Here is a 57,671-nt window from a genome sequence, read left to right on the forward strand (position 1 = left end):
GTCGCCATCCATGGCACATGCCAGGGCGTCTGCTCCGCGAACATCCTCTGCATATCGATGCAGAGATGGATCCAGTTGTCGGGCATGGAATCTGCAGCTTCAAGCATTCAGGGCGAATTGATGCTGGGCAGAAAATCCTCGACCTGCTTGCGGTCAGTTGCAGAAAGCGACTGCACCTGTTCTTGCCAGAAGCGTTCGGCCTCGGGCGGATCCTTCTCCCACTGGCGTACAGTGGTGATGTTGTCGTCGATCTTGGAGCGGCGGTGTCCGCCGAGACGCAGATATTCCTTGGCGATCCGCAGGCTCCTGGTTTCCGTACCCTTGTTGGTCTCGTTCATGTCATTGATCTCCGTTGCTTGCTTGGCGATGGAAACGCCTCACTTTACACGCGAGCCCGGCCGGCATTTTAGCATGTTGATGGGCCAAGATCCCGGCGGGAGTGACGGCGGCGCGATGATGACATCAGAGCCATCCAGCGCCGCGCATTTGGCAAGTTCAAAACCGATGCCGGTGGACGCCCCTGTAACGACGGCGAAAGCCTTTATCGAAGCAATATCAGCCATGTCGCTTCTCCTTATGGCTTGAGGACAACCTTGATGCAGCCGTCCTGCTTGTCGCGGAAGGTCTTATAGAGGTCAGGGCCATCCTCCAGCGATGCGCGGTGGGTGATGATGAAGGACGGGTCGATCTCGCCCTTCTGGATGCGCTCCATCAGCAGCGGCAGGTAGCGCTGCATCGGTGTCTGGGCCATCTTGAAAGTCAGGCCGCGGTTGATCGCCGAGCCCATCGGGATCTTGTCAAGCAAGCCGCCATAGACGCCGACGATGGAGACCGTGCCGAAGTTGCGGCAGCAATAGATCGCCTGACGGAGGACATGGGGCCTATCCGTGCCCATGAAGGTGGCCACCTTGATGCGGTCGAGGCGGGAATCCCAGCTTGCCGAGGCATCGGCCTCGGTTCCGACCGCATCGATGCAGGCGTCGGCGCCGCGTCCCTGCGTCAGCTCCATGATCCTGTCGTAGATATCTTCATCGTGGAAATCGAGGGTGATGGCGCCGGAGGCCTGCGCAAGCGCCATCCGCTCCGGCACGGTATCGACGGCGATGACGCGTTCGGCGCCGAGGATGAAAGCAGATTTGATCGCCATCTGACCAACCGGGCCGCAGCCCCAGACGGCAATCGTATCGCCCGGCTGGATGTTGCAGAAATCCGCTGCCATATAGCCCGTGGGGAAAATGTCTGACAGGAAGAGAACCTGCTCGTCCGTCAGCCCGTCCGGAACCTTGATCGGGCCGACATCGGCATAGGGTACGCGCAGATATTCCGCCTGTCCTCCGCTATAGCCGCCAAGCAGATGCGTATAGCCGAACAGACCGGCCGGGGAATTCCCCCACATCTTTGTGACCTTGGCGGGATCGGGATTGGAGCGTTCGCAGCCCGAAAAGAAGCCTCGTTTGCAGAAGAAGCATTCGCCGCAGGAAATGGTGAAGGGAACGACGACGCGGTCGCCGATCTTGAGATTGCTATTGTCCTTGCCGAGTGCGACGACCTCACCCATCGTCTCATGGCCCATGATATCGCCGCTGTGCATGTCGGGCATGACGCCGTTGAAGAGGTGAAGATCGGAGCCGCAGATCGCACAGGCCGTGACCTTGATAATCGCGTCGCGGCCATCCTCGATCTCGGGATCGGGAACGCTTTCGCAGCGTATGTCATGCTTGCCGTGCCAAGTGAGCGCCTTCATCACATTCTCCTTTTCTCCGTCGTAGAACTGCTCACTGCCGGAAATGATCCCAACGCAATCACGAAATATTAAGGTGAGGACCATGAAGGGCCGGGAGGTTCTTTTATCGAGACGGCAGTCAAGCTGTCTCAAAATCCCTCAAGGAGAATCTATCGTGGCAAACCAAGGCCGTTCACACGAACATCACGTCAAGGCTGGCGAACAGATCAACAAAAACAGCCGATAACCTTTGAAACAATCGAAATTAGCCCGCAAAAGCGGGCTTTTTTCATGTCTTCGGATGTTGTCGGCCGCATGTGTTTTTGGCGGATCCAATATTCAGCTACCGCTATCGTCCTCGCCTGGATACTGCTTCTCCTTGAGCAGCCCGGCCAGATGAACCGTGTTGCGCGCCAGCGTGTCGACCGTCGTCGTGACCACTTCAGGCACGTCGTCGAGATCGACGAAATTGGTGCTGCCCATGGCTTCGCCCACCCAGTAAGCCACAGCATTGGCGGGGATAGTGAAGCCGACATCGTTCAGCGCCTGATAGAGTTCCGCCGAGACATGATGGGCACCGTCCTCATTGCCAACAACGGCGACGGCCGCGACCCGTCCGTAAGAGATCATGCGGCCTTGCTCATCTTTTTCTTCCAGAAATGCATCCATGCGTTCCAAGGCGCGCTTTGCGACACTGCAGGGCTGGCCCATCCAGATGGGCGTGCCGAGGATGAGGATATCGGCGTCGAGGATCGTCTTGCGAATATCGGGCCACGCATCGCCCGGTCCCTCATCGGAGGTGACACCGGGCAGGATGTTGTGATCGGCGAGGCGGATCGTTTCGGTCTCGACGTCTTCCTTGCRCATTGCCTCGGCAATGAGCGACAGCATCCGGTCGGTTGAGGAGGGCTCACCGCCGCTCGATTTCAGGGTGGCATTGAGGGCAACGGCTTTGAGGGGCACGATCGATCTCCACGTTGTTCGTTCGCACACAACCTGGGACGATGCTCATGGTTCCCCACGCCTGAAACGCAAAAGCGGCGGAAAACCGCCGCCTCATGAAAACTTGTTCATAATCAGAGACTTATGGCAATTTCTTCACTCGATCGAGCCGACAGCCATTTCATCGACCTGGCGGGTCAGGGTCAAGCCGATGACAGGGATCATCTGGCTTTCGACCTTGACCGAAACGGTGACGTTCATGGTCTTGTCGTCGCGAACGCGGGCAATCATCGCGCCGTTCAGCTTTGAGCGATTGATGCCGACGACGACGGTGTCGTTGGTGACGGCGCCGGAGACGATATCGAGGCCCTTGCCTTCAGCGCCGTCCAGGAACTTGCCCTTGTAGGTGGAACCGGACTGCGAGATGACGGCGCTCATCGGCTGCTTGAAGACGCCGACGCGGCAGGTACCGTCGAGCTTGATGCCGGCGGGGGAATCATCGGCCGGCGATCCGACAAGATTGCACGTGAATTTCGTGCCCTTGTACTTGCCGGCGACGATTTCGCCCGGACCCTTCCAGGTACCGGAGACGGATTCGAAGAAGGCCTTGTCGCGGGTCGCCGCAGAGGCATTGGACGTGACGTCTGCCACCGGAGACAATGCCGCGGCGGCCAGGCCGCATACAAAAAGAAACTTGCGCGAGTACATGGATTTTCCTTGGCAAACACCACTCGGGAACTGGCACGAAGTTTTGCCGGAGAATGGTTAATGCTTTCTTTCCGAGGCGCCGAAATGCGTGGGAATACAGGGGCTTTCGCAAGGCAAGGATTCTGAGGTCGCGCCTTTAGCACATTGAATCCGCTTGAATTTTTTGCGTCCAAAGCAAAAAGGCATGAATATGTCAAAATCTGGCGTCTTGCTTAGGAATTACCATTGCGCGCGGTCATCGAGGGCGTCAGGTCACCGATGAAATCGCCGATTCCCGGCCGTTTCAACGCCCGGAACGTCAGCGGACGGCAGAGATCCATGGCGGCAATGCCGATGCGCGCCGTCATCAGCCCGTTGATGACGCCTTCGCCGAGTCGGGCCGAGAGCTTCGAGGCAAGCCCGTGGCCCAGCACCTGCTGCACGAGGCTGTCGCCGACGGCAATCGAGCCGGTCACCGCAAGGTGGGCGAGAACATCGCGCATCAATCTCAGCATGCCGAGCGTGCCGGGACGACCGCCATAGAGCTCGGCCATGGCACGGATGAGACGCGCCGATTCATAGAGGACATAGAGCAGGTCGACGATGGCGCGCGGGCTGACGGCCGTGACGATCGAGACGCGCTTTGCAGAGTTGACGATCAGCGCGCGAGCTCGCCGGTCCAGCGGGGCGAGCAGTTCGCGCTCGGCAAGTGCAATCAGGTGCGGGGGATCGATGACCTCGCCCTCGGTTTCCTTGAGCGTGGCTCGACCTTTTGCCGTCTCGGGCTTGTTGCCGAGAAGGCCCGTCAGGCGAGCGATAACCGCGCGAGCCTTCGCTGGCCGGGTTTCAACGATCGCGGCATCGGCTTCGGCCTTGATGATCTGCACCGCGGCAAGCCGCATCATGCCCGCCGTTTCCCGGATGACGATAGCGATGACGGCAAGGATGCCGATCGCCAAGACAGCAAGCGCGGTATAACCCAGCCAGTCGGCGCGACTGAAGAGATCGCGGATCAACCGATCGGTCCAGAGGCCAAAGGCAAGCGACAGAAGAATGCCGAAAGCGCCGGCGGCGATGCTGGCGAACGAAGTGCGGCGCTTGCGTGGTGCTGCGACCGGCAGCGGGCTCAGATCCTGTTCCGGATTGAGGAAGGGATCTTCCTCGTCAGGCGTCAGCACCACCTCACCGGTGAAGCTCGCGGGCTTGCGACGTTCCGTGCGCGGGGCTTCGGGCGCGGAGTTCTCTTCCTCGTAGGTGAAGGCGGCGGGCGCGCGGCGCGGATGATTGGGCTGGTCGATCGGCGGCTTGCTCATGCGAGGCGGTCTCCGAACAGGAACTGCATGGCGCGGTCGAGGCGGATATGCGGCACGGAGAGTTTGATACCGCCGCCGGTTTCCTCGAGCTGCGGCGGGCGGAAGCGCACGACATTGACGTCGGGCAGCTCGACCGAGGCGTCGCCTGCCTCGATGCGCTCGAACAGGGATTCGGGATTTTCCGGAAGATCGCCAGGGAAGATCGCCGTCTTGCGCTCGCCGTCGAAGATCTCGCCGGCAATCTTTTCGCCTGCGATGKGTGTTCCGACGATGACGGGCAGGTCGTTGCCGTCGCGGCGCACAGTTGCCTCCCGCGTGGCGCGCACGGAGGCTAGCGCCATGACATCGATGCCGGCGCCGGCCATGCCGATACGGTCGATGGCGCGGTCGACGAGACGGCGCGTCAGGCGATCCAGCCGGTCGTGGCTTTCGTGGTGCAGATGGTCAGCCTTGGTGGCGGCGACCAGAACGCGGTCGATGCGACGGCCAAGCAGCGAGGAGAGGACGGAATTGTTGCCGGGGCGGAAGCAGGCGAGCACATCGGTCAGCGCCCGTTCCAGATCCTGCACGGCTTCAGGCCCGCGGTTCATGGCCTGCAGCGCATCGACCAGCACGATCTGCCGGTCGAGCCTTGCGAAATGCTCCCGGAAGAAGGGTTTGACGACGACGGACTTATAGGCCTCGTAGCGCCGCTCCATCATCGCCCAAAGGGAACCTCGCTCCGGCTTTCCGTCCGCGGGCAGGGCAAGCGGGGCGAAGGTCAGGGCAGGCGACCCATCGAGATCTCCAGGCAGCAGGAAGCGGCCGGGCGGCAGGGTGGAAAGCGAGCGCTCGTCGGCCTTGCAGGCCTTCAGGTACTCGGCAAAGCTGGTTGCGAGGTCGCGGGCCACCATTTCATCGGCCGAGGCGGTAATGTCTGTCACCTTCGTCAAGGCCAGCCAGTCGCTCGACAGTTCGGCGCGGATGCCGGTTGCGGCAAGTGCGATCGTTTCCTCGCTGAAGGTACGGAAGTCCTTGCCGAGCAGTGGCAGGTCGAGCAGCCATTCGCCGGGATAATCGACGATATCGATCGACAGCCGGCCGGGCGAGAACATGCGCGTCCAGGAACTGGCGCTTTGATAATCGAGCGTGATGCGCAGCTCGGAAATCGCGCGGGTGGAATCCGGCCAGATGCGCTCCTTCACCAGCGCGCGGATATGATCCTCGTACTGGAAGCGCGGCACGGCATCATCGGGCTGCGGCTCCAGACGCACAGCCGAAACACGACCGGACTGCACCGCTTCGAACAGCGGCAGGCGGCCACCGTGCAGGAGATTGTGGACCAGCGAGGAGATGAAGACCGTCTTGCCGGAACGGGAAAGTCCGGTGACGCCGAGCCGGATGGTCGGATTGACCAGACCGCTGGCGCGGTCTGCAAGATTGTCCAGCGCGATCAGCGCATCGTCGGCAAAGGATGTCAGGCGTGGCGGCAAATCGGAATCCCTGATGGCACTGCCTGCAATATAGGGAAGGGCCGCTGCCTGAAAAAGAAGCGGCGCGAAAAGCTCTAATCGATAACGAAATCGACCAGTCGCCAGATAGAGGCCGACGCATCGTGATCGATGACGGCAAGACCTGCGGTCGGGAAGCCGGTCGGCAACGCGGCGACCATCGCCTCTTGGCCGATCAGCGCCTGCAGGGCCTGCTCCATGGTCGGGTTGTGGCCGACGAGCATGACGGTGCCCGCATCCTGCGCATCGATGATTTCGAGATATGTATCGACCGAGGCGTTGTAGAGCGTGTCGACGAAGCGCATGTCGAGCGTTTCGCCCATGGCGCGATGCACGGCCTCGGCGGTGTCACGGCAGCGAAGCGCGGTCGAGCTGATCAGGACGTCCGGACGGTAGCCCTTGTCGGCGGCGCGGTCGGCGACGATCTCGGCATCGCCGAAACCCTTCTGGTTCAGCGGGCGGTCGAAATCGCGCTGTCCGGGCTCGGCCCACGCGGCTTCGGCATGACGGAGGAGATAGATCCGGTTGGGCGGAGGCAGGAGGGCGGCCATGGGCAAATCCAGCTTCTAACGGAGCCTTTTCAGTAGCGGTTGCGATCCGGCAACGTCAACCGTCCGAAGGCTCCCAACGGCGCAAAAGCACGGTCCCAACACGGCATTTTGAAGGCGAAGCAAAAATTGTTGTTCGGAATAATGATGGGAAAATAGACTGTTAGCTAAAATTTGTGACAGATTTAAAAATCTGTTTACCTGTCTATTTTGGCTTGAATCACGGCTAGCGCTTGGGATATACACCCGGCCAGATGAGATGTTCTTCAGGAGAATCGCGTTGAGTGAGAAGATCGATCTTAGCAATTATGCTCCCTCGGAAGACGAGGAGTTCATGAACACGAACCAGCGGGCTTACTTCAGAGGCAAACTGGTCGCGTGGAGAAACGACATCCTTAGAGAAGCGCGCGAAACTCTCGACCATCTGGCAGAAGAAAGCGCAAACCATCCTGACCTCGCAGACCGTGCATCCTCTGAAACCGACCGGGCTATCGAACTTCGCGCCCGTGACCGTCAGAGAAAGCTGATCTCCAAGATCGACGCAGCGCTGCAGCGCATTGAAGATGGCACCTACGGCTATTGTGAGGAAACCGGCGAACCGATCGGCCTCAAGCGTCTCGACGCCCGCCCGATCGCCACGCTGTCGATCGAGGCGCAGGAACGCCACGAGCGCCGCGAAAAGGTTTACCGGGACGAATAATCGTTTCAAGACCGGCAAAGAATAAAGGCACCGCGAGACGATCGCGGTGCCTTTTTGGTTTTGGCGCTCTTCGCTCCGGGCCCCTAGGCCGCGGCTTTACTTGTCTCGGTTGACGCTCATTTCGCCGAAGATGCGGGCAACTTCCTTTTGAAGTGCTGCATCAGCGCCCGTGATCGGTGCCATTTCGGGGTCGCGGCGCGGCATTGATCCAGGCTGAGAGGAGACGGGCTGCTGTGCAGGGCGCGCCTGCTGCGCATTGGGCGCGGGAGCCACGCGATCTGCGGCGACATTACCGGTTATTTCCTCATCGAGGACGCGCTGGAAATCCCGGCGGATGGCGGCCGATTGCGCGCCGCCGTCTTCCGTTGCGACCGGTGCACCGCGCGAAACGGGCGGCGTGGAAACCTCCGGTTCGATGCGCTGTTGCGGCAGCACGCGCTGGCGGGCTGCATCGAGGATATCGGCGGCGTTGGCCGCATCCGGCATCGGCTGCGGAACGGGACGTTCGGGCTGGCGCGGCTGAACCTGTGGCGGGCGCTGCAGACCGTCACGCTCGGCTGTGAGGGGCGGAGCCGACATCTGCGGAGCGGAACGTTCCGGCTGGCTGGACATCGGCTGGCCCGGCGTTTGCTGAGCGGACATTTGCTGAGCGGACATGGGCGGGGCAACGGCCGGAGCGACCAGGGGTTCGGGCCGCTGGCGGATGGGCTCGGCCGGCGGGGCGATGACTGGGGGAGCGATGACGACAGGTGCAGGTGTCGGCGCCGGTGTATAGGTTTCGAAATCGGGTTCGGCGCTTGCAGCAACAGCCGGCGCGACGGAAGCGGCGACCGGCTGCTGCGGTTCGCGGCGCGGCTGGATGACGGCCCGCTCCTGGACGACTGGGCGTTCCTCGACCGGCTGCGGGCGGAACTCGGCAGCCGTTTCGACTTCGGGTTCCGGCAGGATGCGGCTTTCGATGACGATATCAGTGGGGCCGCCGATCATGACGAGATGTTCGACATTGTCGCGGCGCACGAGCACCAGGCGGCGGCGAGCATCGACAGCGGCGGCATCGAGAACCTGAAGGCGCGGCTGGCGGTTGCGGCCGCCACGGACGAAGGGCGAGGGCGCGCGGTTGCGCATGAACCACAGGATGGCGATGAGCAGGATGAGGGCAATACCGACACCGCCGGCTGCAAGCAGGAAGCGGCTACCGTAAGCTCCTACAACATCATCGAACATAGGCACTCACTCCATTTCGCATTATGGCACAACAGACGACTTTTCCGCTCCTTAGGCAAGAGCTGGCGGGTCTGTCCAGTCGCCGCCGAACGCGATTTCGTGTTGTGCAACCTATTTGATAGAACGGGGTCAGGGGCAAACTGGCGCGTTTGCCTGTGAATTCAAGCAGTCTGATGAAAGCCTGCTGTTTTTGAGGGCGCAGCAAGTTGATAAGAAGGGATAGACTGCCTGATTCCTGCTGCGTATCGGTGTACGCACGCAGCCGGAAGGGCTCATGCGAGGAATAAATGACGAAATCGCGTCAGGTCGACGACTATAACGCGCCGCTTGTGGATCGTGGGGGGCGTTCTGGCACGGCAATACGCATCATCCTGCTGGCGATCGTGCTGATTGCGGCGGCCGCGGCCTTTGTCTTCTTCAAGGATTCGCTCGGCAACGAGCTGGTGCTCGGCTGTCTCGGCGTGCTCGCCATGGTCGGCATCTTCTTCCTGGTATCCTCGGTCATCGGCTTCATCGAGGTGATGCCGCAGCGCCAGTCCGACAGCTTGGCGCGCGCCTTTTTGAACAGCCACCCCGATGGATCGCTGATCACCGACGACAAGGGCCGCATCGTCTACGCCAACGCCGCCTATGGGGCGCTGACGGGCGCCCGCAAGGCGACCGAGGTGCAGACGCTGGAGACGTTGCTGTCGCGCCACCGCGAATCGAACGAGGCGCTCTACCGGCTGGTGAACGGCCTGCGGGAAGGCCGCGAAGGCCGGGAGGAATTCCGCCTGCTGCGTGCCGTCGGCCCCGGAAGCAGCGCCGGCGCCCATTGGTACCGCCTGAAAGCTCGTCTCTTGACGCCGGAAGAGGGCGACGGCAAGCCGCTGCAGATCTGGCAGATCACCGATATCACGGCCGAACGCGAGGATCAGGAGCGCTTCTTCAAGGAATTGCAGAACGCGATCGATTATCTCGACCACGCTCCGGCAGGCTTCTTCTCCGCCGGACGCAAGGGCGAGATCTTCTATCTGAATGCGACGCTTGCCGAATGGCTGGGCCTCGACCTCACCAAATTCATGCCGGGCTCGATGAACATCGGCGATCTCGTGGCGGGCGAGGGGCTGGCGTTGATCCAGTCCGTGCAGGCCGAGCCGGGCTTCAAGAAGACCGTGACGCTCGAACTCGACCTGCGCAAAACGAACGGCCAGAGCCTGCCGGTGCAGATCATCCACCGCGTCACCTCCATGCGCGACGGGGCGCCCGGTGAAAGCCGGACGATCGTGCTGACGCGCGACAAGGACGGCGAGAACGGACAATCTGCTTCTGCGGCTGCCATGCGCTTTACGCGCTTCTTCAACAACACGCCGATGGCGATCGCCTCCGTCAATGGCGATGGCAAGATCCTGCGCACCAATGCGCCCTTCCTGAAGCTCTTCTCCAATATCGTCTCGCGTGACGACCTGGAGCGCGGTGCGCTGATGGAAACGATCGTGCAGGAAAGCGACCGGCCGCAGCTTGCCGCGGCACTCGCCGCCGCCAAGGACCGGCAGGGCGATATCGCGCCGATCGATTCCCGCACGCCGACGGACGATGCGCGTTTCTTCCGCTTCTACGTGAATGCCGTCATCGACCAGAGCGACGAGGCGCCCGAGGAGGCGGCCATCGTCTATGCCGTCGAGGTGACCGAGCAGAAGGCACTGGAAGCGCAGATGGCGCAGACGCAGAAGATGAATGCGGTCGGCACGCTCGCCGGCGGCATCGCGCACGATTTCAACAACGTGCTGACAGCAATCCTGCTGTCCTCCGACCACCTGCTTTTACAGGCGCGGCCTGCCGATGCGAGCTTCGCCGACCTGATAGAGATCAAGCGCAACGCCAACCGCGCGGCGGTGCTGGTTCGCCAGCTTCTCGCCTTCTCGCGCAAGCAGACGATGCGGCCGACGGTGTTGAACCTGACCGATGTCGTCGGCGACCTGCGCATGCTGGTCGACCGGCTGATTTCAGGCACCAACGTCAAGCTCGACGTGGAATATGGCCGCGATCTCTGGCCGGTCAAAACCGATCTTTCGCAATTCGAGCAGGTGCTGATCAACCTCAGCGTCAATGCCCGCGACGCCATGCCCAATGGAGGCACGCTGACGCTGCGGACCCGCAATCTACCGGCCGCAGAGGTCGCCGCCTTCAACTATTCCTACATGCCGCATGAAGACATGGTGCTGATCGAGGTGACCGATACAGGCACCGGTATTGCGCCCGAGATCATGGACAAGATCTTCGAGCCGTTCTTCACGACCAAGGATGTGGGCAAAGGCACCGGTCTCGGCCTTGCCATGGTCTATGGCATCGTCAAGCAGTCCGGCGGTTATATTCAGCCGGAATCGGAAGTCGGCAAAGGCACGACCTTCCGCATCTTCCTGCCGCGCCATATCGTCGAGCCGGCAGTTGCGGCCGAAGGGGAAGCCGCTGATCAGGCAGTTGCAGCCGGCGGCGCACAGATTGTCGAACTGGTCCAGCCCCAGCAGCCGGAAGACCTGACCGGCTCGGCTGTCATCCTGCTCGTGGAAGATGAGGAAGCGGTGCGCCGTGGCGGCAAGCGCATGCTGGAGACGCGCGGCTATACGGTCCACGAGGCTGGGTCCGGCGTCGAAGCCCTCGAAATCATGGAAGAGCTGGAAGGCAAGGTCGACATCGTCGTCTCCGACGTCGTGATGCCGGAAATGGACGGGCCTTCGCTGCTGCGCGAGTTGCGCAAGAAATATCCGGATATGAAGTTCATCTTCGTTTCCGGCTATGCCGAGGATGCGTTCGCCCGCAACCTCCCGCCGGAGGCCAAGTTCGGATTTCTGCCGAAGCCGTTTTCGCTGAAGCAGCTGGCGGTGGCAGTGAAGGAAACGCTGGATAGCTAAAGCTTTTGCGGGGGGTGTCCCCCGGCACGACACGTCTACAGGAACGGGGCGGGTCTAGCCCGCCCCATCAATCCTTATTCTCCAAGCGCCACGGCAATCTCAGCCGCAAGCCGCGCATTGTTCTCCACCAGCGCGATATTCGTCTTCAAGCTCTGCCCGTCCGTCAGGTCAAAGATCGTGCTCAGCAGGTAAGGTGTTACCGCCTTGCCGGTGACTTCGTCGCGTTCGGCGCTGTCGAGGGCGCGCTCGATGTAGATTTCCATTTCCTCGCGGGCGATTTCGTCGGCTTCCGGAACCGGATTGGCGATCAGCATGCCGCCGTCGATGCCGAGCTGTTCGCGCGTCGTCTGGAAATTGGCGATCGCTGCCGGGCTGTTCAGGGTGAGCGGGCTGCGGATGCCCGAGGCGCGCGACCAGAAGGCCGGGAATTCATCGCTCTCATAGGTCACGACGGGCACGCCGCGGGTTTCCAGCACTTCCAGCGTCTTCGGAATATCGAGGATCGCCTTTGCGCCGGCGCAAACGACGATGACGCCGGTGCGGGCCAGTTCTTCGAGATCAGCCGAGATATCGAAGGTTTCTTCAGCACCGCGATGGACACCGCCGATGCCGCCTGTCGCAAAGACCTTGATGCCGGCCCGCGCTGCCGCAATCATCGTCGCGGCGACCGTCGTCGCACCCGTGCGGCGCTCGGCGATGGCGAAGGCGAGATCGGCGCGCGACACCTTCAAGACATCCTTCGCCTGGGCGAGTTGCTCGAGCTCAGCGGCCTCAAGGCCAATATGAAGTGTGCCGTGGATGACAGCGATGGTGGCGGGAACCGCACCCTGATCGCGGATGATCGATTCGACGCTGCGCGCCATCTCGATATTGCCGGGGTAGGGCATGCCATGCGTGATGATGGTCGATTCGAGCGCCACGATCGGGGCGCCGCGCTGCTTGGCGGCGGCCACTTCCTTCGAATAGGAGATCGGCAGCAGGGGCGAAATGGGTTTGGTCATGATCGGTGTCCCTTTATCGATGGTGCCGCTTCATTGCAGAATTCTCGCCGCCGGGACAAGCGAAAGCATGTCGCGGATAAGATCCGGCGAGAGATTTTCGTTCACGGCGTGCCGTGACTGGACAGTAAGGGCGGCTGCAGCCGTGCCATGGCGCACCGCTTCTTCCAGCGGCAGGCCACGCATGAGGGCCGAGAGCGTGCCGGCTGCCAGAGAATCTCCGGCGCCGGTGACATCGGCCACTGTCTCCGAGATCGGCGGCTGTAGGACGAGCGCACGATGGTCATTGAAGGCGACGAGCTCGCGCTGGCCGCGGGTGACGACCGCGCCGCTGACGCCGATGTCACCGAGCAGGGACGGCCAAGCGGCAGCATCCTCCGGCCGGTGGCCGACAAGGGCTGCAGCCTCGGCCTCGTTGAGGAAGAGATAGTCGATGCCGTCGAGGCAGGGCAGGAGGCGCACCACCTTGGCCGGCGAGATGGCGATGGCCGCCACCGGCTTGCCGAGCGCCTTTGCCCTTGCGACGATCGCAGCTGCCGTTTCCTCCGGCAGGTTGGCGTCGAAGAGAATGAAATCGGTAGCGGCGAAGGCATCGCGCACCCAGCGGATCGACAGACGCCGCGGCACGAAGAAGCGGTAGAGCTCCATATCCGCCAGCGCGATGAGCAGATTGCCGTCCCTCTCAATGATCGCCGTATAGCTCGGCGTCTTGCGGTCGAGGAAGACGAAGGGGCGGTCGTCTATCCCCGCAAGGTCGGCCGCCTCGCTCACCGTCTCGCCGATCGGGTCGCCGCCGCGCGGCGAAATCATCGTCACGTCGAAGCCGAGTCGAGCCAGATTGCGGGCCGCATTGAAGCCACCGCCGCCGGGTTCCTCGAACCATGTCCCGGGGTTGCTGGCGCCGGGTGCCGTCTCGCCGGCAATGCGGCCGCGACGATCGATATGGGCGCCACCGAGAACGAGAATCTTGCCGCTCATTTCTGCTCTCCCAAAGCGAATCGAATAGGCTCCGAAATACCCGCATTCAGCCCCGGTGGCTTATTAAGCCGTTGCTTTGCATCGATAAAACAAAAATAGAACACAGGCCGTTTTACCTTTTTCTTTCAATTATTTGCAACCCCATTGCGAAATAAGAACAAATCAGGTACAAACTTCGCATCAGCGGCGACATTGCTTGAGCAGCGTCAATAACCTAAAGGTGGATCGAATGTCTCAGAATTCATTGCGGCTCGTAGAGGACAAATCGGTGGACAAAAGCAAGGCGCTCGAAGCGGCACTCTCACAGATCGAGCGGTCGTTCGGCAAGGGCTCGATCATGAAACTCGGTTCGAACGAGAGCATCGTCGAGATCGAAACAGTTTCCACGGGTTCGCTCAGCCTCGATATCGCGCTCGGCATCGGCGGCCTGCCGAAGGGCCGCATCGTCGAAATCTACGGTCCGGAAAGCTCTGGTAAGACGACGCTCGCTCTGCAGACCATTGCCGAAGCCCAGAAGAAGGGCGGCATCTGCGCCTTCGTCGACGCCGAACACGCTCTCGATCCGGTCTATGCCCGCAAGCTTGGCGTCGATCTGCAGAACCTCCTGATCTCCCAGCCGGACACAGGCGAGCAGGCGCTTGAAATCACCGATACGCTGGTGCGTTCCGGCGCCATCGACGTCCTCGTCGTCGACTCGGTCGCCGCACTGACGCCGCGCGCCGAAATCGAAGGTGAAATGGGCGACAGCCTGCCAGGCCTTCAGGCTCGCCTGATGAGCCAGGCGCTGCGCAAGCTGACGGCTTCGATCTCCAAGTCGAATACCATGGTGATCTTCATCAACCAGATCCGCATGAAGATCGGCGTCATGTTCGGTTCGCCGGAAACGACAACTGGTGGTAACGCGCTGAAGTTCTACGCCTCCGTTCGCCTCGACATCCGCCGCATCGGCCAGGTCAAGGAGCGCGAAGAGGTGATCGGCAACCAGACGCGCGTCAAGGTCGTCAAGAACAAGATGGCGCCTCCCTTCAAGCAGGTCGAATTCGACATTATGTATGGCGAAGGCGTCTCCAAGACCGGCGAACTCGTCGATCTCGGCGTCAAGGCCGGCATCGTCGAGAAATCGGGCGCCTGGTTCTCCTATAACAGCCAGCGCCTCGGCCAGGGCCGCGAAAACGCCAAGACTTTCCTGCGCGACAATCCGGATCTCGCCCGCGAGATCGAAACGGCATTGCGCCAGAACGCCGGCCTGATTGCCGACCGCTTCCTACAGAATGGCGGCCCTGACGCCGGCGACGATGCAGGTGATGCCGGCGACATGTAATTCGCCCTGACCACTGAAGCACATTCGTACCGGCCGCATTCCTTCACGAGAATGCGGCCGGTTTTGTTTGTTCGCTGGACAGTGGCAAGGTCGAACGATAAAAGCCGATGAATTTGGTTTTACCTGCCTGCTGGCAGCATCGAAGGGCATGAAATGAGCGGTGTGAACGATATCCGGTCGACCTTCCTCGACTACTTCAAGAAGAACGGCCATGAGATCGTTTCATCGAGCCCGCTCGTGCCGCGCAACGACCCGACGCTGATGTTTACGAATGCCGGCATGGTGCAGTTCAAGAACGTCTTCACCGGTCTCGAAAAGCGTCCCTATTCGACGGCAACGACTTCGCAGAAATGCGTGCGCGCCGGCGGCAAGCATAACGACCTCGACAATGTCGGCTATACCGCGCGCCATCTGACCTTCTTCGAAATGCTCGGCAATTTCTCCTTCGGCGACTATTTCAAGGAGAATGCGATCGAGCTTGCCTGGAAGCTCGTCACCGAAGGCTTCGACCTTCCGAAGAACCGTCTGCTGGTGACCGTCTATTCCGAAGACGAGGAAGCCGCGACGCTGTGGAAGAAGATCGCCGGTTTTTCCGACGACAAGATCATCCGCATCCCGACCTCTGACAATTTCTGGCAGATGGGCGATACCGGCCCCTGCGGCCCGTGCTCGGAAATCTTCATCGACCAGGGCGAGAATGTCTGGGGCGGCCCTCCCGGCTCGCCGGAAGAGGATGGTGACCGGTTCCTGGAGTTCTGGAACCTCGTCTTCATGCAGTTCGAACAGACCGAGCCCGGCGTTCGCAATCCGCTGCCGCGTCCGTCGATCGACACCGGCATGGGCCTGGAGCGCATGGCCGCCGTTCTCCAGGGTGTCCAGAGCGTGTTCGACACCGACCTGTTCCGCACATTGATCGCCACCATCGAGGATACGATGGGCGCTAAGGCTGAGGGCAGTGCCAGCCACCGCGTCATCGCCGACCATCTGCGCTCCTCGGCCTTCCTGATCGCCGATGGCGTTCTGCCGTCTAATGAAGGCCGCGGCTATGTGCTGCGCCGCATCATGCGCCGCGCCATGCGCCATGCGCAGCTTCTCGGCGCCAAGGAGCCGCTGATGTACAAGCTGCTGCCGACGCTGGTGCAGGAGATGGGCCGCGCCTATCCGGAACTGGTGCGCGCCGAGCCGCTGATCTCCGAAACACTGAAGCTCGAAGAAAACCGCTTCCGCAAGACGCTGGAGCGCGGCCTCTCGCTTCTCTCCGACGCGACCACGGACCTTTCCAAGGGCGATATGCTTGACGGTGAGACCGCCTTCAAGCTCTACGACACCTATGGCTTCCCGCTCGACCTGACGCAGGATGCGCTGCGCGCCCGCGAGATCGGCGTCGACATTTCCGGCTTCACCGATGCGATGCAGCGCCAGAAGGCAGAGGCACGCTCGCACTGGGCCGGCTCCGGCGAGAAGGCGACGGAGACCGTCTGGTTCGAGCTCAAGGAAAAGCACGGCGCGACCGAATTCCTGGGCTACGACACCGAAACCGCTGAAGGCGTGGTGCAGGCGATCGTCAAGGATGGCGCTGTTGCGACCGAGGCCAAGGCCGGCGACAAGGTGCAGATCGTCGTCAGCCAGACACCATTCTACGGTGAATCCGGTGGCCAGATGGGCGATACCGGCGTGATCTCGTCCGACCATGGCAAGATCGAGATTTCAGATACGCAGAAGCGGGGCGAAGGCCTTTTCGTGCATCTGGGCACGGTCATCGAAGGCGTGTTCAAGGACGGCGATGCGGTCGTGCTGACGGTCGATCATGCGCGCCGTTCGCGGCTACGTGGCAACCACTCGGCGACCCACCTGCTGCATGAGGCTCTGCGCGAAGTGCTCGGCACCCATGTCGCCCAGAAGGGTTCGCTGGTCGCGCCCGAGCGCCTGCGTTTCGACGTCTCGCATCCGAAGCCGATGTCGGCAGAGGAGCTGAAGGTTGTCGAGGAGATGGCCAACGAGATCGTTTTGCAGAACGCGCCTGTTACGACACGCCTGATGAGCGTCGACGATGCGATCGAGGAAGGCGCGATGGCGCTCTTCGGCGAGAAATACGGCGATGAAGTGCGTGTCGTTTCAATGGGCACGGGTCTGCATGGCGCCAAGGCCAACAGGCCCTATTCGATCGAACTCTGTGGCGGAACGCATGTGTCGGCGACCGGCCAGATCGGCCTCATTCGTATCCTCGGCGAAAGCGCCGTTGGTGCCGGTGTCCGCCGTATCGAAGCGGTGACCGGTGAATCGGCTCGCGAATATCTCGCCGAGCAGGACGACCGCGTGAAGACGCTCGCCGCATCGCTGAAGGTGCAGCCTTCAGAAGTGCTGACGCGCGTCGAGGCGCTGATCGATGAGCGTCGCAAGCTGGAAAAGGAACTGGCCGATGCCAAGCGCAAGCTCGCCATGGGCGGCGGGCAGGGTGGTTCTGCCGATGCCGTGCGCGAGATTGCCGGCATCAAGTTCCTCGGCAAGGCCATAGCTGGCGTCGACCCTAAGGATCTCAAGGGCCTCGCCGATGACGGCAAGGCCAGCATCGGCTCCGGCGTGGTGACGCTGATCGGCGTTTCCGAAGATGGCAAGGCCAGTGCGGTCGTMGCCGTGACGCCCGATCTCGTCGGCCGCTTCAGTGCCGTCGATCTGGTGCGCGTCGCATCCGCCGCGCTCGGCGGCAAGGGCGGCGGCGGCCGTCCGGATATGGCCCAGGCCGGCGGCCCTGACGGAGCCAAGGCCGACGAGGCGCTCGAGGCCGTTGCGGTTGCGCTCGCCGGCTGATCATTGGCCTGACAACAGTTTGACATCAGAACCGGCTGCGAGATCCTGGATTTCGCAGCCGGTTTTGTCTTCGGCGCGCGTGCTTAGACAGGTGACTGCAGGGCGGTCAGTTTCTGGTCTGCAGCGCGAGACGGCAGGCGAGCCCGGTAAAGACAGTTGCCAGCGYATATTGCGGCAGCTTCGGGAAACGGCGCATCGAGCCAAGCCGTGAACGGATCTGGCTTCCGAGGATAATGACGGCACCATTCACGACGAGGCCGATGCCGTTCAGGACGCTGGCAAGCACCAGCATCTGCGCGGTCATGGAGCCGCTCTCTGCATTCACGAATTGCGGAAATAGCGCGATGACGAAGAGCGCCATTTTCGGATTGAGCGAGTTGGTTGCTAGGCCAGCGAAGAAGATGCGCCTGCCCGACAGGCGCTTCAGCGTCGCAGCCGGCGCAAAGGCTGTGCCTTCCGAACGGATGGTCTTGTAGGCGAGATAAAGCAGATAGCAGCAGCCGGCCCAGCGTACGGCTTCAAAGGCGGCAGGTACGGTCATGAAGAGCTGGGAAAGCCCGAAAGCTGTGGCAAGGGCGTGGCAGTAGGTGCCGAGTGCGATGCCCGCATAGGTCAGAAATCCGCCAGCGCGTCCCTGGCTGATGCTGCGCGAGGCGATCAGCAGCATGTCGGGGCCGGGCGTGGCGGTCAGCACCAGCGCTGCGGCGGCGAAAAGTATCAATGTGGAAAAATCCGGCATCAGTCTTCCTCATGGGTTTGAGCCGGAATTCCGCTCTACGCCGGATTCGCCGAAGGTTCAAGTCCGCAGGATTTGTCAAATCGGGTTATGCTTTGTTATGGCCGATCGAACAGCAAAGGGTTTGACATGGTGGGTGAAACGGCCTGGGCGCTCTACGAGAACCGTCTGAGACGGGTTTCGTCCTATATCCACGACCATCTGGACGAGGATCTGGATATGGAGCGGCTGGCCGAGATCGCCTGCCTGTCGAGCTATCACTGGCACAGGATCTACCGGGCGATTTATGGCGAGACGCTGGCGGCGACCGTCAAGCGGCTGCGGCTGCATCGCGCGGCGGGCGATATCGTCCGCACGGACCTTGATGTCAGCGAGATTGCGAAGCGATCAGGCTATCCCAATCTCCAATCCTTCAACCGCATCTTCAAGGCGGTCTATGGAATGCCGCCGGCACGCTATCGGAAAGAGGGAAGCCATACAGTCTTCGAACCCTCAACCTCCGGAAAGGCACCTGCCATGTTTGACGTAAGCCTGAAAACCATCCCGCCGCTCGAATTGGTCGGCGTTCCCCATACCGGCTCCTATATGGAGATCGGCAAGGCCTTCGAGACGCTGTTCGGCACATTGTATGCCCGCGGGCTCGCAAAACCCGAGATGCGAATGATCGGCGTCTATCTCGATGATCCCGATCTCGTGCAGGCCGAGAAGCTGCGCTCCGTCGCCTGTGTCACGGCAGGTGAAGAGACGACGGCAAACACCCCGCTGGAGCGGCGCATGGTGGAAGGCGGTGACTACGCCGTGCTGCACCACAAGGGGCCTTATGCCGATATGTACAAGGCCTACCAGTGGCTCTACGCCCAGTGGCTGCCAGCCTCGGGTCGACAGATCCGCGACAAGGTCATGTTCGAGGAGTATCTCAACAATCCGCGCGAAGTCGCGCCGACCGAGCTACGGACTGATATCTATATGCCTCTCGCCTGATTTGGCTTTTTTCCTACGCAATTCCGGACGCAAAACCGCTGCACAGTTTTGCTGGAATTGCTTTCAGGCCGCCTGCATGGCTTTCGCCGCCTCGTCATCCAGCGCGGTTGCCCGCTTGTAGGCATCGCGTCCGGCAAGGCGGCCGAAATAGTCGACGAAAACCTGGCGCTTCTCGATGCCACCGAAGGCAAGGCCCCAGCCGACATGCGAGCCGACATAGACATCAGCCGCCGTGAAGCGCTTGCCGGCGATATAGGGAGAGGCGGCCGAAACCGCCTTTTCCAGCGTACCCATGACATCGCCGAAGGAACCGCAGCCAGCCATGCGCAGCCGCTCCTGCGGGATTTCGAAGCCGAGCGCCTTCAGCGTAACGGAAGCTTCCAGCGGCCCGGCGGCGAAAAACATCCAGCGGTAATAATCGGCCCGTTCATCGGGCTGCGGGCCGAGCCCTGCCTGCGGAAACGTGTCCGCAAGATACGCACAGATCGCCGCGCATTCCGTCACGATCGTCGTCCTGTGACGGATGGCCGGTACCTTGCCCATCGGGTTGACGGACAGATAGTCCGGCTCCTTCATCGTCCCGCCGAATGTCAGGATTTCGGTACGATAGGGTACGCCGGTTTCTTCCAGCATCCACCGCGCTATCCGGCCGCGCGACATCGGGTTGGTGTAGAAGGTGATTTCCTCGGTCATCCTGTTCTCCTCTTTCCCATGCTCTTTTCGTAGCATTGGCGCGGGAGATTTCAACCTTTGGTGCAGGCGGCGTCTTCAGAGCAGCACGGCGGATGATCTCGGTCGATGTCGGTGCGTCGCCGGCGGCAGTCTGACCGGAAGGCAATCGCCAACGCTGATTGTAATGTTGGGTCTGGGTCTCAAGCAAAGCAAGATCAAGATAAAAAACAATCATATCCTGCCCCTCGCGTCGCGCAAGGAGCCTTACAAGTTGCAGGAATTCGGGGACAAAACTCTTCTTGGCCATCAGAACCTCCATGCCTAGGCGAGCGAATTGATAGCCATTGCAACTTACGCGAGGCTTAATTCTTAAAGCATCTGCTAATTTAGACGCCAAGGCCGACACCTGACAGACAACAAAAAACCCGGCGCAGAGGCCGGGTTTTTCGATCGTTCATCCGAGCAGGGCTCAGGCCATCGCGGCCTGCAGGTTCTGGTCGATCTTGTCGAGGAATGCGGTGGTGGAGAGCCACGGCTGATCCGGGCCGATGAGCAGCGCCAGATCCTTGGTCATGAAGCCGGCTTCGACGGTGTCGACGCAGACCTTTTCGAGCGTGGCAGCGAACTTGGCGAGTTCGGCATTGTCGTCGAGCTTGGCGCGGTGCGCGAGGCCACGGGTCCAGGCGAAGATCGAAGCGATCGAGTTCGTCGAGGTTTCCTGGCCCTTCTGGTGCTGGCGGTAGTGGCGGGTAACCGTGCCGTGAGCGGCTTCGGCTTCAACCGTCTTGCCATCGGGCGTCAAGAGGACCGAGGTCATCAGGCCGAGCGAGCCGAAGCCCTGAGCGACCGTGTCGGACTGGACGTCGCCGTCATAGTTCTTGCAGGCCCAGACGTAACCGCCGGACCACTTCAGCGCGGAAGCGACCATGTCGTCGATCAGGCGGTGTTCGTAGGTGATGCCGGCTTCCTTGAACTGATCCTTGAATTCAGCTTCGAAGACTTCTTCGAAGATGTCCTTGAAGCGGCCGTCATAGGCCTTGAGGATGGTGTTCTTGGTCGACAGGTAGACCGGCCACTTGCGCATCAGGCCATACATCATCGAGGCGCGGGCGAATTCGCGGATCGACTCGTCGAGGTTGTACATGGCCATGGCGACGCCGGCGCCCGGTGCGTTGAAGACTTCCTTCTCGATGACGGTGCCATCTTCGCCGACGAACTTGATCGTCAGCTTGCCCTTGCCGGGGAACTTGAAGTCGGTTGCGCGGTACTGGTCGCCGAAAGCGTGACGGCCGACGACGATCGGCTGTGTCCAGCCGGGAACGAGGCGCGGAACGTTGCGGCAGATGATCGGCTCGCGGAAGATGACGCCGCCGAGGATGTTGCGGATCGTGCCGTTCGGGCTCTTCCACATTTCCTTGAGGTTGAATTCCTTGACGCGCGCTTCGTCCGGCGTGATCGTCGCGCACTTGATGCCGACGCCGTACTTCTTGATGGCGTTGGCGGCGTCGACGGTCACCTGGTCGTTGGTGGCGTCGCGGTTTTCGACAGAGAGGTCGAAGTAATCGATGTCGAGGTCGAGATACGGATGGATCAGCTTATCCTTGATGAGCTGCCAAATGATGCGAGTCATTTCATCGCCGTCGAGATCGGCGACGGGATTGGCGACCTTGATCTTCTTCATGTATCTGCCTCGTAAGCTTAGGAAAGGGACGGCTGTCCCCGGGTGGGTGATGTGGTCCGGAGCGCTATAGCATTGTGAGCCGGGAAGGCAAAGTATAACGGCCGCCGAAATGCGTTTTTGCCGCCATTGCCAAGTGCGGGAAAATGGCTAGTCTCGCCGACAGAAGCCCCCGAGTCCCGGACATTTTGCCATGAAAAAGATCGCCGTTCTGTTCGCCGGCCTCATTGCCGCGCTGTCTGTCCTGCCGCGCGTTTCGGCTGCCGCCGACGCGACCGCGCCGGTCAAGGAGATCATGAAGGACACGCAGAAGAACTGGGCGGGCGACAACAGCGACTGGATCGATATTTTCGACGAGGCCACGCTAAACCGGCTCTACAGCAAGGACTTTGGGGACAAATACAAGGCTGCTGCGCAGAACCCGGCAGCCGACGAAGACGGCATCTCCCCCTTCGATTACGACGTGATCGTCAACGGCCAGGATGCCTGCCCGCTGCAGGATCTTTCCATCGAAAGCGGCCAGCCGGCAAACGGCACGACCGAAGTGACCGTCAAATTCAAGGCGGCGACCTGCATGGATGGCACACCCGACAAGGATGCCCTCACGACCGTGCGTTTCGAGGTGATCGACGAGAACAGCAAAGCCGTCATCGACGACATCATGATCCAGGGCGAGGAGGGGCAGGGGCCGATCTCGCTGAAGGAAGCCATGGTGCAGATCGCCAATGGCGAATGAAGCTGGGGATCGCCGACCGGTGACGCCCAGGGATCACCATGCTGGCGATGCCGGATGTGATTTGATTTTTGCCGCGACGACGGTATCTGGCTCTCGGGTGTCGTCGCGTCAGGTGCGCATGAGGACTGGCAAGGGTGATTTCCGGATTTGAATTCCGAGACTGGCTGCTCGCCAACGACCCGGCGCTTTCGCGCCTGCGCATGGGCTCGCGCGTCACGCTGTCGATCGTCCTGTCCTTCGCGATCCTGCTTTTGATCCATATGCTTGTCGTGCCGCTGCCGATCGCCTCCTTTGGCCTCGGCATCGTGCTGTCGATCGAAGGCGGGGTTGCCGTGCGCGACAAGGGCTCGACGCGCCAGCTCATCACAAGGCTGCTCGGCTGTCTTGCGAGCCTCTTGGTGGTCGGCATTGCGGCCGTGCTTGAATCGCATCGCGTCCTCTCGGATTTCATCTTCCTCGTGGTGATTTTCCTCGCCTCGGTGGCGCGCGTTTACGGCCCGCGTGGCTTTGCGATCGGCATGTTCGCTTTCACCTCCTATTTCATGGGCTCCTACTTCCACCCGACGATCGGGGAATTGCCTGTCGTCCTGATCGGCCCTGTTGTCTCGGCGCTTGTTAGCCATTGGGTGAGGGCGGTGCTTCTGCCCGACAATTGGCGGCGCGACCTGCTGCGTTCACTGGAGAGCGTGCGGGGCCGCATCAATCAGATCCTCTTCAAGCTCGCTGCCCTTGCAGCGGATGGAAAGGTCGATGAGGCCGATCGGCAGGAACTGCGCCAGTTGGAAGACCGGCTGAAAGAAGTAGTGCTGATGGCCGAGAGCTTCATTCCGCGCCCGCCGGGCGGCGTTTTTGATGGCGCTTCCGCTCCGGCCGCGGAACTGGCGATCCGGTTATTCGATGCGCATTTGGCGGCTGAAAGCGCCATCGTGCTGAGCTATCAAAGTGCGCCATCCTTTGTGCTCATCCATGCCGTCATCGAGGATGACAAGGCAGTGTTGTCTGCGCAGGAAAAGGCAGTCGCCGATATGGAAGGCCAGCCGCAGGGCGAGACGGCGCGGGCACTGCTCTGGCTCGGAGCGGCGCGCCGGCAGCTCATCGAAACGATCGATACCGGGCGCGGGACGGATTTTGCCGAGATCGCCTCTGTCGAGGAGGTCAGCACGCCCACGGCAGTCGATTTCTCGCTGAAGAACCCGGTGATGCGTTCTGCCCTGCAGATCACGCTGGCGGCGGCGATTGCCATGACGCTCGGGCTGGCGCTGTCGCGCGAGCGCTGGTTCTGGGCGGTGCTCGCTTCCTTCCTCGTCTTCAGCAATACCAATTCGCGCGGCGACACGGCCATCAAGGCGCTGCAGCGCTCGATCGGCACGCTGTTCGGCATCGCCTTCGGCCTGGTGCTGGCCTCATTGCTTTCCCACCAGATGGGTATTGCCATTGCCGTTTCGATCGTCTGCGTCTTCCTCGCCTTCTACTTCCTGCAGAGTTCCTATGCGACGATGACCTTCTTCATCTCGATCGTGCTCTGCCTGGTCTATGGCATGATGGGTGTCCTGACCTTCGATCTCCTGAAACTGCGACTTGAGGAAACGGTCATCGGCGCGATCGCGGGAACGCTGGTTGCCTTCCTCGTCCTGCCGGCACGCACGCGCGGGGCACTCGATACGGCGGTCGCCAAGTGGTTCGACACCCTGAAGGAGCTGCTGTCGGCCGTATCGAACAAGAGCCAGCCGGAACTCATCGTCATCTCGCAGAAGGTCGATGCCTGCTACCGCGACATTACGCTCGCCGCGCGCCCTCTCGGCTCCACCTGGTCCATTGTCACCAGGCCGGGACAGATCCGCCAGACATTGGCGATCTTCCTTTCGATCACCTATTGGTCGCGCATTCTGGCCCGCAACCACACGGCCGATGCCGTCGACGACGATCTGAAGCGCAGGATCGCTGACGATATCGGCGTTCTGGACGCGGCTGCACCACGCGGCTCGGAATGTTTCCTCGTCATCCGCAAGCAGATGCGGCCGACCGGCCGCCACCTGCCGCTGTGGCGGGAAGGCACGCGGCTTGCCGTCGAAATGATCGGCTCGACGCTGGAGCGGCTCTATCCCGCAGAGACGCGGGACTTGCCGTTTACGGCCAGCAAAGCTATTGCGCCCGTAAATCAGGAATAGGAAATACGATGGCGGGCACGAACAGCGAGCGTCAACTTCTGGCCGAAGGGCCGGTTATCATTCTGGTCGAGCCGCAGATGGGCGAGAATATCGGCATGGTGGCGCGCGCCATGGCGAATTTCGGTCTTGTCGATCTGCGCCTCGTCAATCCGCGCGACGGCTGGCCGAACGAGAAGGCGCAGGCCGCAGCCTCCAAGGCCGATCACGTGATCGAGGGCACTCAGGTTTTCGCCACGCTGGAAGAGGCGATTGCCGACCTCAACTTCGTTTATGCGACGACGGCGCGAAGCCGCGACAATTACAAGCCGGTGCGCGCTCCGGTCTTTGCCGCGCAAACTCTGCGCAGCCGGTTCCGGGCGGGCGAAGCAACCGGCATCCTCTTCGGGCGCGAGCGCTGGGGCCTGACCAACGAGGAAGTGGCGCTTGCCGACGAGATCGTCACCTTCCCGGTCAACCCGGCCTTCGCCTCGCTCAATATCGCCCAGGCCGTGCTGCTGATGTCCTATGAATGGATGAAATCGAGCCTGGAGGATCTGGAGGCCGTGCCGTTCCAGGCGCTCGAGCAGCGGCCCTCCACCAAGGAGCAGCTCTTCGGCTTGTTCGATCAGCTCGAGGAAGCGCTCGATTCACGCAACTATTTCCACCCATCCTCGAAAAAGCCGAAAATGGTCGACAACCTGCGTGCTGTCCTCTCTCGCCGGGCCTTCACGGAACAGGAAATCAGCGTGCTGCGCGGCGTCATCTCCTCCCTCGACCGCTTTTCGCGCGACAAGCCGCGCGCGGGCGGTTTTTCTCGATCCGGCAAGGGTGCCCCGACCGATGACAGCGCCGACGAATGAGCTGAAACCCGTCCTCGTCTTCGATTCAGGCATAGGCGGGCTGACCGTGCTGCGCGAGGCGCGCGTGCTGATGCCGGAGCGCGGCTTCATCTACATTGCCGACGATGCCGGCTTTCCCTATGGCGGCTGGGAAGAGCAGGCATTGAAGGAGCGGATCATCGGGCTCTTCGCCAAGCTGCTCGAAGACTACGACCCGGAAGTCTGCGTGATCGCCTGCAACACGGCCTTTACGCTTGTGGGCGCAGACTTGCGCGCCGCCTTTCCGCAGATGACCTTCGTCGGCACGGTGCCGGCCATCAAGCCTGCCGCCGAGCGCACGCGCTCCGGCCTCGTTTCGGTGTTGGCCACCCCCGGCACGGTCAAGCGCGCCTACACGCGTGACCTTATCCAGTCCTTCGCGCAGCAATGCCATGTGCGGCTCGTGGGTTCCGAAAACCTCGCGCGTATGGCGGAAGCCTATATCCGGGGCGATACCGTTTCCGATGAGGCTGTGACGGCCGAAATCGAGCAGTGTTTCGTCGAAAAGGACGGGCGCAAGACAGATATCGTCGTGCTCGCCTGCACGCATTATCCCTTCATGGCCAATCTATTCCGCAGGCTGGCGCCTTGGCCGGTGGACTGGCTGGATCCGGCGGAAGCCATTGCGCGGCGCGCCCGCACGTTGGTGCCGCAGGTGGCCGATGCGGTTCACCCGGATAATTTCGACTTTGCCGTCTTTACATCTGGCAATCCCGATTTTGCCACCCGGCGGCTGATGCAAGGTTTCGGGCTGAGCGCCTGAGAAGGCACTGCGCGCTTTATTTCATCTGTCTCATCGCGCAAGATCTCCGCGGGGAATCGCGAGCGGGTGTTTGGCGCTCAAGATGCAAAGGGGTGGGCTGTGCCGCTGCAAAGACTAGTCATGCTGATCTTCTTTCTGCAACCGATAGCCTTTGGCGCCTGGTTGCCGCGCATTCCTGATATTCAGGCGAAGCTTGAACTCGGTACCGCCGATCTCGCCGTCGCACTTCTGGGATTGCCGATCGGCACGCTGATCACCCTGCCGTTTGCCGGCCGCCTCGTCTCGCGCATCGGCGGGCGTATGGCGATCATCTATGGTTTCATCTTCTTTCTTGCGGTGGTTTCGCTGCCGGCCTTCGCGCCCAGCACCACGCTTCTATTCTTTGCCCTGATGATCGTCGGGGTCGCGCTCTCGACGGTAGAACTCGGCATGAATGTCGAGGCCGATGTGACGGAGAAGGCGACGGGGCTGATCATCATGAGCCGCTGCCATGGCTTCTGGAGCCTCGGCATCATGGTCGGCAGCCTGATCGGTGTTGGTGCCATAGCCATCGGGCTTTCACCGCACTGGTCGATCTTGATCACGGCGATCGTCGTCCTGCCGGCCGGGCTGATTACCAGCCTGCGCCTGCCGAAATTGCCTGAAAGTCACCACGAGGAGAATTCGCAGGTAAAGACCGGCTTCAAGCCGCCCAGTCTTGCCCTGCTCGGGATCTGCGCCTTCGTCTTCGGTGTGACGATGACTGAGGGTGCGATCGCCGATTGGTCGGCGGTATACCTCCGCGATGTCATGAATGCCGCGGGCGCGCAAACCGGCCTTGGTTATTCGGTTTTTGCCTTCATGGTTGCGGCGGGGCGCTTCAGCGGTGATTACATGAAAGGCCGTTTCGGCGCGGTTGCCATTGCCCGCGGCTGCGGCATCGCCTCGCTTGCCGGCATGCTTGTCGTTCTCTTTGCGCCGGCGACGCCGCTTGCCCTGCTGGGCTTTGCAGCAGTCGGTGTCGGCGTTTCGGTCGGATTTCCGCTTGCGGTGACGGCAGTTGCCTCGCTGACCGACCGCCCGCCCGCTTCAAGCGTTGCGACGCTTTCCTTCGCAGCCCTGAGCGGTTTTCTCATCGGGCCGCCGATCATCGGCTTTCTCGGCGAACTCCTGGGCTTGCGTGTGGGGCTTGCGGTCTTGCTGGTACCGCTTTTCGTCAGCCTGCTCTGCACCCGTTTGCTGATCCCGACGCAGACGGAGATGGCAGGCGACCTTATCGAGCGCGAGGCGGTGTGAAGCGCTATTTCCCAAGGTTGACTTTCCCTGTGGGTTCTTGACGGTTTGACGACAACAGTGCCTGCGAATCTGCTAGAGACGGGCCGGGAATTTGTAAGGGGAATTGGACGTGCAGGTTGGCATCGATATGGGACTGGCGTCCGGCGCTCCGGCGACGCTCGATATCGAGGAGCTACTGGCGACGCGTCTGCTCGTGCAGGGCAATTCCGGTTCCGGCAAGTCGCATCTTCTCCGCCGTCTGCTGGAACAGTCAGCCCAATGGGTGCAACAGGTCATCATCGATCCCGAAGGTGATTTCGTCACGCTCTCCGACCGCTACGGCCATGTCGTCGTCGACGGTGAGCGCACCGAGGCCGAGCTTGCCGGCATTGCCAACCGTATCCGCCAGCACCGCGTATCCTGCGTTCTGACGCTGGAAGGTCTCGATATCGAGCAGCAGATGCGGGCAGCTGCCGCCTTCCTCAACGGCATGTTCGATGCCGATCGCGAATATTGGTATCCTGTTCTCGTCGTGGTCGACGAAGCGCAGATGTTTGCGCCCTCGGTCGCCGGCGATGTGTCGGAAGATGCGCGCAAGGCTTCGCTCGGTGCCATGACCAACCTGATGTGCCGCGGACGTAAACGCGGGCTTGCGGGCGTCATCGCCACGCAGCGCCTTGCAAAGCTTGCGAAGAACGTCGCGGCCGAAGCCTCGAACTTCCTGATGGGCCGTACCTTCCTCGATATCGACATGGCGCGTGCCGCAGACCTGCTCGGCATGGATCGCCGCCAGGCGGAAATGTTCCGAGATCTCAAGCGCGGTCATTTCGTGGCGCTCGGCCCGGCCTTGTCGCGCCGGCCGCTGCCGATCCAGATCGGCAATGTAGAGACCTCTGCGCGCTCCTCCAGCCCGAAGCTGATGCCGTTGCCGGATGCGCCGCAGGATGTGGAAGACCTGATCTTCACACCCGACCCGGAAGAATTTCAGCGGCCGATCGTGCGGCGTACTCCGCCCGCACCACGCCCGACCACCGATATTCTGGCTGAGCTGTCGCGCTCGACGCCATCAGCAGCACCGTTGCAGGCTTCCGAGCCGCGTGTGGCGCAGCCGGAAATCTCGGCCGAGGAGCGTGAGGAACGGCTTGCCGGCGTGCTCGCCGAAATCCTCGACGATCCGGGCTCCGGCTTCCGCACCGATGCAATTCTCTATCAGGAGTTCCTGGTGCGGCTGCGCATGCGCCGCGTTCCCGGTCCGCCGATGTCGCTGCCGGAATTCCGACGGCGCGTTGCGGTTTCGCGCTCCGGCGTCGATCCCGAAATGGCGGCAGGCGAGGCGTGGGCGACGGCACTTTCACTGTCGAACGGCGTCACCGACGATCTGCAGGGCGTGTTCCTGATGATGGCGAAGGCTGCGATCGGCGGCGAGGCTTGCCCTTCTGATTCCCGTATCGCTCGTGCTTACGGCACTCATTCAGCCCGTCGCGCGCGCCGGCTGCTCGGTTATTTCGAGGAGCAAGGGCTCATCGTCGTGCACGCGGATTTCAGCGGCAAGCGCATCGTTGCCTTTCCGGACCTGCAGGCCGAAACCGCACCAGGCTCAGCCGATGCGCCCGACAGCGATTTTCTGAAGAGCGCTGCCGAATAAACCGCGTCAAACCCAACTCTGGATGATTTCGGGGCTGGCATGGATGCAGGTGAGCTCCAACCGCGTCGTTCCGACATTCTTGAAGCAATGCGGCGTCTCGGCATTGACGATGACGATATCGCCGACGTTGGGCTCCAGCGTCTCCTCGCCGACGGTAAAGCGCGCCTTGCCGGAGCGCACGATCCACATTTCCGTATAGGGGTGAATATGCAGGTCCGGCCCCTGGCCAGGCTCGTTGTCGATCAGGAAGATCGAGACCGGCGCGCCGTAATCGCCGCCCTCGAAACGGATGGTGCGATTGGCGAACTGCTGCTGGCTTTCACGCGGTAGGACATGGAACATGATTTCCTCCTTGGATCACGCTGCAGGTTCGCTATACTTATCTTCACGAGAAGATAATCTTCCCAATTTATCTTCTCGTCAAGATAGTTTTGGAGTGACCATGGAAAAACAAGACCATGTCGACCGGTTGCGCGCTCTCTGGGCGGAAGAGCTGCCCGATCTCGATACGACGCCGATGAGCATTCTCGGGCGCATCTACCGGATCTCCAATCTGGTGCGGCCATCCATCGAGGCGACATTCTCGGAATTCGATCTCGATCGCGGCGAGTTCGACGTGATCGCGACGATCCGGCGCGCTGGGCCGCCATACCGAATGATCCCGACGGAGCTCTACAGCCTTCTGATGATTTCCTCGGGCGGGCTGACGCACCGGCTGGACAGGCTGGAGAAATCCGGGCTCATCCGGCGCGAGCGCTCTGCCGGGGACAAGCGCAGCTTCGAGGTGGCGCTGACGAAGGAGGGCATCCGCCGTGCCGAAGCCGCCTTCCGCGAAGACATGAAGCGGGAACTCGGCCATCTCGACGGACTGGATGAGGACGAGCGTCGGGCGCTGGCCGGGCTCTTGCGCAAACTTGCCGGTTCGCTCGAACGGGCGGGTGAGAACGGGCTTGCTGCGGCAGATTCTGTTTGACAATCCTGTGACTTATCCCTAAAGACCGCCCGAGCACCGGGCAGCAATGTCCGGTGTTTCATTTGACATGTCCCGTGGATTTTGTCCGTTCGCGAATGGAAAAATCCTGTCGGGTCCCGGAAACGGGATCAAAGGAGGGCGTGTTTCCTTCGCGCGGTTTGGCAACAAACCGTCCTAACTTTTTGAAAGGAAATACGATGAGCAAGCGCGAATCGTCTAAGTACAAGATCGACCGCCGTATGGGCGAAAACATCTGGGGCCGTCCGAAGTCCCCGGTGAACCGCCGCGAATACGGCCCGGGCCAGCACGGCCAGCGCCGCAAGGGCAAGCTTTCCGACTTCGGTGTGCAGCTGCGCGCCAAGCAGAAGCTGAAGGGTTACTACGGTGACCTGCGCGAGAAGCAGTTCCGCGCAATCTTCGCTGAAGCTGACCGCCGCAAGGGCGATACCTCGGAAAACCTGATCGGTCTTCTGGAGTCGCGTCTCGACGCGATCGTGTATCGCGCCAAGTTCGTTCCGACGGTCTTTGCTGCCCGTCAGTTCGTCAACCATGGCCACGTCACGGTCAACGGCGTCCGCGTCAACATCGGTTCTTACCGTTGCAAGGCCGGCGACGTCATCGAAGTTCGTGAACGCTCCAAGCAGCTCGTTACGGTTCTGGAATCGGTTTCGCTCGCTGAGCGCGACGTTCCTGATTACGTCGAAGTCGACCACCACAAGATGGTTGCCACTTTCGCACGCGTTCCGACGCTTGCCGACGTTCCGTATGCGGTCGTCATGGAACCGCAGCTGGTCGTCGAATTCTATTCTCGCTAACGCATAGCCCCGACAATCGAATTCGATTGTCGGAAAGGCTTATGCGTTTTTACGATGCTGCTGCGTCCTTTGCACATCTACGATGTGCGGCGCAGCAGGGCGAGAGGCGTTTTCGCATACAGAAAAGCCGCCTTACAAGGCGGCTTTTTTGTTCTCTGGAGAGAAGCCATCATGGATTTGCAGACAGTCCTCGACAGCATCTACAAGGAATTGGCGCCGCGCATCGGCGAGGGCAAGGTGGCGGATTACATCCCCGAGCTTGCCAAGGTCGATCCCAATCAGTTCGGCCTGTCGATCGTCACCGTCGATGGCAAGGTCTATAGCGTCGGCCATGCCGATGTGGCTTTCTCCATCCAGAGCATTTCCAAGGTCTTCATGCTGACGCTGGCGCTCGGCAAGGTGGGCGAGGGGCTGTGGAAGCGCGTCGGCCGCGAGCCCTCGGGCTCGGCCTTCAATTCCATCGTGCAGCTCGAGCATGAGCACGGCATCCCGCGCAATCCCTTCATCAACGCCGGCGCGATCGCCGTCAGCGATGTCGTCATGGCGGGTCATGCGCCGCGCGAGGCAATCGGTGAACTGCTGCGCTTCGTGCGCTACCTGGCGGATGACGAATCCGTCACCATCGACGACAAGGTGGCGCGTTCGGAGACGGCGACCGGTTACCGCAATTTCGCGCTCGCCAATTTCATGCGCTCCTATCGCAATCTCGACCATCCGGTGGATCACGTGCTCGGCGTTTATTTCCACCAGTGCGCGCTTTCGATGACCTGCGAGCAACTGGCCCGCGCCGGCCTGTTCCTGGCGGCGCGTGGCGGCCATCCGCTGACAGGCCATTCGGTGGTTTCGCCGAAGCGGGCGCGGCGCATCAATGCGCTGATGCTGACCTGCGGCCATTACGACGGATCGGGCGACTTCGCCTATCATGTCGGCCTGCCGGGCAAGAGCGGTGTCGGCGGTGGCATTTTTGCGGTGGCGCCGGGCATTGCCTCGATCGCCGTCTGGTCGCCGGGGCTGAACAAGGTTGGCAATTCACAGCTTGGCGCCGTGRCACTTGAGATGCTGGCTGCCCGCACCGGCTGGTCCGTTTTCGGCGATTGAGACTGGGTTGGAGTGCCGGTTTCTGCTAAGCAGGACGCGCGCATCAGATGGATGAGAAGATGAATATCGCAGCCGATATTGCCGACGATCTGGAAGTGGCTGAAGCCGGCATCGGCCATGCGCTATTTGCCAATGCGCCTGATACGGTTTCCTTCAACAAGCTGCGCAAACGCCTGATGCGACAGGTCCGCCAGGCCTTCGACGACTTCGACATGCTGAAGGGCCAGAAACGCTGGCTGATCGGCATTTCCGGCGGCAAGGATTCCTACGGGCTCTTGTCGCTGTTGCTCGACCTGCAATGGCGCGGCTTGTTGCCGGTGGAGCTGATTGCCTGCAATCTCGACCAGGGCCAGCCGAATTTTCCGAAGCATGTACTACCGGAATACCTCACGAAGATCGGCGTCAAACATCGCATCGAATATCGCGATACCTATTCCATCGTGAAGGAAAAAGTGCCGGAGGGAGCCACCTACTGTTCGCTCTGCTCGCGCCTGCGCCGCGGCAATCTCTATCGCATTGCCAAGGAAGAAGGCTGCGATGCGTTAGTGCTCGGCCATCACCGCGAGGATATCCTCGAGACCTTCTTCATGAACTTCTTCCACGGCGGGCGGCTTGCCTCGATGCCGGCAAAGCTGCTCAATGACGAAGGTAACCTGATGGTGCTGCGGCCGCTTGCTTATTGCGCCGAGGACGACATGGCGAAATTCGCTGCTGCCATGCAGTTCCCGATCATCCCCTGCGATCTCTGCGGCTCGCAGGACGGTTTGCAGCGCAATGCGATGAAGGACATGCTCGCCGATATCGAGCGCCGCATGCCCGGCCGCAAGGATACGATGCTGCGCGCGCTCGCCCATGTGAACCCGTCGCATCTGCTTGATCCCAAACTTTTCGACTTTTCTGCACTGAGCGTCACCCAAACGTCATAATGGACTTGCTATGAGCGTCTGCAGATCCATGCAACGAGTCCAAAATGATTTTCTCAGACAATGACATAGAGTTTCTCGGCGATTGCCTCCGGCATGTCGCCGAAGAAGAGATAATGCCGCGCTTCCGCAATGCGGCTGCGGCCAATGTTTCCGAAAAGACATCTTCCATCGATCTCGTCACGCAGGCCGACCTGCGCTCCGAGGCCTATCTGACCGCGGCCATCCGCGAGCGCTTTCCCTCGGCATTGATCGTCGGCGAAGAAGCCTATGAGGCTGATCGTTCCGTCGTGCCGGCATTGGCCGATGCCGATCTTGCCTTCGTCATCGACCCCGTCGACGGCACCTTCAATTTCGCAGCGGGAATGCCGGTCTTCGGTACGATCCTGGCCGTGACGGTCAAGGGTGAAACGGTTGCCGGCATCATTCACGATCCGGCGCTCGGCGACACCGTCGTTTCCCTCAAGGGCGCCGGTGCCTTCCAGCACAAGCGCAATTGCGACCCTGTCCGCCTGAAGGTCGCAGAGCCGATCGAGCTTAACCGCATGATCGGCGCCATGGCCTGCAGCCATATGGAAGAACCCGATCGTTCGCGCGTTGCCGCCAATATGGCGAGGATCAAGATGACCTTCGCCTTCAACTGCTCGGCCTATGAATATTGGATGGTTTCCTCGGGCAAGCTGCATTTCATCGGCCATCCGAAGCTGATGCCGTGGGATCATCTGGCCGGCGTGCTGACGCATCAGGAGGCCGGCGGCCATACCGCCAAGTTCGACGGAACGCCCTACAGGCCGGGCGAGATTTCCGGCGGCATCATCTCGGCTCCCGACAAGGAAAGCTGGCAGATGATCCGAAACGAGATCGTCGGCTACCGATAAACCGAAAGGAACCGCCATGACCACTGCCATAGATACGATGACGCTTGCCGATCTCTTGCGGCAGGCAGCGAAAGCCGAGATCCTGCCGCGCTTTCGCCGACTGGGCAGCGGTGATGTGCGCGCCAAGACGGAAGCGACCGATCTGGTAACGGAAGCCGACGAGCAGGCTGAAAGAATGCTGAAGGCGGAGGCCGCGCGCCTCTGGCCGGAGGCGCTCTTCATCGGGGAAGAATCGGTTTCTGCCGATGCAGCACTTCTCGACAAGCTTAACGGCGCTGATCTCGCCATCATCGTCGATCCCGTCGACGGTACTTTCAATTTCGCTTCCGGCATTCCGGCCTTCGGCGTCATGGCCTCCGTCGTCTCCAGAGGCGAGACGGTCGCCGGCATCATCTATGATCCGATGGGCGACGACTGGGTCATGGCGGAAAAGGGCGGCGGCGCCTGGCTGCGCCGGCCGGACGGCGAGGCGCAGCGGCTGAGCGTTGCCGCGCCGGTCGCGCTCGACCAGATGGTCGGCATGGCCTCCACCGGCTACCTGCCGCAGGAGAAGCGCGCAGAGATCCTCGGCAATCTCGCCAAGGTACGCTTCCTCACCAACTACCGCTGTGCGGCCCACGAATACCGCGCCTTTGCCGGCGGGCATGTGCATTACCTGATGTACAACAAGCTGATGCCCTGGGATCACCTGGCCGGTACCTTGATCAGCCAGGAAGCCGGCGCCTATGCCGCCCGCTTCGACGGCTCGGCCTATCTGCCGCATCATGTCAGCGGCGGCTTGCTGATCACGCCCGACAAGGAAAGCTGGGACGTKCTGCGCCGCGAGGTCTTCACGGTCTGAAGCCGGCAAGCCCGTCGTCGGTGCCGATCAGGCGAGGATCTGCTGCAGCGCGTCGAGAAGCTTGTCGCATTCGGCATCGGTGCCGATGGTGATGCGCAGGAAGTCCTGGATGCGCTCCTTGCGGAAATGCCGCACGAGCAGGGCTCTCTTTCGCAGCTCACCAGTAAGTTCCGCGCCGCCGCGCTCTGCATGGCGGGCGAATACGAAATTGGCAGAAGACGGCAAGACTTCGAAGCCCAGCCCCCTGAGAGCGGCGGTCAGGCGCTCGCGGCTCGCGATAATCAGATCGCAATGTTTCCTGAACCAGTCCTGATCCTCCCAGGCGGCAACGGCGCCCGCCTGGGTGAGCCTGTCCAGCGGATAGGAATTGAAACTGTCCTTGACCCTTTCCAGCGCATCGATCAGCGGCCGCTGGCCGACCGCGAAACCGACGCGCAGGCCGGCAAGGCCGCGCGATTTCGAGAAGGTCTGGACGACGAGCAGGTTCGGATATTTCCGGACGAGCGGGATAGCGCTCTCACCGCCGAAATCCACATAGGCTTCGTCGATAACGACAACCTGATCCGGATGCTCGGCGATTAACGCGTCGATCGCCGCAAGAGGCAGTGCGGTCCCGGTCGGCGCATTCGGGTTGGGCAGGATGATCGCGCCGCAGGGCTGCCGATAATCCTCGATCCTGACCTGCATCTTTTGGTCCAGCGGGATCTCACGGAAATCGATGCCATAGAGACCGCAATAGGTCGGGTAGAAGCTATAGGTGATATCCGGGTAGAGCAGGGGCAGTTCGTGCTTTAGCAGCGCCTGGAAGGTGTGCGCCAGAACCTCGTCCGAACCATTACCAACGAAGACTTCGCCGGGATCGAGATCGTAGCTTGCGGCAATCGCCTGGCGCAGTTTCAGCCCGGTCGGTTCGGGATAGAGCCGCAGCGTGTCATTGACCGTTTCCGAGATCGCCGCCAACGCGCGGGGCGATGGGCCGTAGGGGTTCTCATTGGTGTTGAGCTTGACCAACCCGTCGATGACGGGCTGTTCGCCCGCCACGTAGGGCGTCAGGGATTGGACAACGGGGCTCCAGAAACGGCTCATCGTGAACTTCCAGTCTTATGCCTGCTGCAGCATTACATGTGAACGGCGCCGGGGTCGATCTGCGGGCTGTCGCCGGGATGGGTGAAAAGTTTGCCTTTTTCGGCCCAGAGCACCATGACCACAGTGACAAGACCGAAGAGCGCAAAGCCGCCGAAGAGCGGCTGCACCGTACCGTTGAAGAGCTGACCGACGCCGCCGCCGAGAAGGGCGCCGAAGGTCGTCGACACGAAACCCGTCACCGCAGTTGCCGTGCCGGCGAGATTGCCCATCGGCTCCAGGCTGATCGCCGTGAAATTGGTGGCGATCACGGCAAACATCATGAGCAGGATCGAGAAGAGCGCATAGGAGAAGGCGAAGGACGGCGTGCCGCCCAGCGCCGCCACGAAGCCGATCGCCGAGACGATGGTGAAGAGCAGCATGGCGGCATGCGAAATACGACGCATGCCGAAGCTGCGCACCAGCATGCCATTGGCGAAGTTGGCGACTGCAATGCCGCCGGCCGTCGCCGCGAAAGCAATCGGCAGCCAGTCGCCAAGGCCATAGACCTCGCCGAAGACCTGCTGGACCGAGATCACATAGGCGCTGATGACGCCGGTGAACATGGTGAGCCCGATCATGTAGCCGCAGGTGATGCGGTTGGTGAGAACCGTTTTGAAGCCGTCGCCAACAGCAGCGAAGGACAACGGGATGCGCTCTTCCGGCGGGAGGGATTCCTTCAGCCGCAGCAGCGCCCAGACGAATAGGATAGAGGCGACGATGCCGAGCAGGATGAAGATCCAATGCCATTCGGCATAGGCGATGATCATCTGGCCGACCGAAGGGGCGACGATCGGCACGATCATGAAGACAATCATGACATAGGACATGACACGCGCCATTTCGCGGCCGCCGAAGCAGTCGCGGACGATCGCCATGGTGGTGATGCGAACGGCTGCGCCGCCGATGCCCTGAACGAAACGCATGATCAACAGCATCTCGAAGCTGCCGGTGGCGGCTGCCGCAAACATGCCGACCACATAGCAGGCTAGGCCGCCGAGCAGGATGTTGCGCCGACCGAAAGCATCCGACAGGCTGCCGAAGACAATCTGCGAGGCGCCGAAGCCCAGGAAGAACACGCCGATGACGAGCTGCGTGTCATTGCTGTTGGTCACACCCAGCGAATGGCCGATACTGGGTAACGCAGCCAGCATGCTGTCGATCGCCATGGCGATGCTGGCAGTCATGATGGCGATGGTGACCACGAATTCGACAAAGCCCATGCCGATGCGGGCAGAACCCTGGTTTTCCGTGTGCGGTTTGTGTGTCGGAGTCATCCGAATCCCCCTGAATGACGGAAGAGCGGCCGCAAACGCGGCCGAATTCGATGTGGGAGGGCGGCGGAGTCCCTACCATGGTGTCCCGCCGGCCCGATGTGTCTGAAAACTTCAGTGCCCGATATCGGTGAAGTTCGAAATTGATGCGTCCTTCGGCAGCGGTGCGTGCTGCGGCCTGAACAGTCGTCCCTTTTCGGCGATCAGCACGAAAACGATGCCAGCAAGCGACACGACGAAGTAACCTAATATCATCGGCGTTGCCGTGCCGTCGAAGGCCTGTCCGATCATCGCTCCGATCAATGCCCCGCCGATCGTGCTCATGAAGCCGATCACCGAGGAGGCTGTGCCGGCAAGGTGGCCGAGGGGCTCCATGGCGAGCGAGTTGAAGTTGGAGCCGATCCAACCGAACTGGAACATGACCAGCGCGAAGAAGATGATGAAGACCACGAAGGGCATCGGCTGCGGTCCAAAGATCTGCACCATGAGCCAGATGAAGCTCAGAATGCAGAAGCCGAGGATCGACGCATGCGACAGGCGGCGCATGCCGAAGCGGCCGACCAGCTGCGAGTTGATGAAGGACGAGAAGGCCATAAACAGCGCCACACCGGCAAAGGCGACCGGCATATAGACGCCAAGCCCATAGATGCCGACATAGATCTGCTGGGCGGAGTTGATGAAGCCGAACAGCGCGCCGAAGAGAATCGTGCTGGCGATGGTGTAACAGAGGGCGATGCGGTTCGACAGGAAGATCGCGAAGCCCTGCGCCACCGAGCGGACCGTGAAGGGACGAACATTCGCCGGATCGAGCGTTTCCGGCAGGCGCAGATACATCCAGATGCCGACAGCCGTCGCCATCGTGCCGATGAAGACGAAGATCATGTGCCAGGTGCTGACGAGCATGATGATCTGGCCGCTGCCGGGCGCAATGACAGGCACGATCATGAAGACCATCATGATCAGCGACATGACTTCCGCCATCTGCCGGCCGCCGTAGACGTCGCGGACGATGGAGATCGTAATGACGCGGGTGRCTGCCGAACCGAGACCCTGGATGAAGCGCAGCACGAGAAGACCCGCAAAGCTCGGGACGACGGCAATGCCGAAAGCAGAAACGATATAAATAACGAGCCCGATCAGCAGCGGAATACGGCGACCGAAGCGATCGGAAAGCGGACCGTAGAAAAGCTGGGCGAGGCCGAAGCCGAAAAGATAAGATGAAACGACATACTGACGATGGTTTTCGTTTTCGACACCGAGGCTTGAGCCGATCTGCTGCAGTGCGGGCAGCATGATGTCGATTGCCAGCGAGTTGACGGCCATCAAGAAAGCCGCAAGCGCGATAAATTCGAGCTTGCCCATGGGCAGCCGACCCGCGGACATGGCTTGTGATGAATCTGTCACAATGAAATTCCCATAAACAGGTCAAGGCGCTGCTTGGCGCAGCGCCTCGAACTCAAGATACAGATTTGGAAACCGGAYGGACGCCCGGTGACCGATCAGGCGACGGCGGTCTTAACCGTGACGCCATTTTCCTGGAGGTGCTGCTGCAGCTCACCGGCCTGGAACATTTCCCGCACGATGTCACAGCCGCCGACGAATTCGCCCTTCACGTAGAGCTGGGGGATCGTCGGCCAGTTGGAATAATCCTTGATGCCCTGGCGGATTTCCGAATCGGCGAGCACGTTGATGCCCTTATAGTCGACACCGATGTAATCGAGAATCTGGACGACCTGGCCGGAGAAACCGCACTGCGGAAACTGCGGCGTGCCCTTCATGAAGAGGACGACGTCGTTGCTCTTGATCTCGTTTTCGATGAATTCGTTGATACCGCTCATAGGCCTTAATCCTTTCAACAGGCGGGTTAAAGGCCCGCCGTTTCAATCGTTTTCCTTAGATAGCATGTGGGGGCCGGAATTCCACCCGCCAAAACCAAAAAAAGACCAATCCGCGACACTCTGAGGCGCACATTGTTGCCTAAGCGTTACGGCTCCCTGGGTGAGGCAGACCTGGGTCTGTTCTATATCGGTATCGGTGAAGTGGCCGAGATCCCATTGCGAGACTTCGGTCATGACATCGAGATCGCATTCGCCCATGCCCTTGCCGCAAGGAAATGCAAGCACTGCAGCTTACGATGGAAAAGGTTTAGGCCGGGCGCTGCCTACTGCGGCCTGCCGCCGTGCGGCGCTTGCTGACCTGCTTGCGAGCGGGCTTACGGCTCGTCGAGGTTGCCTTGCGCATGGTGCGGCTCGTTGTTACTGAAGCTGCCTTGCGACGCTTGCGCTTGGTCGTGGTGCGACCCGTCGTCTTCTTCAAGATTTCCTTCAGAACGCTATTGACCACGCCTGACACCAGTTCATTCACGAGACTAGCCACAAAATCCCTCCCAATCTGATCAAAACGCACCTTCCGCTATTGAATTCCGGAAGAGTTCGCTTAGCAAGTCGGTTCGAAGGTTTTATCCGGTTTTTCGCCGTATTTTCAAGCGAACCCGTCATCCTGGCAACGTCGCCCTCAACCCGCCGGAAAGAAGAAAAAGACCATGAAACTCGTCGAGAAGCGGGTTGTGCTGCATTTCCCCGGCTTCGAGCCGCTTGATGGCGCAGCACACCGGGCGCGGTATGAGCGTACCGCCCGGCAAAGCGCATCCGTCTGGGGTTATAATGTCGCGACGGGTGCTGCAAACGAAGGGCACTATGTTTCCTTCGATGTCGGCACGGGTGCCGATGGCTGGCAGACGAAGACGCGTATGCATGTCTTCGACCATAATGATCTGGTGCAGCGGCTACGCATGGGAAATACGGCAAGCCGGATCGCGACGGGCTTTCTAAGCTTCTGGCAAGTGGTGCGGGAAGGCGGTATGGCCGGCTATTTCCGCCATGCCTGGCGCTTCGGACTGTTCTTTATCTTTCCCTTCCTGCTGACGGCCCTTGCAATCGTCATCACGCTGCAGATCCTGACGCTGCCTTACTGGCTGGGACTTCCCGGCTGGCATCTCGGCTGGAGCGCGCCGCTGGCGGCCATCTTCTTCATCTTCGGCTTCCTGCCATTCTCGGAGCGCTTCCACACGCTGCATCTTTTTGCCGACTGGGAAATGGCGATGGCGCTGGCACGCATGGACAGGCCCGAATTCAACGACTGGCTGGAGCAATGCGCGACGTCGATGGGTGAGGCGCTCAATGAGGAGGCCGATGAATATGTCATCTCCTCGCACAGCATGGGCTCCAGCGTCGCAGCACACGTCGTCGGCATTCTGCTCGAGCGCGAACCTGACGCATTCAAGGGCAAGCGCGTGGTGTTTGCGACACTTGGCTGCGCCATCCTGCAATGCGCGCTGATGTCATCTGCCACGCTTTTGCGTTCACGCGTCGGCCTGATTGCACGTTGCCCGGATATTTTCTGGCTGGACGTGCAGTGCCTGACGGATTCGATCAATTTCTACAAGGTGCCGGTCGTCAGCGTTTCCGGCCATCCGGATGCCCCGCAGGCGAGCATGATCCATATCCGCGTACGGCAGATGCTGACGCCGGAGCATTACAAAAAGATTCGTGGGGATCAGTTGCGTGTGCATCGCCAGTACGTGCTGGGGCCGGACATGAAATCTTCTTTCGATTTCACGCTGCTCACCGCCGGCCCAATGCCGGCCTCGGTTTTTGCCAATCCCGATCAGAGCAAGCTACCCGCCTGAGTTAACGGAAAAAGGTGAGGCGACGTCGATCACTTTCGAGCCAACCGCGTCTGTTCCAAAACAAAAAGGCCCGGCGGAAGGATGCCTTCCCGCCGGGCCTATTCATTTCCACAGGCCGAAGCTTGCATCTCAATCCGGCGCCGAGGTCTGCAAAGCAAGCGCGTGCAGGATGCCGCCCATATTGCCCTTCAGCGCCTCATAGACCATCTGGTGCTGCTGCACGCGGCTCTTGCCGCGGAAAGCTTCGGCGACGACTTCAGCGGCGTAGTGGTCGCCATCGCCTGCCAGATCGCGGATCGTCACCTTGGCACCGGGAATCCCGGCCTTGATCATGTCTTCAATATCGCCGGGTTTCATGGCCATGATCGTTACTCCTTGCGCATCATTCCGCAGCGGCAAGTTCGCCRCGGCCGTCCATGAAATCAGGGAACCACGATTCATGGGCGTCGCGCAATTGCTGAATCGGCAGCGAGATCAGATCGTCGACAACGAGCGCGCCACCGCCCACCGTTCCGAGGCGGCGGAAGGGAATGCCTGACCCTTCGGCATTGGCGCAGACGAAATCGGCAACATCCTTTGGAACCGTCAGGACGTAGCGGGCCTGATCCTCACCGAAGAGCTGTGCATGCGGCGCGCCTTTACCTTCGCTGAGGCTGATATTGAGACCTTTGCCTGAAGCCATCGCCATTTCGGCAAGTGCTGTCACCAGACCACCAGAGGAAATGTCGTGGCAGGCGGTCGCCTGGCCGTTGCGGATCACAGAGCGGACGAAATCGCCGTTGCGACGCTCGGCGAAGAGATCGACTTCAGGTGCGGGACCTTCGGTGCTGCCGATGACATCGCGCAGATAGACGGACTGGCCGAGATGGCTGCCGTCGGTGCCGATGAGCAGAACACGGTCGCCTTCGGCAGCGCTGCCGATACGGGCCATCTTGCGCCAGTCGGGCATCAGGCCGACGCCGGCAATGGTCGGGGTCGGCAGGATCGCGACGCCATTGGTCTCGTTATAGAGCGAGACGTTGCCGGATACGATCGGGAAGTCGAGCGCGCGGCAGGCTTCGCCGATGCCCTTCACGGCTTCGACGAACTGGCCCATGATTTCGGGCTTCTCCGGATTGCCGAAGTTGAGGTTGTCGGTCGCCGCCAGCGGCTCGGCGCCGGTCGCAGTGATGTTGCGCCAGCATTCGGCAACAGCCTGCTTGCCGCCTTCGAAAGGATCGGCCTCGACATAACGCGGTGTAACGTCGGAGGAGAAGGCCAGCGCCTTCAGCGGGTGACCTTCGACGCGCACAACGCCGGCATCGCCGCCCGGAAGCTGCAGGGAGTTGCCCTGGATCAGTGTGTCATACTGTTCGTAGACCCAGCGGCGGCTCGACTGGTTGGCAGAGCCGACGAGCTGCAGCAGCGCCTCGTTATAATCCTGGGGAGCAGCGACGAGATTGGCCGGCAGCGGCGCACGCTTGCCGGATTCGCGCCAGGGGCGGTCATATTCCGGAGCCTGGTCCCCGAGATCCTTGATCGGCAGGTTCGCAACTTCCTCGCCCTGATGCATGACGCGGAAGCGCAGGTCATCGGTGGTCTTGCCGACGATTGCGAAATCGAGGCCCCACTTGACGAAGATCGCCTTGGCTTCCTCTTCCTTTTCCGGCTGTAGCACCATGAGCATGCGCTCCTGGCTTTCCGACAACATCATCTCATAGGCGGTCATGCGCTCTTCGCGCACCGGCACCTTGTCGAGTTCGAGCAGGATGCCGAGGTCGCCCTTGGCGCCCATTTCGACAGCCGAGCAGGTGAGGCCGGCGGCACCCATGTCCTGGATGGCGATGACGGCGCCGGTCTTCATCAGTTCCAGGCAGGCTTCGAGCAGGCATTTCTCGGTGAAGGGGTCGCCGACCTGAACTGTCGGGCGCTTCTCCTCGATCGATTCGTCGAATTCGGCGGATGCCATCGTTGCACCACCGACGCCGTCGCGGCCGGTCTTGGCGCCGAGATAGACGACGGGAAGGCCGACGCCCTTGGCTTCCGACAGGAAGATGGCGTTAGACTTGGCAAGGCCCGCAGCAAAGGCGTTGACGAGGATGTTGCCGTTATAGCGGGCATCGAATTCCACTTCGCCGCCGACCGTCGGCACGCCGAAGGAATTGCCGTAGCCACCGACGCCGGAGACCACGCCGGAGACGAGGTGGCGGGTCTTCGGATGATCCGGCTCGCCGAAACGCAGCGCGTTCATGGCAGCGATCGGACGCGCGCCCATGGTGAAGACGTCGCGCAGGATGCCGCCGACACCGGTCGCCGCACCCTGGTAGGGCTCGATATAAGAGGGGTGGTTGTGGCTCTCCATCTTGAAGACGACGCAATCGCCGTCATCGATATCGACCACGCCGGCATTTTCGCCCGGTCCCTGGATGACGCGCGGACCCTTGGTCGGCAAGGTGCGCAGCCACTTCTTGGAGGATTTATAGGAGCAGTGCTCGTTCCACATGGCCGAAAAGATGCCGAGCTCGGTAAAGGACGGTTCGCGGCCGATCAGATCCAGAATGCGCTGGTATTCATCCGGCTTGAGGCCGTGTGAGGCGATGAGTTCCGGCGTGATCTTGATAGTGTTGGGAATGGTCATGAGCTCTCGAAAGTCCCTGCCTTAGAGCAATCCAGCAAAAGTGCGCAGCGGTTTTGCGTCCGGAATTGCGTGAAACAAAGAGATAGAGCACGACCGAGATTCGAAGAACAACGGACATGCCCTAGCGCGTTTGCCGTGTCTTTAGCTTAAGTAGGAATTGCGCGCGATAGGAAAATGCCTGCCGTCAACAGAGGGCAGGCATCAAAAGCTTCATAATGCTGTCTTTAACGGGCGAAGCCCGTCAGAATTTGTAGCCGACCATCAGTCCGGCGCGGGTCATGCCGTCGTTGGGGCCATCGCAGAGATTGGCATTCGAGGAATGGGCGAGCTGCGCCATGACATTCCAGTTGCTGTTTAAGCGATAGCCGGCGCCGAGATATTCGTGGAACAGCACACGACAGCCGAGATCGGGATCGTCGTCGTCATCGCGAAGCTCGCCAGTGTGGATGACGCCGCCGAAGCCAGCTTCAGCGAAGATCTTGTCGCTGAGGTCGACCGTCCAGGTGAAACCGGCGAAGAACTGCGTGGCTTCACCCGCCGTGCCGATCGAGGTGCCGACATGGACGCGCGGATGCATGAGCTGCTGCTTCCAGTCGGTTGCCTGCTCAAAACCGAAGGGATCGAAAAGGACCGTTACTTCAGGGAAAACGCCATCTTCATGCGAGTGACCGCCCTGAACGGAAGCAGAAGCGCCGAAGCGCAATTCGTCGAAAATCTTGCCTCCGGCTTGCGCCGTTGATGACATTCCCAGGCTGCTGGCAATGAGTGCGACCAACGCGATACTCGACAGGCGTAGCAGGCTCAAACGGAAATCGAATTTCATCTGCTGTCCCTTGATTCTCGCTTAAACAGCGGAATGTGAAAGAGGTAACACGCAGAGTTAGACGGTAAAGCGCTGGTGTCCGGATCATGGCTTTTTCCACAATCCTGACACCAATTTGCAACAGTTCAGATTTCCCCGTCGTAGGCGGAGCCGCCATTTTCCAGCAGTCGTTTCAATATCATAAGGCCGGACACCAGCTCGTTTCTATCCTTCGGTGAAGAGAAGCCGATGCGCACGCGGTGATAGACTTTGTCGCCACGCGCCGCCTTGAACTCATCCTCGTCGTCGACAAGCACGCCATCGCGAAAGGCGGCATTCTTGAAGGTGCCGGACAGCCAGGGTTCCGGCAGTTTCAGCCACAGGAAGGGCGCATGCGGGTGGGATTCGAAATCAAAGCCCTGCATGACCTCACGGGCGAGACTCACGCGGGCCGACAGTTCCAAAACGCTCGCGTCGCGGATCTCATGCGCCTTGCCGCTCAGGACAAGGCGCGCGCAGGTTTCCGCCAGGATGAAGGGCAGGCCGCCCGTAACCATCTTGTGCGTGACCTTGATGCGCTGGGCGAAATGCGGCGGGCAGGCGACCCAGCCGCCACGCACGCCGGCAGCAACCGATTTCGACAGGCCATTGACCAGGAAGGTGCGATCGGGCGCGATTGCGGCAAGCAGTGGCGTAGCGTCATTGGCCATGCCACCATAGAGATCGTCCTCGATGATCCACACACCGTGCCGTCTGGCAATTTCGGCGATCGCGACGCGCCGCTCATAGGGCATGATGGCGAGTGTCGGATTGTGGACCGTCGGCATCGTAAAGACGAGCTTCGGATGCTGCTGCTGGCAGAGCCGCTCGAAATCCTCGGGAATGATGCCGTTTTCATCGGACTCGACTGTCAATGTACGCCGGCCGAGCAGGCGGACGCTGCGGCTCACCTGCGTATAGGTGAGGTTTTCGAAGACGATCTTGTCACCGGGTGCTGACACGGCTGCGATGACGGAGATGGCCGCCGCATGCGCGCCGAGCGTCGGCACAACGTTTTCAGCCTCCGGCGACCAGCCGTTGCGCGCCAGCCACAGACGGCCGGCCTCGAACCAGTTCGGTGGGAAGCTGCGGGAGTAGGAAGAGATTTCCGCCAGATGCTGTTCGCCGATCTCGGCCATGATGCCGGCGATGATCTTGCCCTGACCGAGATCCGGGGCAGCGGTCGTATCGAAGCGAAGCTTGTTCGGCGGGGCCTCGGCAACACGCGTGCCACTCAGCGAAAGGGTGACAGGGTCCACCTGCTCGCTGGGCGGCGTATCGGCGCGGTCAAGCACATAGGTGCCGCGGCCAACTTCGCCGGCGACGAGCCCGCGCTCATGAACCAGCGCATAGGCCCGGCCGATTGTTCCGATTGTCACCCCGATATCATAGGCAAGATTGCGCTGCGGCGGCAGCTTGGCGCCCGCCGGCAAGGTGCCGGAAGCAATGGCGGATTCGATATTGTCCGCAAGCCGCATATAGACCGGGCCAGAGCCCTGCGAAAGATCAGGAAGCCAATTTGTCATGGTGACAATGAATAGATTGTCACCCTCTCTCTGTCAAGACTATGTGACAATCACAAGAGCAGAACAACAGGAGCCAAGGATGTCCGTTGTACCTCCAATAAAGAGCGATATTGTATCGATTGTCTCTATCGATAGCCCGCACGAAATTGTCCTCCCGACGCAGGCGCCGGCCACGACTCAGCTGGGGCGTCTGCGGGCAGTCTTCCTGCTATGGCAACAGAAGCGGGAGGGGCGCCTGGCGTTGCGCGGACTGACAGCGGATCAACTCAAGGATATCGGCCTGTCGCAGTCCGATGCCGCACGCGAAGTCAGCAAGTCATTTTTCTGGGACTGAAGCTTAGAGCATTTCCGCTTTTCTGCGAAACACGGGAAATGCTCTGTCTCTCTGTTTTCACGCAATTGCGGACGCAAAACCGCTGCGCACTTTTGCTGGAATTGCCCTAGCTGCAGGCGCGGTTACCGCCCGACCAGCGGGTGACATCGGCGGCGATACGGCCGGAAACCGGCTCGGACATCATCGGTCCGAAAGCCTGCATCTTGGCTGGGCTGCCTTCGGCCTGCACCACAAGCAGCGGCCGGCTTTCCGGGCTGCCCTTGTGCACGACCAGAATGCGCGGACGGCCGGAGAAGGAATTGAGTTCCGGCGCGAGCTTGTAAGCCGCGAAAGCCGGATCGCCCGACTTGAACCAGCAGCTATTGGCGCCGAGCGCCACACGCTCCATCGTCGACAGCGCACTGCGATCCGGTCCCCTTACAGGAGCCGGAGACTGGCAGGCAGCGACGAATGCCGCGAGGCCGGCAAAGGCCGCAGCGTTGGCAACGGCGGCGAAAAGGCGAGGGCGCATTCAGCTTGCTCCAGTGGTCCGGCGAACGGGCCGCCTAATCAGGCAGCGATGACGTCGAGCGCCGAGGCGAAGAGGCCGCGGCCATCCGAACCGCCATGGGCGGCTTCGATAAGATTTTCCGGATGCGGCATCATGCCGAGCACATTGCCCTTGGCATTCACGATGCCGGCAATGTCGTTGACCGAACCATTCGGATTGGTGCCTTCAGCATAGCGGAAGACGACCTGGCCGTTGCCCTCGATGGCAGCGAGCGTCTCGGCATCGGCAAAGTAGTTGCCGTCATGATGGGCGACCGGGCAGCGGATGATCTGGCCCTTTTCATAGGCACGGGAGAAATCCGTCTCGGCGTTGACGACTTCGAGCTTGATCTCGCGGCAGACGAATTTCAGCGAGGCATTGCGCATCAGGGCGCCCGGCAGCAGGCCCGCCTCGACGAGGATCTGGAAGCCGTTGCAGACACCCAGAACCTTCACGCCCTGGTTTGCCTTTTCGATGATCGCCTGCATGACCGGCATGCGCGCGGCAATCGCGCCGCAGCGCAGGTAATCGCCATAGGAGAACCCGCCGGGAATGACGATCAGGTCGACGTCAGGGATTTCCGTTTCCGTCTGCCAGATCGTCACCGGCTGCTGACCGGAGATCTTGGTGAGAGCGGCGATCATGTCGCGATCGCGGTTGAGGCCCGGAAGTTGAACGACGGCTGATTTCATAAGGTCCCCGCGGTTGGCGAAAGATATTGAACTGGAACGCTTTCGGCGAGCCATACTCCATTGTCCGAGACAAAGAAAGAATGGCCCTCTGAAAACATGCGGGCTGCGTCTACACGCAGGATGATATAGTCGCCCTTGCGGCGCGTTGCGACGATCTTCGCCGTTTCGACATCATCAGAGAGATGAACGTGGTGCCGTTCCATCTTCTTCAGGCCTTCGCGCTCGATCAGGGGCCAGTTCACCAGCGACGTGCCATGAAAAAGGACTGCCGGCGGCTCGACCGCCTTCAATGCCAGATCGGCACCGATGCTATGGCCCTGGTTGGCGCGAATTCTGTCATCGACCAGGGCGAAGCGCTTCTTCGGACTGTTCTCGATGATTTCGATAATATCGGCGCGAGAGACGTCGTATCTCGACATCAACGCCTTCTCGAACACATCGAAGGGGACCCAACCTTCGGCATCAAGCGTCAGGCCTGCGGCTTCCGGCGCATGGCGCAAAACATAGCTCATGAATTTCGAGACTTCCGTCTCCAGCTTTGTTTCCATCATGACGCCTAATCCTGAAAGCCCGCCGGACGGCGGGCCTGTGATCGTCAGTCGATCGCGATCGCGTAGTTCTCGATGACCGTGTTTGCGAGGAGTTTCTCGCACATGGCCTTGAGTTCCGTCTCGGCCTTGGCCTTGTCGGAACCATCAAGTTCCAGGTCGAAGACCTTGCCCTGGCGGACATGGCCGACGCCGCCGAAGCCGAGGGCGCCAAGCGCGCCTTCGATAGCCTTGCCCTGAGGATCGAGAACGCCGTTTTTCAGCGTGACGGTGACGCGAGCCTTGATCACTTGTTTTCCCTGCTTTTACTTGACCAGAACGGGACCCGTGCCGCGCACGGGCTCGTTTTCATTGATGATGCCGAGACGGCGCGCGACTTCCGAATAGGCTTCCAGCAATCCGCCGAGATCGCGGCGGAAGAGGTCCTTGTCCATCTTCTTGCGGGTCTCGATATCCCAGAGACGGCAGCTATCCGGCGAGATTTCGTCGGCCAGGATGATGCGCATCATGTCGCCCTCGAAGAGGCGGCCGCATTCGATCTTGAAATCGACGAGCTGGATCCCGACGCCGAGGAAAAGACCGGTCATGAAGTCGTTGACACGGATGGCGAGCGCCATGATGTCGTCGAGTTCCGCCGGGTTGGCCCAGYCGAAAGCGGTGATATGCTCTTCGGAGACCATCGGGTCCTCGAGCGTATCGGACTTGTAATAGAATTCGATGATCGAACGCGGCAGGACCACGCCTTCCTCGATGCCGAGGCGCTTGGCGAGCGAGCCGGCGGCGACATTGCGCACGACGATCTCAAGCGGGATCATCTCCACTTCCTTGATCAGCTGCTCGCGCATGTTGAGCCGGCGGATGAAGTGGGTGGGAATGCCGATGTTGTTCAGATGGCTGAAAATATATTCAGAAATACGGTTGTTGAGGACGCCCTTGCCATCAATGACTTCGTGCTTCTTCTTGTTGAAAGCAGTGGCATCGTCCTTGAAGAACTGGATCAGCGTACCCGGTTCAGGCCCTTCATACAGAATCTTTGCCTTGCCCTCGTAGATACGGCGGCGACGGTTCATAGTCGTTATTCTCTGCTGTTGGCGCTCTTGGGATAGCGCGCGTGGATCGATCTCGTGGCGTCCCCTTAAAGGAAAAGAGAGAGTTTCACAATCCGCCTGTCACTCCTTCCCCGGTTTCCGGCCCTGCGCGGAAAACCGCAAAGAGAATCGAATGTCTTCGCAAGGGAAGACTACCGCCTTTTTGTTTACGGTGAAATGAAGGCAAAATCTCGGAGGGGTTATACAGGTGTTTATCTGGAGGCTGTTTTGGAGATGGGCCGGTCGACGGAAAGTCGCAGATCCGTCTGCAGCGCGCGGGCCGCACCCTCCGGCTGCCGCCAGCTTCCGCTGCGGATGAACGCGGGGATCTGCATGGCAGGCATCGGCCGGGCGAGAGCATAGCCCTGCAGCATGTCGCAACCAAGCTCCTGCAGGATACGGACGTGATCGGTGGTCTCCACACCTTCGGCGGTGACGAGAATGTTCAGCGAGCGGCCTATTTCGATGATGGAGCGCACGAGCTTGCGCTGCTCGGCCGATTGCGGCAGCCGGCTGATCAATTCGCGATCGATCTTCAGCGTCTTCGGGCTCAGCCGCAGCAGGCTGACGATCGAAGCATGGCCGGTGCCGAAATCATCGACTTCGATGTCGATGCCGAGCTTCTTCAGCTTCTTCAGATTTGCGGTCACCGCCTCGTCGCAATCGTCGAGCGAGATGGATTCCAGAAGCTCGAATGAGATCGTGCCGGGCTCGATCTTCAGCGAACGCAGCTTCTTGCCGAGCTGCGGATCGGACAGTCTCCGGCCGGAGACATTGACCGAGATGCGGGGAATGGCGAAGCCTTCGCGGACCCAGACCTTCCGATCGGCGATCGCCCGTTCGAGGATCAAGGCATCGATGGTCGAGACCACGTCGAGGTCTTCGGCAATGTCGAGAAAACGATCCGGGGCCAGCAGGCCGTGTTCGGGATGCTGCCAGCGGGCCAGCGTCTCGATGCCGGCGATATCGAGCGTGCGGGCATCGAATTGCGGCTGATAGAAGGGCACGAATTCGCTTCGCTCCAGGCCGATCAGGATTTCGTCCGCTAGGCGCTTGGCCGTCAGGATCGTGCGGCGCGCGGCATTGGAGAAGAATTCGTGGCGGTTGCGGCCGGAGCCCTTGGCCCGGTAGAGCGCGATATCGGCATTAAGGAGAAGCTGTTTTTCATCGAGCTTCGGGCCGCTGTCGATGGCGATGCCGATGCTGGCGCCGAAGCGGCAATCATGCCCCTCATATTTGATGGGTTTGCGCAGCTCGCGGATGATGCGCTCGGCGACGGTGGCGATCTTCTTCGAGGCGGTGTCGACGATGCAGAGGACGACGAATTCATCGCCGCCGATGCGCGCGACGAAATCAGTGGCGCGAATGGAGTCGCGCAATACCCGGGCGGCATGTTTCAGCATATGGTCGCCGGCGCGGTGGCCGAGCGTATCATTGATCTGCTTGAAACGGTCGAGATCGATATGAAGGATGGCGAGCGCCAGGCCTTCCTCGCGGCACTGGGTGGAGCGCTCCTCCAGCATCTTGTCGAGATAGCGGCGGTTCGGCAGGCCGGTCAGATAATCATGGAACGCCAGATGCTCGATGCTTTCCTTGGCGGCTTCGAGCTGCCTGTTGCGTGCTTCGGCGAGATCCTTGGCTCGCTGCAGTTCGTTGCGCAGCGCCACTTCGTCCGTTACGTCCCAGTTGGCGCCGATCAACCGCCGGCAACCGTTGCCATCGACGAAGAAGGCAGCGCGGGCGCGGATGATGCGCTCGGCGCCATCCCCCCGGATGATTCGGAATTCCTGGTGAAAGGGCATCTCGTCTCGGACATTGCTCTCGACGGTGCCGAGCACGCGCTCGCGATCGTCGGGATGGATCGCATCCGGCCACGCAGCGGCGGCAGCGTGGCGATCGAGGCCCTTCATGCCGTAGATCGCGATGAGGCGATCGTCCCATTCGACGGTGCGATGATCGATATCGGCTTCGAAGACGCCGATATCGCTGATCTGCAGAGCAAGATCGAGACGGCGGGAGAGCTGAGACAGCATCTCCTCGGTCTCCTTTCGGATGGTAATATCGGTATCCGTGCCCACGACGCGCTGTGCAGCGCCATTCTCATCCCATTCGACAGGCGCCCCTCGGCATTCGATCCAGACCCAATGTCCGTCCTTATGGCGCTCGCGATACTGGAAGACGTGACAATTCGGATCGCCGGCGTTCTGGCGCTCTATCGCCTCGACGACAAAATCACGGTCATCAGGATGTACGAGCTGCAGCCAGGCTTCGTAGTCGCCATCCGCTTCCTCATGCGGGGCCATGCCGCGGATGTTCTTCCATGTCTGGGAATAATATTTCTTGTCGAGGCGATAATTGTGATCCCAGACACCGAGGCCGGAACCGACCAGCGCATAGTTCCAGCGGCTTTCACGCTCGGCGATGTCGGAATCATCGGTGTAGCTTGCGAACCCATCGGCCGCCGGTTCGTCGCGACTGATATCGGCGGCGGTTTTGGGCGGCTGGCTTTGCTTCACGGGCGCTCTCGCTATTCTGGCGTGTGCGCAGTCTGCGGTCTTTCCATTAAGAAATACTTAGAAAGCGATCGCTTAATTCTCTGGAAACCCCCGATATTCCGGTTTCTCAGCCGGGCAGGCGACTGAGAAACTGGGCAAAGACCATCGTGCCCTCCGGCCACGGGCCGTGACCGGATTCCGAGTTGATGTGACCGGACTCGCCGGCATCCACCAGGAAGGAACCCCAGCTGTTGGCGATATCGTCGGCATGCTCATAGGTGCCGAAGGGATCGTTGCGGCTGGCAACCGTAATCGAGGGGAAGGGCAGCGGATCGCGCGGGTAGGGGCCGAAGGTCATCAGATGCTTCGGGCGGATATCAGGATTGGCTACATCGGGGGGCGCCACGAAGAAGGCGCCGGCAACGCGCTTCTGAAACAGCGGGATGGCATGGATCACCGAGGGCACGCCAAGGGAATGGGCGATGAGCACGACGGGGCGTGTGCTGGCATTCACCGCTTCGGCGATGCGGGCGGTCCAGTCGTCGCGCACGGGCTTCGACCATTCCGCCTGCTCGACGCGCCGCGCCGTGCTGAGTTTTGCTTCCCAGCGGGTCTGCCAATGGTCGGGACCGGAATTGGTATAGCCGGGAATGATGAGGATATCTGCGTCTGAAGCTTTCATGGTGCCGCCGATGTGAGAAAGCGTAACCGCGATGTCAAGGGAAAGAGCGACTTAGCTCAAAAAATTTGCTACAGTGGCTGTCTGCCGGTTGCGTTCTCGTGTCGGCCCCTTGTTGCCGACACATCGCCTCCGGCTCATCTTGGCTGAGGAGGAGAAAGCCATGACGACATTTCATGTCATGACGGGCGCTGGCGAGAGCTTCGCACGGCCCGTGGTCAATAAGATCAGCATAGCCGACGTCTTCGACGCGCTCAGGCTCGGTTTCGAGGATTTCCGCGAGAAGCCTTCGCATTATGTTTTCCTGTGTCTCATGTATCCGATCGCCGGCATCTTCCTGACGATGCTGAGTTCGGGCGCCAATCTTGCACCGATGATCTTTCCGCTTATGTCGGGCTTCGTGCTGATCGGCCCGATCGCCGCGATCGGCCTCTACGAAATCAGCCGCCGGCGCGAAGCCGGACTCGATTCCTCCTGGACGCATGCACTCGACGTGCGCCACTCGCCGGCTTTGCCGTCCATCATCGCCGTTGGCCTCCTGCTGTTCGGGATCTTCACCGTCTGGCTGGTCACGGCGCAAACCATCTATGCGGGGCTTCTCGGCGAAGTCTTCCCGCGCTCCATGTCGCTCTTCCTGCAGCAAGTGTTCAGTACGCCGGAAGGCATGCAGCTCATCCTGTGGGGCAATCTGGTCGGCCTCGGCTTTGCTTTCGTCGTTCTGGCGATCACCGTCGTGACCTTCCCGATGCTGCTCGACAGGGATTGCGGGGCGGTGGCCGCGATGGTCGCCTCGATCCGCGCAACCTTCATCAATCCGGTACCGGTATTGCTCTGGGGCCTGATCGTTGCCGCATCGCTCGTCATCGGCACAATCCCGCTCTTTGTCGGCCTCGCACTCGTCATTCCCATCCTCGGCCATGCGACCTGGCATCTCTACCGGAAGCTGATTGCCCGCGAAGCCATGTGACGGCAGCACTCCCGGGGGTATCGCGAATTTCCACGATGCCCCCCGGAAATTCACTGCACTCTGGAACCTCGGAACCTTGCATGGAGTTTGTCTTGCGCCGACTTCTGAGGAGGATTTCAAGGTGACCATACGCCACGTGTTTGCCCACTTCGCGACCAAGATATCGGAGTGGGCGGGCAAGCCGGTGACGTTCATTCTGGCGCTCATCGCCGTGATCATCTGGGCTGCTCTCGGCCCTGTCTTCGACTACTCGGAAACCTGGCAACTGGTGATCAATACCGGCACGACGATCATCACCTTCCTGATGGTCTTCGTGCTGCAGAATGCGCAGACACGCGATACGCGGGCCATCCAGGCAAAGCTCAATGAGATCATCCTGACCAGCCATGCGGAGAACCGCTTCATCGGCATCGAAAATCTCGATGAAGAAGACCTCAAGCATCTCGACCAACTGGTGGCCAAAGCGGCTAAAGGCAAGGGTGAGACAGAGGCCTGCGAGATATCGGATGAGCCGGCCGATACATCACCTGCAAAACGCGAGTCGAGAAAGCGCAAGACGCCGGTGGCCTCCACGCAGCGCAAGCGGAAATGAAAACGGCGCCTCATGGGCGCCGTTTCAAGGGATATCTTGCAGCGATTACGCTTCGCCGAAGACGCGGCGGAAGATCGTGTCGACATGCTTCGTATGATAGCCAAGGTCGAACTTCTCCCGAATGTCTTCTTCAGAAAGCGCGGCGCGGACCTCGGCATCGGCGAGCAGTTCTTCCAGAAAATCCTTGCCCTGTTCCCAGACCTTCATGGCGTTGCGCTGGACGAGGCGGTAGGCGTCCTCGCGGGAGACGCCGGCCTGGGTCAGCGCCAGGAGAACGCGCTGCGAATGGACGAGGCCACGGAACTTGTTGAGGTTCTTTTCCATGTTCTCGGGATAGACTACGAGCTTTTCGACCACGCCGGCCAGACGGTTCAGCGCGAAATCGAGGGTAACAGTCGTGTCGGGGCCGATAGCGCGCTCGACGCTCGAATGGCTGATGTCGCGCTCATGCCAGAGCGCCACGTTTTCCATGGCCGGCACCACCGACATGCGCACAAGGCGGGCAAGGCCAGTGAGGTTTTCGGTGAGAACCGGGTTGCGCTTGTGCGGCATGGCCGACGAGCCCTTCTGGCCCGGCGAGAAGTATTCTTCCGCTTCCAGCACTTCGGTGCGCTGCATGTGGCGAATTTCGGTCGCGACGTTTTCGATCGACGAGCCGATGACACCGAGGGTGGCGAAGAACATCGCATGGCGGTCACGCGGAATGACCTGCGTGGAGACGGGCTCGGGAACGAGGCCGAGGGCTGCGCAGACATGCTCTTCGACAACCGGATCGATATTGGCGAAGGTGCCGACGGCGCCGGAGATGGCACCCGTGGCGATTTCGGCACGGGCAGCGACCAGACGGGCGCGGTTGCGGCTCATCTCGGCATAGAAGCGCGCGAAAGTCAGGCCCATCGTCGTCGGCTCGGCATGGATGCCGTGGCTGCGGCCGATGCGGATCGTATCCTTGTGCTCGAAGGCACGCGTCTTCAGCGCTGTGAGAACGCGGTCCATGCCGGCAAGAAGAATATCGGCGGCGCGCACGAGCTGGATGTTGAACGTGGTGTCGAGCACGTCGGACGAGGTCATGCCCTGATGGACGAAGCGGGCGTCCGGGCCGACGATTTCGGCAAGGTGGGTCAGGAAGGCGATAACGTCATGCTTGGTGACGGCCTCGATCTCATCGATGCGGGCGACGTCGAAGGTCGCCTTGCCGCCCTTTTCCCAGATGGTGGCAGCCGCCGACTTCGGGATCACGCCGAGGTCCGCCAGCGCGTCGCAGGCATGGGCCTCGATCTCGAACCAGATGCGGAACTTGGTTTCGGGAGACCAGATGGCGACCATCTCGGGCCGGGAATAACGAGGGATCATGTGCGAGCGCCTTCATTTCGTGACAGTAGCTGCGGCCCCTGTAGCAAAGACGGCCGGCAATCTCAACGCATGYGTTTGGCAAGAGCCAGGCTGGTGGCGAAAAGACAGACCAGTCCAAGGGGCAGAAATAGCCCCAGACCGATAACGAGGAACTGATAAACGGCGCTGGCGCCGGTAAAGACAAACTGGAACATCCAGATGACAGAGCCGAACGGCGCATGCCAGCGGGCATAGAAAATCCGGTAGTCCATGGCGAAGAGAAAGGCTGTCATCAGGACCGTGCCGGTCGTCAACGCCAGGAAGAAAGCGGCGAAACGCGTCTCCACCTTATGGCCCAGAGCGAAATAGCGCCCCACAAGCAGGTTGAAGGGCCAGGAGAGCAGCCCGCCGCTAAAATAGAGGATGGAGAGATCGAGCACGTGGCTCGTTTCCCATCCATTACGCAGGTAGAGGCCAACCATGACCGAGAGCAGCATCTGGACGCCCCAGAGCGGGGCGCCAATGAAAAAATCTGGAAAGGACGGCCATGCCGCCCGCAGACGGTTCATTCTCAGGGGTGAACCGGAACGGCGATCCAGCGGCCGTTACGGCCGTCCGGCGCGGCGCTCAGTGCCAGAATGAGGGCGATGTGAACAGGCTTTGCCGATTCCGGCTGGTAGACGAGGGCGCCGCCCATGCGATATTCGACCGTGCAGCCCCGATCATCCGGCAGCGACTTGTCTTCATGCACCAGCTGGCGATGCGGCGCGCCGTCCTTTTCGATGAGTTGCAGCGTAAAGCCGGTGACGCGGTTGACGTCCTTGCAGCTATCCGGCTTTGCGACATCGGCGTCACCGAGCAGCAGCGTATAGGCGCCGCGCGGCGGGCCATCGTTGGCAAGCGTCGTGTAGCGGATCGTCTTCATTGGCGAGCCGAGTTCGGTCGGCGGGTTGAAGGCGGCGATCAGGCCCGGATTGGTCAGAAGGTCGTATTTGTCCATCTGCTTACGGGCAGCCGTCAGGTTCTGTCGACGCGCCTTGGAAAGATCAGCGTCCTTGTCTGTCAGCTCTAGATGGAAGGGCGTGCCTTCAAGGTTTTCACCGGTTTCGGTGTCGATAAAAAAGGTATCCGAATAGGGCACCTTTCCATCCTTCATGCCGAATTCCTGGAAGGCAAAGATCTTGCCATCGGCCGAGAAACCGACCGGCTGCATATTGGCAATGTCGCCGGCCGAGGCCGTCGCGGCCATGCCGGTCAGCAGGGCGGCGAAAAACCCGCCCATAAACATGCGCTTCGTCATTAGCGAGCTCCCTCAGCCGCGTTGCGAAGGGCGGTGATGGCCTGGCGATAGGACTCGACCGAGCCGCCCTTGAAAATTGCCGATCCGGCGACGAGCACGTTGCCGCCGGCCTTTGCCACGGTGGGCGCGGTATCGACCGTCACACCACCGTCCACCTCAAGCTCGATCGGGCGATCACCGATGAGTGACTTCGCTGCTGCGATCTTGTCTGCCATTGCCGGAATGAATTTCTGGCCGCCGAAACCGGGGTTGACGGACATAATGAGAATGAGGTCGACATCGTCAAGCACGTTCTCGACCACAGAAAGCGGCGTTGCCGGATTGAGCGTGACACCGACCTTCTTGCCAAGATGGCGGATCGTCTGCAGCGAGCGGTGCAGATGCGGTCCTGCCTCTGCGTGCACGGTGATGCGGTCGCAGCCGGCCTTGGCGAAAGCCTCCAGATAGGGGTCGGCCGGCGAGATCATCAGATGGCAGTCGAAGGTCGCATCCGTATAGGAGCGCAGCGACTTGATAACGTCAGGGCCGAAGGAAATGTTCGGCACGAAATGCCCGTCCATGACGTCGAGATGGATCCAGTCGGCGCCGGCTGCGGTGACGTTGCGTACTTCCTCGCCGAGCTTTGCAAAATCTGCCGCCAGGATCGACGGCGCGATGCGGATGGGCAGTGTCGTCATGGGTCTCGGTCTCCATCTCAACCGGCAGCGGGCAAGCCGCCTCCCGGCATTGTCAATAGGTCAGTCTGTCCCGTCGGCAGGCGGGACGAAAGCATCGCCGCGCCATTCGAGAAGACGATAGGGATTTTGCGAAAGCTCATGGGCCGGCGTGAAGGTGACCGGTCCGATGGGCGTGTGGAATTCCGTGCTGATCAGCTTTTCGGCAACCGGCTTGCCTTCGGCCATCGCCGCCTGCACGGCCTGGCTGGCAATCAGCGCGGCGGCCGCTGCCGGCAGGACATAGCCTTCCGGCTCGATTCCAGCCGCGCGCAGGGCCGCGACGGTCGCAGCCGTATCCGGTAGAAGCGCATATTCGGGGATGGCAACGGCGCGCACGCCATCCGCCAGCGCGAGCGGCTGGTTTGCAGCGCGCATCGCATCGCCGCTCAGGATGTCGAGCGGGATGTTTTCGGCCCTCGCGTCACGGGCGATGGTGGCGACATCGTTCCTGTCACCGCCGATGAAAACCTTGGTGGCACCGGCCCGCTTAAGGCGGCGCACGAGGCCGATCTGCTGTTCCTGCCCCGGCCGGTAGGTGTCGGTGAAAACGGGCTTCAGGCCATTTTCTTCCAGCGCGTTGCGCACGGCTTCCGTCAGTTCACGGCCGTGGATCGTACCATCTTCGATGAGGGCGATCGGAGAAGCCGTCCATTGCTGCAGGATGATCTGGATGATCTTGGCAGCTTCATC

Annotated in this window: 55 protein-coding genes and 3 pseudogenes (1 of these 58 running past the window's edge); 21 read left to right on the top strand and 37 right to left on the bottom strand. The window is 60.9% G+C overall.

Annotated features, from left to right (window positions below):
• From AC1D35_RS01530 to AC1D35_RS01570, 9 genes and pseudogenes are all read right to left on the bottom strand, one after another.
• A pseudogene (locus tag AC1D35_RS01530) lies at positions 1-86 on the bottom strand (cysteine hydrolase); the annotation flags it as partial.
• Between the two features lie 21 nt (positions 87-107).
• A pseudogene (locus AC1D35_RS01535) lies at positions 108-323 on the bottom strand (hypothetical protein); the annotation flags it as partial.
• Between the two features lie 126 nt (positions 324-449).
• Positions 450-563: pseudogene (locus AC1D35_RS01540) on the bottom strand (SDR family NAD(P)-dependent oxidoreductase); the annotation flags it as partial.
• Positions 564-574: 11 nt separating this feature from the next.
• Positions 575-1,744 (bottom strand): zinc-dependent alcohol dehydrogenase, encoded by a 1,170-nt coding sequence (locus AC1D35_RS01545; protein WP_477938189.1) that lies wholly within the window; start codon positions 1,742-1,744, stop codon positions 575-577.
• Between the two features lie 318 nt (positions 1,745-2,062).
• A complete protein-coding gene (locus tag AC1D35_RS01550) occupies positions 2,063-2,686 on the bottom strand; it encodes a flavodoxin family protein (RefSeq protein ID WP_477938190.1) in 624 nt (207 codons plus the stop codon).
• 135 nt (positions 2,687-2,821) lie between these two features.
• Entirely contained in the window at positions 2,822-3,373 is a 552-nt protein-coding gene (locus tag AC1D35_RS01555) for a hypothetical protein (RefSeq protein ID WP_113299474.1), read from the bottom strand.
• Positions 3,374-3,585: 212 nt separating this feature from the next.
• A complete protein-coding gene (locus tag AC1D35_RS01560) occupies positions 3,586-4,665 on the bottom strand; it encodes a TIGR01620 family protein (RefSeq protein WP_113310688.1) in 1,080 nt (359 codons plus the stop codon).
• Entirely contained in the window at positions 4,662-6,137 is a 1,476-nt protein-coding gene (locus tag AC1D35_RS01565; RefSeq protein WP_477938191.1) for a YcjX family GTP-binding protein, read from the bottom strand. Before AC1D35_RS01565 ends, AC1D35_RS01560 begins: the two co-directional genes overlap by 4 nt.
• Positions 6,138-6,211: 74 nt before the next feature.
• A complete protein-coding gene (locus AC1D35_RS01570; protein ID WP_113299471.1) occupies positions 6,212-6,706 on the bottom strand; it encodes a SixA phosphatase family protein in 495 nt (164 codons plus the stop codon).
• Positions 6,707-6,983: 277 nt separating this feature from the next.
• Between AC1D35_RS01570 and dksA the strand changes: the two genes are divergently transcribed.
• Positions 6,984-7,403: an RNA polymerase-binding protein DksA gene (dksA, locus tag AC1D35_RS01575; RefSeq protein WP_113299470.1), complete on the top strand. Its 420-nt coding sequence runs from the start codon at positions 6,984-6,986 to the stop codon at positions 7,401-7,403.
• Positions 7,404-7,499: 96 nt separating this feature from the next.
• Here dksA and AC1D35_RS01580 read toward each other — a convergent pair whose 3' ends face one another.
• Positions 7,500-8,627 carry a flagellar biosynthetic protein FliO gene (locus tag AC1D35_RS01580; RefSeq protein ID WP_477855238.1) on the bottom strand — a complete coding sequence of 376 codons (1,128 nt, stop codon included), beginning with the start codon at positions 8,625-8,627 and terminating at the stop codon, positions 7,500-7,502.
• A gap of 287 nt (positions 8,628-8,914) precedes the next feature.
• Here AC1D35_RS01580 and cckA point away from each other — a divergent pair, with 287 nt between their 5' ends.
• Positions 8,915-11,518 (top strand): cell cycle histidine kinase CckA, encoded by a 2,604-nt coding sequence (gene cckA, locus AC1D35_RS01585; RefSeq protein WP_113310685.1) that lies wholly within the window; start codon positions 8,915-8,917, stop codon positions 11,516-11,518.
• Between the two features lie 74 nt (positions 11,519-11,592).
• Here cckA and AC1D35_RS01590 read toward each other — a convergent pair whose 3' ends face one another.
• Positions 11,593-12,519 (bottom strand): pseudouridine-5'-phosphate glycosidase, encoded by a 927-nt coding sequence (locus tag AC1D35_RS01590; RefSeq protein WP_113299467.1) that lies wholly within the window; start codon positions 12,517-12,519, stop codon positions 11,593-11,595.
• A 30-nt stretch (positions 12,520-12,549) separates the two neighbouring features.
• Positions 12,550-13,494 carry a carbohydrate kinase family protein gene (locus AC1D35_RS01595; protein ID WP_113310684.1) on the bottom strand — a complete coding sequence of 315 codons (945 nt, stop codon included), beginning with the start codon at positions 13,492-13,494 and terminating at the stop codon, positions 12,550-12,552.
• Between the two features lie 229 nt (positions 13,495-13,723).
• Between AC1D35_RS01595 and recA the strand changes: the two genes are divergently transcribed.
• Both recA and alaS read left to right on the top strand, forming a co-directional pair.
• Positions 13,724-14,815: a recombinase RecA gene (recA, locus tag AC1D35_RS01600; protein WP_113299465.1), complete on the top strand. Its 1,092-nt coding sequence runs from the start codon at positions 13,724-13,726 to the stop codon at positions 14,813-14,815.
• A 153-nt stretch (positions 14,816-14,968) separates the two neighbouring features.
• Positions 14,969-17,623, top strand: a complete 2,655-nt coding sequence (gene alaS, locus AC1D35_RS01605; RefSeq protein WP_113299464.1) for an alanine--tRNA ligase — start codon at positions 14,969-14,971, stop codon at positions 17,621-17,623.
• Between the two features lie 106 nt (positions 17,624-17,729).
• On the opposite strand, the gene AC1D35_RS01610 is transcribed toward alaS, so the two are convergent.
• Positions 17,730-18,362, bottom strand: coding sequence for a LysE family translocator (locus AC1D35_RS01610; RefSeq protein WP_477938192.1), 633 nt, complete (start codon positions 18,360-18,362; stop codon positions 17,730-17,732).
• Between the two features lie 126 nt (positions 18,363-18,488).
• Here AC1D35_RS01610 and AC1D35_RS01615 point away from each other — a divergent pair, with 126 nt between their 5' ends.
• Positions 18,489-19,340 carry an AraC family transcriptional regulator gene (locus AC1D35_RS01615; protein WP_113310682.1) on the top strand — a complete coding sequence of 284 codons (852 nt, stop codon included), beginning with the start codon at positions 18,489-18,491 and terminating at the stop codon, positions 19,338-19,340.
• 63 nt (positions 19,341-19,403) lie between these two features.
• Here the strand turns inward: AC1D35_RS01615 and AC1D35_RS01620 are convergent, their stop codons facing one another.
• Both AC1D35_RS01620 and AC1D35_RS01625 read right to left on the bottom strand, forming a co-directional pair.
• Complete coding sequence (locus AC1D35_RS01620) at positions 19,404-20,033, bottom strand: glutathione S-transferase family protein (protein ID WP_113310681.1); 630 nt, start codon at positions 20,031-20,033, stop codon at positions 19,404-19,406.
• A gap of 448 nt (positions 20,034-20,481) precedes the next feature.
• Positions 20,482-21,693 carry an NADP-dependent isocitrate dehydrogenase gene (locus AC1D35_RS01625; RefSeq protein WP_113299460.1) on the bottom strand — a complete coding sequence of 404 codons (1,212 nt, stop codon included), beginning with the start codon at positions 21,691-21,693 and terminating at the stop codon, positions 20,482-20,484.
• Between the two features lie 190 nt (positions 21,694-21,883).
• Between AC1D35_RS01625 and AC1D35_RS01630 the strand changes: the two genes are divergently transcribed.
• From AC1D35_RS01630 to AC1D35_RS01655, 6 genes are all read left to right on the top strand, one after another.
• Positions 21,884-22,426, top strand: a complete 543-nt coding sequence (locus AC1D35_RS01630) for a hypothetical protein (RefSeq protein ID WP_113310680.1) — start codon at positions 21,884-21,886, stop codon at positions 22,424-22,426.
• A gap of 134 nt (positions 22,427-22,560) precedes the next feature.
• A complete protein-coding gene (locus AC1D35_RS01635; RefSeq protein WP_113310679.1) occupies positions 22,561-24,594 on the top strand; it encodes an FUSC family protein in 2,034 nt (677 codons plus the stop codon).
• Positions 24,595-24,602: 8 nt separating this feature from the next.
• Positions 24,603-25,433: an RNA methyltransferase gene (locus AC1D35_RS01640; protein ID WP_113310678.1), complete on the top strand. Its 831-nt coding sequence runs from the start codon at positions 24,603-24,605 to the stop codon at positions 25,431-25,433.
• Positions 25,414-26,214 carry a glutamate racemase gene (gene murI / locus AC1D35_RS01645; protein WP_113310677.1) on the top strand — a complete coding sequence of 267 codons (801 nt, stop codon included), beginning with the start codon at positions 25,414-25,416 and terminating at the stop codon, positions 26,212-26,214. Before AC1D35_RS01640 ends, murI begins: the two co-directional genes overlap by 20 nt.
• A gap of 99 nt (positions 26,215-26,313) precedes the next feature.
• Complete coding sequence (locus tag AC1D35_RS01650; protein WP_113310676.1) at positions 26,314-27,489, top strand: MFS transporter; 1,176 nt, start codon at positions 26,314-26,316, stop codon at positions 27,487-27,489.
• 109 nt (positions 27,490-27,598) lie between these two features.
• Positions 27,599-29,113 (top strand): ATP-binding protein, encoded by a 1,515-nt coding sequence (locus AC1D35_RS01655; protein ID WP_113299454.1) that lies wholly within the window; start codon positions 27,599-27,601, stop codon positions 29,111-29,113.
• A 6-nt stretch (positions 29,114-29,119) separates the two neighbouring features.
• Here the strand turns inward: AC1D35_RS01655 and AC1D35_RS01660 are convergent, their stop codons facing one another.
• On the bottom strand, positions 29,120-29,455 hold the full coding sequence (locus tag AC1D35_RS01660; protein ID WP_113310674.1) for a cupin domain-containing protein: 336 nt from the start codon (positions 29,453-29,455) through the stop codon (positions 29,120-29,122).
• Positions 29,456-29,555: 100 nt separating this feature from the next.
• Here AC1D35_RS01660 and AC1D35_RS01665 point away from each other — a divergent pair, with 100 nt between their 5' ends.
• From AC1D35_RS01665 to AC1D35_RS01690, 6 genes are all read left to right on the top strand, one after another.
• Positions 29,556-30,086 carry a MarR family transcriptional regulator gene (locus AC1D35_RS01665; RefSeq protein ID WP_113310673.1) on the top strand — a complete coding sequence of 177 codons (531 nt, stop codon included), beginning with the start codon at positions 29,556-29,558 and terminating at the stop codon, positions 30,084-30,086.
• 197 nt (positions 30,087-30,283) lie between these two features.
• Entirely contained in the window at positions 30,284-30,901 is a 618-nt protein-coding gene (gene rpsD, locus AC1D35_RS01670) for a 30S ribosomal protein S4 (RefSeq protein ID WP_113299451.1), read from the top strand.
• A 168-nt stretch (positions 30,902-31,069) separates the two neighbouring features.
• Positions 31,070-31,999, top strand: a complete 930-nt coding sequence (locus AC1D35_RS01675; protein ID WP_477938212.1) for a glutaminase — start codon at positions 31,070-31,072, stop codon at positions 31,997-31,999.
• A gap of 59 nt (positions 32,000-32,058) precedes the next feature.
• Complete coding sequence (ttcA, locus tag AC1D35_RS01680) at positions 32,059-32,925, top strand: tRNA 2-thiocytidine(32) synthetase TtcA (protein WP_113299480.1); 867 nt, start codon at positions 32,059-32,061, stop codon at positions 32,923-32,925.
• A 44-nt stretch (positions 32,926-32,969) separates the two neighbouring features.
• A complete protein-coding gene (locus AC1D35_RS01685) occupies positions 32,970-33,800 on the top strand; it encodes an inositol monophosphatase family protein (RefSeq protein ID WP_113299450.1) in 831 nt (276 codons plus the stop codon).
• Positions 33,801-33,816: 16 nt separating this feature from the next.
• Complete coding sequence (locus AC1D35_RS01690; RefSeq protein WP_113310672.1) at positions 33,817-34,641, top strand: inositol monophosphatase family protein; 825 nt, start codon at positions 33,817-33,819, stop codon at positions 34,639-34,641.
• 27 nt (positions 34,642-34,668) lie between these two features.
• On the opposite strand, the gene hisC is transcribed toward AC1D35_RS01690, so the two are convergent.
• The 5 genes from hisC to AC1D35_RS01715 form a co-directional block, all read right to left on the bottom strand.
• Complete coding sequence (gene hisC, locus AC1D35_RS01695) at positions 34,669-35,727, bottom strand: histidinol-phosphate transaminase (RefSeq protein WP_113310671.1); 1,059 nt, start codon at positions 35,725-35,727, stop codon at positions 34,669-34,671.
• A 32-nt stretch (positions 35,728-35,759) separates the two neighbouring features.
• Positions 35,760-37,040: a multidrug effflux MFS transporter gene (locus AC1D35_RS01700; RefSeq protein WP_113299447.1), complete on the bottom strand. Its 1,281-nt coding sequence runs from the start codon at positions 37,038-37,040 to the stop codon at positions 35,760-35,762.
• A gap of 111 nt (positions 37,041-37,151) precedes the next feature.
• A complete protein-coding gene (locus tag AC1D35_RS01705; RefSeq protein WP_477938213.1) occupies positions 37,152-38,399 on the bottom strand; it encodes a multidrug effflux MFS transporter in 1,248 nt (415 codons plus the stop codon).
• A gap of 137 nt (positions 38,400-38,536) precedes the next feature.
• Positions 38,537-38,875: a Grx4 family monothiol glutaredoxin gene (gene grxD / locus AC1D35_RS01710; protein WP_113299446.1), complete on the bottom strand. Its 339-nt coding sequence runs from the start codon at positions 38,873-38,875 to the stop codon at positions 38,537-38,539.
• Between the two features lie 307 nt (positions 38,876-39,182).
• The gene (locus AC1D35_RS01715) at positions 39,183-39,413 is read right to left on the bottom strand and encodes a hypothetical protein (protein ID WP_113299444.1); all 231 of its coding nucleotides are present in this window, start codon (positions 39,411-39,413) and stop codon (positions 39,183-39,185) included.
• A gap of 166 nt (positions 39,414-39,579) precedes the next feature.
• Here AC1D35_RS01715 and AC1D35_RS01720 point away from each other — a divergent pair, with 166 nt between their 5' ends.
• Positions 39,580-40,725, top strand: a complete 1,146-nt coding sequence (locus AC1D35_RS01720) for an alpha/beta hydrolase family protein (RefSeq protein ID WP_113310669.1) — start codon at positions 39,580-39,582, stop codon at positions 40,723-40,725.
• A gap of 129 nt (positions 40,726-40,854) precedes the next feature.
• Here the strand turns inward: AC1D35_RS01720 and AC1D35_RS01725 are convergent, their stop codons facing one another.
• From AC1D35_RS01725 to AC1D35_RS01740, 4 genes are all read right to left on the bottom strand, one after another.
• Complete coding sequence (locus AC1D35_RS01725; protein WP_007826248.1) at positions 40,855-41,088, bottom strand: BolA/IbaG family iron-sulfur metabolism protein; 234 nt, start codon at positions 41,086-41,088, stop codon at positions 40,855-40,857.
• A 19-nt stretch (positions 41,089-41,107) separates the two neighbouring features.
• Entirely contained in the window at positions 41,108-43,342 is a 2,235-nt protein-coding gene (purL, locus tag AC1D35_RS01730) for a phosphoribosylformylglycinamidine synthase subunit PurL (protein ID WP_113310668.1), read from the bottom strand.
• Positions 43,343-43,583: 241 nt separating this feature from the next.
• Positions 43,584-44,165 carry an acyloxyacyl hydrolase gene (locus AC1D35_RS01735; protein ID WP_113310667.1) on the bottom strand — a complete coding sequence of 194 codons (582 nt, stop codon included), beginning with the start codon at positions 44,163-44,165 and terminating at the stop codon, positions 43,584-43,586.
• Between the two features lie 125 nt (positions 44,166-44,290).
• Positions 44,291-45,709 (bottom strand): aminotransferase-like domain-containing protein, encoded by a 1,419-nt coding sequence (locus AC1D35_RS01740; protein ID WP_113310666.1) that lies wholly within the window; start codon positions 45,707-45,709, stop codon positions 44,291-44,293.
• 79 nt (positions 45,710-45,788) lie between these two features.
• On the opposite strand from AC1D35_RS01740, the gene AC1D35_RS01745 reads away from it, so the two are divergent.
• Complete coding sequence (locus AC1D35_RS01745; RefSeq protein WP_113310692.1) at positions 45,789-46,043, top strand: DUF1127 domain-containing protein; 255 nt, start codon at positions 45,789-45,791, stop codon at positions 46,041-46,043.
• Between the two features lie 106 nt (positions 46,044-46,149).
• Here the strand turns inward: AC1D35_RS01745 and AC1D35_RS01750 are convergent, their stop codons facing one another.
• From AC1D35_RS01750 to AC1D35_RS01780, 7 genes are all read right to left on the bottom strand, one after another.
• Positions 46,150-46,554, bottom strand: coding sequence for a hypothetical protein (locus AC1D35_RS01750; RefSeq protein ID WP_113299438.1), 405 nt, complete (start codon positions 46,552-46,554; stop codon positions 46,150-46,152).
• Positions 46,555-46,592: 38 nt separating this feature from the next.
• A complete protein-coding gene (gene purQ / locus AC1D35_RS01755) occupies positions 46,593-47,264 on the bottom strand; it encodes a phosphoribosylformylglycinamidine synthase subunit PurQ (protein WP_113299437.1) in 672 nt (223 codons plus the stop codon).
• Positions 47,261-47,815, bottom strand: coding sequence for an RNA 2'-phosphotransferase (locus tag AC1D35_RS01760; RefSeq protein WP_113310665.1), 555 nt, complete (start codon positions 47,813-47,815; stop codon positions 47,261-47,263). The genes purQ and AC1D35_RS01760 overlap by 4 nt, the downstream gene beginning before the upstream one ends.
• Positions 47,816-47,859: 44 nt before the next feature.
• A complete protein-coding gene (gene purS / locus AC1D35_RS01765; protein ID WP_113299435.1) occupies positions 47,860-48,102 on the bottom strand; it encodes a phosphoribosylformylglycinamidine synthase subunit PurS in 243 nt (80 codons plus the stop codon).
• A gap of 15 nt (positions 48,103-48,117) precedes the next feature.
• On the bottom strand, positions 48,118-48,882 hold the full coding sequence (gene purC, locus AC1D35_RS01770; protein WP_477938193.1) for a phosphoribosylaminoimidazolesuccinocarboxamide synthase: 765 nt from the start codon (positions 48,880-48,882) through the stop codon (positions 48,118-48,120).
• Positions 48,883-49,112: 230 nt separating this feature from the next.
• Positions 49,113-51,416 (bottom strand): EAL domain-containing protein, encoded by a 2,304-nt coding sequence (locus AC1D35_RS01775; protein ID WP_113310664.1) that lies wholly within the window; start codon positions 51,414-51,416, stop codon positions 49,113-49,115.
• A gap of 106 nt (positions 51,417-51,522) precedes the next feature.
• Positions 51,523-52,077: an RBBP9/YdeN family alpha/beta hydrolase gene (locus tag AC1D35_RS01780; protein WP_113299432.1), complete on the bottom strand. Its 555-nt coding sequence runs from the start codon at positions 52,075-52,077 to the stop codon at positions 51,523-51,525.
• Between the two features lie 160 nt (positions 52,078-52,237).
• Here AC1D35_RS01780 and AC1D35_RS01785 point away from each other — a divergent pair, with 160 nt between their 5' ends.
• Positions 52,238-53,041: a DUF2189 domain-containing protein gene (locus AC1D35_RS01785; protein WP_113310663.1), complete on the top strand. Its 804-nt coding sequence runs from the start codon at positions 52,238-52,240 to the stop codon at positions 53,039-53,041.
• Between the two features lie 127 nt (positions 53,042-53,168).
• A complete protein-coding gene (locus AC1D35_RS01790) occupies positions 53,169-53,633 on the top strand; it encodes a low affinity iron permease family protein (RefSeq protein ID WP_113299478.1) in 465 nt (154 codons plus the stop codon).
• 45 nt (positions 53,634-53,678) lie between these two features.
• Here AC1D35_RS01790 and purB read toward each other — a convergent pair whose 3' ends face one another.
• The 5 genes from purB to AC1D35_RS01815 form a co-directional block, all read right to left on the bottom strand.
• Entirely contained in the window at positions 53,679-54,986 is a 1,308-nt protein-coding gene (purB, locus tag AC1D35_RS01795) for an adenylosuccinate lyase (RefSeq protein WP_113299430.1), read from the bottom strand.
• Between the two features lie 62 nt (positions 54,987-55,048).
• Positions 55,049-55,534, bottom strand: a complete 486-nt coding sequence (locus AC1D35_RS01800; RefSeq protein WP_477938194.1) for a hypothetical protein — start codon at positions 55,532-55,534, stop codon at positions 55,049-55,051.
• 2 nt (positions 55,535-55,536) lie between these two features.
• The gene (locus tag AC1D35_RS01805) at positions 55,537-56,265 is read right to left on the bottom strand and encodes a DUF2259 domain-containing protein (protein ID WP_113299428.1); all 729 of its coding nucleotides are present in this window, start codon (positions 56,263-56,265) and stop codon (positions 55,537-55,539) included.
• Positions 56,265-56,942: a ribulose-phosphate 3-epimerase gene (gene rpe / locus AC1D35_RS01810; protein WP_113299427.1), complete on the bottom strand. Its 678-nt coding sequence runs from the start codon at positions 56,940-56,942 to the stop codon at positions 56,265-56,267. Before rpe ends, AC1D35_RS01805 begins: the two co-directional genes overlap by 1 nt.
• A gap of 60 nt (positions 56,943-57,002) precedes the next feature.
• On the bottom strand, positions 57,003-57,671 hold the 3' portion of the coding sequence (locus AC1D35_RS01815; protein WP_113310661.1) for an ABC transporter substrate-binding protein. The gene runs 414 nt beyond the window's last position; the window shows 669 of its 1,083 coding nt (coding positions 415-1,083); its start codon lies beyond the right edge, outside the window — the gene reads right to left on this strand; it ends in the stop codon at positions 57,003-57,005.

This window comes from Rhizobium sp. P1_E6, assembly GCF_056405875.1.

Bases quoted from the DNA above. Each gene is read 5' to 3' on its own strand.
- purB (WP_113299430.1), bottom strand. From the start codon at position 54,986: ATGATCCCTCGTTATTCCCGGCCCGAGATGGTCGCCATCTGGTCTCCC.
- ttcA (WP_113299480.1), top strand. From the start codon at position 32,059: ATGAATATCGCAGCCGATATTGCCGACGATCTGGAAGTGGCTGAAGCC.
- purQ (WP_113299437.1), bottom strand. From the start codon at position 47,264: ATGAAATCAGCCGTCGTTCAACTTCCGGGCCTCAACCGCGATCGCGAC.
- cckA (WP_113310685.1), top strand. From the start codon at position 8,915: ATGACGAAATCGCGTCAGGTCGACGACTATAACGCGCCGCTTGTGGAT.
- AC1D35_RS01545 (WP_477938189.1), bottom strand. From the start codon at position 1,744: ATGAAGGCGCTCACTTGGCACGGCAAGCATGACATACGCTGCGAAAGC.
- AC1D35_RS01580 (WP_477855238.1), bottom strand. From the start codon at position 8,627: ATGTTCGATGATGTTGTAGGAGCTTACGGTAGCCGCTTCCTGCTTGCA.
- AC1D35_RS01700 (WP_113299447.1), bottom strand. From the start codon at position 37,040: ATGACTCCGACACACAAACCGCACACGGAAAACCAGGGTTCTGCCCGC.
- rpsD (WP_113299451.1), top strand. From the start codon at position 30,284: ATGAGCAAGCGCGAATCGTCTAAGTACAAGATCGACCGCCGTATGGGC.
- AC1D35_RS01745 (WP_113310692.1), top strand. From the start codon at position 45,789: ATGTCCGTTGTACCTCCAATAAAGAGCGATATTGTATCGATTGTCTCT.
- AC1D35_RS01805 (WP_113299428.1), bottom strand. From the start codon at position 56,265: ATGACGAAGCGCATGTTTATGGGCGGGTTTTTCGCCGCCCTGCTGACC.
- murI (WP_113310677.1), top strand. From the start codon at position 25,414: ATGACAGCGCCGACGAATGAGCTGAAACCCGTCCTCGTCTTCGATTCA.
- AC1D35_RS01780 (WP_113299432.1), bottom strand. From the start codon at position 52,077: ATGAAAGCTTCAGACGCAGATATCCTCATCATTCCCGGCTATACCAAT.
- AC1D35_RS01625 (WP_113299460.1), bottom strand. From the start codon at position 21,693: ATGAAGAAGATCAAGGTCGCCAATCCCGTCGCCGATCTCGACGGCGAT.
- rpe (WP_113299427.1), bottom strand. From the start codon at position 56,942: ATGACGACACTGCCCATCCGCATCGCGCCGTCGATCCTGGCGGCAGAT.
- AC1D35_RS01740 (WP_113310666.1), bottom strand. From the start codon at position 45,709: ATGACAAATTGGCTTCCTGATCTTTCGCAGGGCTCTGGCCCGGTCTAT.
- AC1D35_RS01785 (WP_113310663.1), top strand. From the start codon at position 52,238: ATGACGACATTTCATGTCATGACGGGCGCTGGCGAGAGCTTCGCACGG.
- AC1D35_RS01590 (WP_113299467.1), bottom strand. From the start codon at position 12,519: ATGACCAAACCCATTTCGCCCCTGCTGCCGATCTCCTATTCGAAGGAA.
- AC1D35_RS01640 (WP_113310678.1), top strand. From the start codon at position 24,603: ATGGCGGGCACGAACAGCGAGCGTCAACTTCTGGCCGAAGGGCCGGTT.
- AC1D35_RS01725 (WP_007826248.1), bottom strand. From the start codon at position 41,088: ATGGCCATGAAACCCGGCGATATTGAAGACATGATCAAGGCCGGGATT.
- grxD (WP_113299446.1), bottom strand. From the start codon at position 38,875: ATGAGCGGTATCAACGAATTCATCGAAAACGAGATCAAGAGCAACGAC.
- AC1D35_RS01595 (WP_113310684.1), bottom strand. From the start codon at position 13,494: ATGAGCGGCAAGATTCTCGTTCTCGGTGGCGCCCATATCGATCGTCGC.
- AC1D35_RS01630 (WP_113310680.1), top strand. From the start codon at position 21,884: ATGAAAAAGATCGCCGTTCTGTTCGCCGGCCTCATTGCCGCGCTGTCT.
- hisC (WP_113310671.1), bottom strand. From the start codon at position 35,727: ATGAGCCGTTTCTGGAGCCCCGTTGTCCAATCCCTGACGCCCTACGTG.
- AC1D35_RS01750 (WP_113299438.1), bottom strand. From the start codon at position 46,554: ATGCGCCCTCGCCTTTTCGCCGCCGTTGCCAACGCTGCGGCCTTTGCC.
- AC1D35_RS01760 (WP_113310665.1), bottom strand. From the start codon at position 47,815: ATGATGGAAACAAAGCTGGAGACGGAAGTCTCGAAATTCATGAGCTAT.
- AC1D35_RS01685 (WP_113299450.1), top strand. From the start codon at position 32,970: ATGATTTTCTCAGACAATGACATAGAGTTTCTCGGCGATTGCCTCCGG.
- AC1D35_RS01665 (WP_113310673.1), top strand. From the start codon at position 29,556: ATGGAAAAACAAGACCATGTCGACCGGTTGCGCGCTCTCTGGGCGGAA.
- AC1D35_RS01620 (WP_113310681.1), bottom strand. From the start codon at position 20,033: ATGACCGAGGAAATCACCTTCTACACCAACCCGATGTCGCGCGGCCGG.
- AC1D35_RS01720 (WP_113310669.1), top strand. From the start codon at position 39,580: ATGAAACTCGTCGAGAAGCGGGTTGTGCTGCATTTCCCCGGCTTCGAG.
- AC1D35_RS01735 (WP_113310667.1), bottom strand. From the start codon at position 44,165: ATGAAATTCGATTTCCGTTTGAGCCTGCTACGCCTGTCGAGTATCGCG.
- AC1D35_RS01660 (WP_113310674.1), bottom strand. From the start codon at position 29,455: ATGTTCCATGTCCTACCGCGTGAAAGCCAGCAGCAGTTCGCCAATCGC.
- AC1D35_RS01560 (WP_113310688.1), bottom strand. From the start codon at position 4,665: ATGAGCAAGCCGCCGATCGACCAGCCCAATCATCCGCGCCGCGCGCCC.
- AC1D35_RS01555 (WP_113299474.1), bottom strand. From the start codon at position 3,373: ATGTACTCGCGCAAGTTTCTTTTTGTATGCGGCCTGGCCGCCGCGGCA.
- AC1D35_RS01615 (WP_113310682.1), top strand. From the start codon at position 18,489: ATGGTGGGTGAAACGGCCTGGGCGCTCTACGAGAACCGTCTGAGACGG.
- AC1D35_RS01570 (WP_113299471.1), bottom strand. From the start codon at position 6,706: ATGGCCGCCCTCCTGCCTCCGCCCAACCGGATCTATCTCCTCCGTCAT.
- recA (WP_113299465.1), top strand. From the start codon at position 13,724: ATGTCTCAGAATTCATTGCGGCTCGTAGAGGACAAATCGGTGGACAAA.